Here is a 57,671-nt window from a genome sequence, read left to right as displayed (position 1 = left end):
TCCTTGACCAAACGTGGGCAGTCGGCAGGGCAGCCTATTCCTATGGCAGGTGTGCCCTATCACGCGGTAGAGGGCTATTTAGCGAAATTAGTTCAGCTTGGCGAAAGTGTGGCGATTTGCGAGCAAGTGGGCGATCCTGCCACGGCAAAAGGGCCAGTGGAACGCCAAATTGTGCGCATTGTTACCCCCGGAACAATCAGTGATGAAGCGTTATTGCCTGAGCGTCAGGATAATTTGATTGCCGCGGTTTATCAGGAAAAAGACAAATTTGGCTTGGCAACTTTGGATATGGCATCGGGGCGTTTTCAGTTGAGTGAGCCAGCCAGCAAAGAGAGTTTACAGGCGGAATTACAGCGTATTCAGCCTGTGGAATTGCTTTATTGTGAAGACTTTGAAGATCGTTATTTAATTGAAAATGCAAAGGGATTACGCCGCCGTCCCATTTGGGAATTTGAATTAAAAACTGCCATTGAGCAGCTTAATCGTCAATTTGGTACGCAAGATTTGCGCGCCTTTGGGGTAGAAAAATCCCTGCTTGGGCTTTGCGCTGCGGGATGTTTGTTACAATATGCCAAGGAAACTCAGCGCACCGCGTTGCCCCATATTCAAAGCATCAGTTTGGTACAAAATAATGAGAATATTCAATTAGATGCCACCACAAGACGGAATTTAGAACTCACCCAAAATTTAGCAGGTGGCACAGAGCATACCCTTGCTTCCGTGTTGGATAAATGCGTTACCCCGATGGGAAGCCGTTTGCTGAAACGTTGGATTCACCAGCCAATTCGCGATCGTGAGAAATTAACCTTACGCCAACAAACCATCAGTCAAATTTTGCAACAGGATTTAGTGGCAGAATTTCAACCGCACTTGCAACAAGTGGGGGATATGGAGCGGATTTTAGCGCGCGTGGCACTGCGTTCAGCGCGTCCACGGGATCTCACTCGTTTACGCACCGCACTCGCACAAATTCCTGCGATTCAACATTATCTTAATCAACAACATTGTCCGCAATTTGCTGCATTTTCTCAACAAATTGCCGATTTTTCAGCGCAATTAGATCTATTAGAACGTGCGATTATTGAAAATCCCCCTTTGTTGATTCGTGATGGTGGCGTGATTGCAGAAGGTTTTAACGCAGAACTTGATGAATGGCGCTCCCTTTCGGACGGCGCAACCCGTTATTTGGAAGAGCTAGAGCAAAGAGAACGAGAAACCACAGGCATTGATAGCCTGAAAATCGGCTTTAATGCGGTACACGGCTATTATATCCAGATCCCGCAAGGGCAAGCGCACAAAGCGCCTATTCATTATGTGCGCCGTCAAACTCTAAAAAATGCGGAACGTTACATTATTCCTGAATTAAAAACCTATGAAGATAAAGTGCTGAAAGCCAAAGGCGCGGCGCTTGCGCTGGAAAAGCAGCTTTATGAAGAAATTTTCGATGAATTATTACCGCACTTAGGCGCATTGCAGCTGGCAAGCCTTGCTTTGGCTGAATTAGATGTGCTGACCAACTTGGCAGAAAGGGCAGAAACCCTGAACTATGTTGCGCCAACCTTTAGTGATGAAATTGGCGTGGATATTCAAAATGGCCGCCACCCTGTGGTGGAACAGGTGTCCAAAAATCCGTTTATTGCCAACCCAGTCAAACTGAGTGCTGATCGCCATTTATTGATCATAACTGGCCCAAATATGGGAGGAAAAAGCACCTATATGCGTCAAACTGCATTGATCACGCTAATGGCTTATATAGGATCTTTTGTACCCGCAGAAAGTGCTATGATCGGCCCAATCGATCGCATTTTCACACGTATTGGCGCATCAGATGATCTGGCTTCAGGTCGTTCAACCTTTATGGTCGAAATGACGGAAATGGCGAATATTTTGCATCAAGCCACCGCAAACAGCTTAGTGCTTATTGATGAAATTGGGCGCGGCACGTCCACCTATGACGGGCTTTCCCTTGCTTGGGCTTGTGCGGAATGGCTTGCACAAAAAGTACTATCGCTTACCTTATTTGCCACGCATTATTTTGAGCTGACCGTCTTGCCTGAGCAGTTGAAAGGCATTGCCAATGTGCATTTAGATGCGGTGGAACATAACGATACCATCGCTTTTATGCACGCGGTGCAAGAAGGCGCGGCAAGTAAAAGTTACGGCTTGGCGGTGGCTGCACTGGCTGGCGTTCCGCAATCGGTGATTAAACTCGCTAAACAAAAACTGGCGCAGTTAGAGAAATTCTCCCAACAAAACAATCAGTTAAATTCGGAAGCCGTGCAACAACAGGGGCAAGGCGAGCTGTTGTTAATGGAAGAAAATGAGCAGAAAGATACGCTTTGGCAGATGATTGAAAATCTTGATCCTGATGAAATGAGTCCGAAGCAGGCGCTTTCTTATTTATATCAATTAAAGAAAATGCAACGCGGATAGTAAAACCGCTCTTTTATAAAGAGCGGTGGAAAAATTAATGATTTTTATGGCTGGTGCTATACAAGATTTTATCCGTATAAGCCATTGCGATGGCGGAAACCAAAAAGCCTAAATGAAGCAATAATTGCCACATCATCGTTTTTTCTGGCATATTTGCTGCATTGACGAAAGTTTGTAGCATATGAATAGACGAAATACTGATGATCGACATAGAAAGTTTCACTTTCAACACAGAAGCATTAACGTGGCTCAGCCATTCAGGTTCGTCTGGGTGGCCTTCGGTATGCAGCTTGGATACGAAAATCTCGTAACCGCCCACAATCACCATTACTAATAAATTGGCAATCATCACCACATCAATCAAATTTAGCACAGAAAGCATAATGGCGTTGGAATCCAGCTCTTGCAGGTTGATGATGAGTTCCCATAGGGATTTCATAAATTTGTAGGCGTAAATGCCTTGCACCACGATCAGGCCAAGATAAATCGGCAGTTGCAGCCAACGGCTGGCGAAAATAATCTGGCTAAATAATGTGGGGGTTTTGTATTTAGTTGAAGACGAATGTTGCATAAATGTCCTATTTTTCTATTGCTAATGTTGTTCTCTTTTCATTAATGGGCGCTGAAGTTACCTGTTTTTAGGCAAAATATCAATGCTTTTCCTGTTCAATTTGTTCTGCTGAAATGGCGCTTAATTTGGCTAAATCAAGGTCATTATGCAGCAATTCCACCTGTGGCATCACTTTGTTAGCTTTGGCAGAAAAATCTTTAAATCGTTCAATTTTTCCTGCCAAGCCTTGTTGCCCTGCAAAGGCGGTAACCGTGTGGTTGTAATGTCCGCTCACGGTGGCGAGGCTGTTACCCAATTTGGCTAGACGCTCCGCCACGAGGCACATTTGATTATAAATCTCCCCCGCTTTTCCGCTGATTTCACGAGCTTCAGCGTTGCCTCGTTCAATTCGCCATAAATTCGCCACGGTGCGTAAAATCGGCATTAAGGTGGTGTGGGAAACCAAAATCACGTTTTTTTCATAGGCATAATTAAACAAGTTGCTGTCCTGTTTCATCGCTTCAATATAAGCAGGCTCAACGGCAATGAACATCAGCACAAAATTCGGGCTATGCACACCAATTAAATTGCTGTAATCCTTGCGCGAAAGTTCATCAATATGATTTTTAATCGCCTTGTGATGCTCACGCAAAAATTGTTGCTGCGCTTGCTCATTGTCGGCACTCACCGCATTTTCATAGGCAACTAAGGACATTTTGCTGTCAATAATCAAATGTTTGTTGTCAGGCAAATACACCACAAAATCAGGATAATTGGATTTGCCCTCTGCATTACGGAAATGATCTTGCGCCTTATAATGATCATTTTCCACCAAGCCTGCTAACTGCAAGGCGCGCTCAAGCTGAATTTCACCCCAGTTGCCGAGGGTTTTCTTCTCCCCTTTTAAGGCTAAGGTGAGATTATTCGCTTCTTGCGACATCGCAAGCCCCACATCTAGCACTTTTTTGATTTCACTTTCAAGGCTAGCGTTGCCTTTTAAGGATTCCGAATGAATTTCATTCACGCGTTTTTGGAAGCCTTCGATTTGTTCACGGAATGGCTTTAACAAGGCATCAAGGCTAGCTTGATTAGTTTGATCGAATTTTTGGCTCTTTTCTTCCAAAATACGATTTGCCAAATTTTGAAATTCAACGCTAAGTTGTTGTTTCGTTTTAACAAAATCTTCTTGTTGCTGGGCAAAATGCTTTTCTTTTTCGCCAATGCTCGTTTTTAGCTCAGTGAGTTGCTGCAAAAGTGCGGTGGATTTTTCGCTTAAATCTGCATAATCCTGCTGCTTACTTTTTAATTCGGCACGGCTTTGATTAAGCTGATTTTGCAAGCTATGCACCTGTGCCGTGGCAATCCCAAATTGCTCTTTAAGACTGGTAATTTTCTCAGCAATATTGCTGTGGCGCGCTTGTTCTTCGTCCAATTCTTGTTGCAAATAATGGATTTTCTCATCGCGTTCATTCAGCCTTGTTTGCAAGCCTTCCGCGCGTGTTTGTGCTTTCACGCTTTCTTGTTCAAGCTGATAACGCAGCTGCGATAAGGTTTCATATTTTTCTAATAACTGGTTAAAATCATTGACATTTTTATTCAGTTCTTGCGCGAGTTGCTGTTTATCACGTTGATGTTTGGTGCTAATAAAAAACAGCACAAGGCATAAAATAAGCAATAGGACGGCAACGCCTAGCCATTGAGATTGAGTGAGTTCGATCATTGTTTTCCTTAAAATTAACAAAATTTACCCCGCACTTTCCGCTACATTTTCTCGTTCCAAAGTGCAGTGGCTCAAAGTGCGGTGGATTTTTCAGATGAAATCTTTGCGGAACTATAATAAAGTATAATGCAATTTTGGTTTAATCAGCGGAAAAAATGACAACACAACCACAACTTTATCTTGTTTCGCAAAGCCCACGCCGTTTACAGCTGTTACAACAGTTGGGGTTGAAAGTGGAAATCTTCAATGCGGATATTGATGAAACCCCGAAAGCTGATGAGCAGCCTGCAGATTATGTACGCAGAATGGCGCAAGAGAAAAATCATGCTGCCCGCCAACAGCTTGAAAAACTGGCCAATTTTGTACCGCACTTACCCATATTGTCCGCAGACACTAGCGTGGTATGCGATGGTCAAATTTTAGGCAAGCCACTAAATCACGCTCAAGCCGCGCAAATGCTGCGCTTGCTTTCCGACAGAACGCATCAAGTGCTAACTGCGGTGTGTGTCAGCTTGCCTGATCAAAAACATAGCCTTGTGCAAACCAGCCAAGTAACCTTTAAGCCTTTGACAGAACAAGAAATTTCCGCTTATATCCGCACCGGTGAGCCAATGGATAAAGCAGGCGCTTATGGCATTCAAGGTGTGGGCGGCATCTTTATTTCTCATATTGAAGGCAATTTCAGCGGTGTGATGGGCTTGCCCGTGTTTGAAACGGCGGAATTGCTGCGTCAAGTTGGGGTTGATTTATTCAGTTCAAGTGAGCAATGCAATGAGTAAAAGCCTATTCCAAGCCTCCAAGCACGAAGAACATTGCCCACAATGTGGCGCGTTGCTACAAATTAAAAAGGGCAAAAAAGGCTTATTTTTAGGCTGCAGTGCCTATCCGCAATGCGATTTTATCAAGCCATTACAACCCGCTCACGAAAGCAAAATATTGAAAGACTTAGATCAACATTGTCCAAAGTGCGGTCATTTTTTGCAATTAAAACAAGGGCAATTTGGTATGTTCATCGGATGCAGCGATTATCCGCACTGTGATTATATCGTTCACGAACAACTTGAACCCGAACAAGCGCATTTGCCTTGCCCTGCTTGTGGCAAAGGTCATCTTGTGCCGCGTCGTGGGCGACAAGGCAAGGTGTTTTACGGCTGCGATCAATTTCCGAAATGCAAATTTACCCTTGCCAGCCAGCCCTATGCCGAACCTTGTCCTCAATGTGCTTACCCCATTAGCACACTAAAAAAAGAAGAAAAAACCGACCGCACTTTGCATCGCACTTGGTTGTGTGCCAACAAAGCGTGCCGTCATCAATTTGAAACAGACAATGAATAACCAACAGAATGTGGCTCAACTGGTTGAGCAATTAAAACAAAATGAAGTTATCGCCTATCCCACCGAAGCGGTGTTTGGCTTGGGTTGTAATCCATTGAGTGAAAGTGCGGTGCAAAAATTATTAGTTTTAAAACAGCGCCCTGTGCAAAAAGGCTTGATTTTAATTGCGCCAAATTTGGATTTTCTGCGGCCTTTTATTGATGAACGCCAACTTTCCGAACAGCACTGGCAGCGCTTAAACGCCCATTATGATCGCCCGACCACTTGGGTTGTGCCAGCAAAAGCCGATACGCCGAAATTTCTCACGGGGCAATTTTCCACTATTGCCGTGCGCATCAGCGATCACCCTGCGGTAAAACTGCTTTGCGAACAGGCAGGCTTTGCGCTCACCTCCACCAGCGCTAATTTAACCGGCTTGCCACCTTGTCGCACGGCAGCGGAAGTGAAAGCACAATTTGGCGATCACTTTCCTGTGTTAGAAATGGTTATCGGCACGGCACAAAACCCTTCGGAAATACGCGATCTGTTTACCCAACAACTTTTTCGTCAAGGTTAATAAGGATTTTTATGAATAAGGCTATCAATAACAAAGGCAAAGATCTCTACGCTGTGTGGGGCAATCCCATTGTGCAGAGTAAATCGCCACAAATTCATCGCATTTTTGCTGAGCAAACGCAGCAAGATTTGGACTATGTCGCAATACTCGGTGATGAGCAACATTTTGAACAGCAACTGCTTGCCTTTTTTGCTGAAGGGGCGAAAGGTTGCAACATCACTGCGCCATTTAAAGAGCGCGCCTTTAGTCTTGCCGATCAACACAGCGAACGTTGCTTGCTGGCGGGTGCTTGTAATACGCTAAAAAGACTCACCAATGGTACGCTTTATGCGGATAACACGGACGGCGCGGGGCTGGTGAGCGATTTACAGCGTTTAGGCTGGCTCAAACCACAACAATCCGTGCTGATTTTAGGCGCAGGTGGCGCAACCAAAGGCGTGTTGTTTCCCTTATTGCAGGCAGAACAACATATTCTTGTGGCCAACCGCACCCTAGCCAAAGCCACGGAACTCGCCGAAAAATTCAGCACCTACGGCAATATTCAAGGCTGCACCCTTGCCGATATTCCCGTGAAAAAATTTGATCTTATCATCAATGCTACTTCGCTCGGCTTACAAGGCAAAACCGTGGCGATTGATCCCGACATTTTAAAACAAGCTGGCGCGGTGTACGATATGCAATACAGCAAAGGCACAGACACGCCATTTATTGCCCTCGCCAAACAACAAGGCGCACAACATTACAGCGATGGCTTCGGAATGCTAGTCGGCCAAGCCGCCCACGCCTTTTATTTATGGCGTGGCGTGATGCCTGATGTAGTACCTTTGTTTGATGAACTTTAATCCGATTTCATTCCAATAAAAAACCTAGCTTGATGGGCTAGGTTTATTTTTTATAGCTAAAAGTGCGGTGTTTTTTTACAAAATTTTTTGAAATTTTCTACTAGTTTTTTATGCCGTGATGCTACAAGGTTTTAGCACGATCATTTATAAACACAATCAAAACAGAGCATTATTCCAAAAATAATATTTTCAACAAAATTTAAAACTAAAAATTTTTAAAAATAACGGCTAAAATAGTATGTTTACAGCATTTTTATCTATTGACTAAAACTCATATTCCGTTATATTTCCTAGCCTTTACATTTATTTAACGTTTATAGGTGGTAATATGACACAGTCAGCAAAACGCGAAACCTTCTCAGGTAGCCGTGCATTTATTTTTGCCGCCATCGGATCTGCCGTGGGTTTGGGAAACATTTGGCGTTTTCCTTATACCACTTATGAAAACGGTGGTGGTGCATTCATTATTCCTTATCTTATTGCACTTTTAACTGCGGGAATTCCTTTACTTTTCTTAGATTATGCCATTGGACATCGCCACCGTGGGGGCGCGCCTTTGTCTTATCGCCGTTTTAACCGCCATTTTGAAACCTTTGGTTGGTGGCAAGTGATGGTGAATGTCATCATCGGGATTTACTATGCGGTGGTGCTAGGTTGGGCAGCAAGCTATACCTATTTTTCTTTCAATTCAGCTTGGGGAGCTCAACCCATTGACTTCTTCTTGCACGATTTCTTAAAAATGGGTGATATTACTCAGGGTGTAAGTTTTGAATTTGTCGGTATGGTAGTTGGCCCGTTAATCGCCGTATGGCTTGTGGCACTTGGCGTGTTGGCATTAGGCGTGCAAAAAGGGATCGCAAAATTATCCACCATTTTAATGCCGATACTTTTAATAATGTTTATGGTGCTTGTGGTTTCTTCTTTATTCTTACCGGGTGCAACAAAAGGGTTAGATGCCTTATTCACCCCAAATTGGTCAAAACTCTCTGATCCGAGTGTGTGGATTGCCGCTTATGGGCAGATTTTCTTCTCCCTTTCTATCGGCTTCGGGATTATGGTAACTTACGCCTCTTACTTGAAAAAAGAATCTGATTTAACCGGTAACGGCTTAGTAGTGGGCTTTGCCAATAGTAGTTTTGAATTATTAGCTGGTATCGGGGTGTTTGCCGCCCTTGGCTTTATGGCAACAGCGTCAGGGCAAGAAGTGAGCGAAGTCGCAAAAGGTGGTATTGGTTTAGCATTCTTTGCTTTCCCAACGATTATTAACGCCGCACCATTTGGCAATATTCTTGGTGTCTTATTCTTTGCTTCTTTAACCTTTGCTGCTTTAACCTCATTTATTTCCGTTATCGAAGTAATCATTTCGGCAATTCAAGATAAATTACGCATTCGCCGTGCTAAGGTAACCTTCCTTGTTGGTGTGCCAATGATGTTAATTTCAACCGTATTATTCGGTACAACTACAGGCTTACCAATGCTTGATGTATTAGATAAATTCGTCAACTATTTTGGTATTGTGGCGGTGGCGTTTGTTTCCTTGGTGGCTATCGTTACCAACGAAAAATTAGGCCTACTTGGCAAACATTTAAACGAAACCTCTTCTTTCAAAGTTGGCTTTTTATGGCGTTTATGTATCGTTTTAACCACAGGTATCCTTGCATTTATGTTATTAAGTGAAGGGGCGAAAGTGTTCACTGAAGGTTATGAGGGCTATCCATCTTGGTTCGTTAATACCTTTGGGTGGGGAATGGCGGCAAGCCTTGTGGTGATTAGCTTCCTAATCTCTCGCTTAAAATGGAAACACGAAGAGTTATTTAACCCAGAAGAACAGGCAAAAGAGGAACAATAAAATGAGTACTAGTGCAATTATTATGATGGCCGTTGCCTTGGTTATTATTTGGGGCGGATTACTTTTCTCCATCAAAAATCTGCCAAAAGATAAATAAAAACTCGCGGAAAAAGCACCGCACTTTATAAAATCAAACAGCCACCTGTGAGTGGCTGTTTTTTTATTAATATTATTGATCTTCTGCTAAATGAGCTGCTATTCCTAACCCAAGTGCGGTGCTTTTTTCTTGACTTTTTAAGGTTAAAATCCATACATAAAAAAGGGATAAATAACCATACAAAAATTATACCTATTAAATCTATAGAATTTGCCAATGAAATTTTTTGATTTCTATCAACATTCCTTTCTTAATAATTGTTAATACTGTGCGAGATGTTTCCTAACTTACTATTCTATAAAGGAGAATCTTATGAAACCTCAATCGTGGTTATTTACATTTATTGGCGCAAGTGTCGCCGCTTACCTAGGGACGGTGGCATATATCCACCACTTTGATAAACAAGAAACACAACGCCGTTTGCAAGAAAGCCAAATTACTGATCCGCAGCAACGTGCCGTTGAAACTGCGCTATATAATAATGGCTGTCAATATTGCCATAGTAACAATGCGAATATGCCATTTTATGCCAAATTGCCTATCGCTAGCAGTTTAATGGAAAAAGATATTCAGCAAGGACAAGCTCATTTTTTGCTGGATAATATCACGGATTATCTCAACCAACCGCAACGCATTTCCGCAGCAGATTTAGCGAAACTTGAAAGTGTCATTCAAAATAACGAAATGCCTATTCATTCTTTCAAAATGGTACATTGGGGATCAGGTTTAAACGATCAAGAGAAAGCAACCTTGCTTGATTGGATTCATAAAGTTCGCCAAGAATATCAACTTCCTGCAAACACCTCTGGCACATCGGCTGAACATTTTGTACGACCTGTGCCGCAAAGTTTACCCGTTAATCCTGCCAAGGTTGATTTGGGCAACACACTTTATCACAGCACTGCATTATCAGGCGATGGTACTATTGCTTGTGCCAGCTGCCACGGTTTGAATACAGGCGGTGTGGATAATCTTGCCACTTCTACTGGAATTAAAGGGCAGAAAGGAGGCATTAATGCGCCGACTGTCTATAACGCTGCTTTCAACTTTGTTCAATTCTGGGACGGTCGTGCTGCCAACCTAGCAGAACAAGCCGGTGGGCCACCGTTGAATCCTGTAGAAATGGGAGCAGAAAATTGGCAACAAATTGTTGATAATCTCAATAAAGATGAATCACTTAAACAAGCCTTTGAAAAAATCTATCCAGAAGGTTTTAATGAAAAAACTATTACAGATGCCATTGCTGAATTTGAGAAAACCTTAATTACCCCAAATAGTCCTTTCGATCGCTATTTGCAAGGTGATGAAAATGCCTTAACTGCAGCACAGAAAAATGGTTATGCGTTATTCCACCAATATAAATGTGATACTTGCCATACTGGTGTTAATTTAGGTGGTCAATCTTATGAATTAATGGGTTTGAAAGCAGATTATTTTGCTGATCGCAATAAACCATTAACCGAGGCTGATGATGGTCGCTTTGCACAAACGAAAAATCCTTATGATAAACATCGTTTTAAAGTGCCGACATTGCGTAATGTGGCGCTTACTGCCCCATATTTCCACGATGCGAATGCACAAGATTTAACCCAAGCAGTGGAAATGATGTTGAAATATCAAAGTGGCGTAAGTTTATCAAAAGAACAAGTTAGCGATATTGTTGATTTCTTATATAGCCTAACGGGAGAATACCAAGGCAAACCATTAACAAACGATAATATGAAAGAACAACCTTCAGCTAACTAGTAAAATACAAAAATGGGCAATTATATTTTGCCCATTTATCCCTTTCCCCCAATAAAAAAGCCACTGACATTTTGTAAGTGGCTTTTCTTCATTGAAGATAATTAAATATCTAGGTTTGCACGCAGCGCATTAGATTCAATAAATTCACGGCGTGGTTCGACTTCATCGCCCATTAAGGTGGTGAAGAGTTGATCTGCTGCCACGGCGTCTTTAATGGTAACTTGTAACATTGTACGGGTTTCAGGATCCATGGTAGTTTCCCAAAGCTGCTCTGGGTTCATTTCACCTAACCCTTTATAACGTTGAACCATTAAACCACGGCGCGATTCTTTCACCAGCCATTCTACCGCTTGCTCAAAGGAACTCACCGGGTGCTGGCGTTCGCCACGCGCGACATAAGCATCTGGTTCAAGTAAGCCGTTTAATTGTGAACCTAATTTCACAATGCGCGCATAATCATTGCCGTTGGCAAATTGGAAGCCGAGTACATATTCCGTATCCACGCCGTGAGTACGCACGGTGAGTACCACTTCGTGCAAATGGCGTTCGCTGTTGAAATGCAATTTATAGCTGTAATGATTACCGCTGCTTTCTTTTTCTATTAAGGTTTCCACCAAAGATTTTGCCCAAGATTCCACCGCACTTTCATTTTGCATCAGCTCGGTAGTTAATTCAGGTTGATAAATCAAGGTTTTAAGTACCGCTTCTGGATAATGGCGACTTAAACGTGCGATCATTTTTTGCACGCCGTTATATTCAGCCACCAATTTTTCCAAGGCAACACCGCTCATTGGTGGTGCATCTTTTGTGGTGTAAAGCGCGGCACCGTCCAAAGCCAAGTTGAGCTCATATTGCGCCATTGCTTCATCATCTTTGATATATTCTTCGTGTTTACCTTTTTTCACTTTATAAAGCGGTGGTTGCGCAATATAAATATGTCCACGCTCAATTAGCTCTGGCATTTGGCGATAGAAGAAGGTGAGTAACAGGGTGCTGATGTGCGCGCCGTCCACGTCCGCATCGGTCATAATAATAATGCTGTGGTAACGCAATTTATCAGGGTTATATTCATCACGTCCAATGCCGCAGCCAAGTGCGGTGATTAATGTTCCCACTTCTTGCGAAGAAAGCATTTTATCAAAACGGGCTTTTTCTACGTTTAGGATTTTCCCTTTTAATGGCAAAATCGCTTGGTTTTTACGGTTACGCCCTTGTTTGGCTGAACCGCCCGCAGAATCCCCCTCCACAAGGTAGAGTTCAGATAACGCAGGATCGCGCTCTTGGCAGTCGGCTAATTTACCTGGAAGCCCAGCAATATCTAACGCCCCTTTGCGGCGTGTCATTTCACGGGCTTTGCGTGCTGCTTCACGGGCGCGTGCAGCGTCAATAATTTTGCTCGCAATCATTTTGGCGTCATTTGGATTTTCTTCCAAATATTCTTGCAAACGCTCATTCATTGCCGATTCCACCGCACCTTTCACTTCAGAAGAAACCAATTTATCTTTGGTTTGTGATGAGAATTTTGGATCGGGCACTTTCACTGAAATAATCGCCACCAACCCTTCACGCGCATCATCACCTGAAGTTTCTACTTTATCGTTCTTGCCTTTTTTATTCAGCCCCGATTTTTCCATATAAGCATTTAAGGTACGCGTTAAGGCAGCGCGGAAGCCCGCTAAGTGCGTTCCCCCATCACGTTGTGGAATATTATTGGTGAAGCAATGAATATTCTCAGATTGATAGCCTTCGTTCCACTGCAACGCCACTTCAATGCCAATGCCATCACGTTCAGTAGAAAAGTAGAACGGTTTTTGGTGAATTGGATTTTTGTTTTTGTTGAGATATTCCACGAATGCTTGAATACCGCCTTCATAATGGAAGTGATCGCGTTTGTCTGTGCGTTCATCAATTAAATTAATGGATACGCCAGAGTTCAGGAAAGAAAGCTCACGCAGACGTTTTGCTAAAATATCGTATTCAAATTCAATATTGGTAAAAATGCTTGGGCTTGGCCAAAAACGCACGGTGGTTCCCGTTTGGCTGGTTTCGCCAATAATGGTTAATGGCGCTTGCGGATCACCTAAATTATAAAATTGTTCGTGAACGTGGCCTTGACGGCGAATGGTGAGCTGTAATTTATCGGATAAGGCATTCACCACCGACACACCCACGCCGTGCAAACCACCAGACACTTTATAAGAGTTATCATCAAATTTACCGCCCGCGTGCAATACGGTCATAATCACTTCCGCCGCAGAAACCCCTTCTTCAGGGTGAATGTCCACAGGAATACCACGACCGTCATCTTGCACTGAAACGGAATTATCAGAATGAATAATCACGTTAATGTCCGAGCAATAACCTGCAAGCGCTTCGTCAATGGCGTTATCCACCACTTCAAAAACCATATGATGTAACCCTGTTCCATCATCGGTATCACCAATGTACATACCGGGGCGTTTACGCACTGCATCAAGGCCTTTTAATACTTTGATACTACTTGCACCATAATTTTCTGGGACATTATTCGACATAACAATTCTCTGTTTTTATTGATAAAAAATTGGGCGGATTATAGCAAATTTTTGCGCTTTTGGCTAATTTCGCAAAAAATCTCAAATAAGCGATGGGAAGAGAAATAACAATTTGAAAAATAATGAAAAAAAGCACCGCACTTTGATCTGCGGTAATTAGCGTTAAAAACCCATTAGGCGGAAAATTTCCGCCTAATGGGAATAAAATAACTAAAAATTCAGTTACGCATCAATTAAACGGTAAAGTGCGGTGTCTTTTCTGTCTAAATAATGCACTGATTGAATACGGCGAATGGTGCGTGAACGGCCACGAATGAGCAAGGTTTCTGTGGTAGCAAGATTGCCACGGCGGTGAATACCTTTGAGTAAATCGCCATTAGTGATTCCTGTGGCGGAGAAAACAAGGTTATCATCACGCACTAAATCTTCTAATTTCAGCACTTGGTTCACTTCAATGCCCATTTCTTGGCATCGGCGGATTTCATCAGCGGCAATGGATTGATTTTCTGGCGAGCTGCCTTTGACTTGATGACGTGGAATTAAACGCGCCTGCATTTCGCCCCCTAAAGCACGAATGGCTGCGGCAGCCACCACCCCTTCAGGCGCACCGCCAATACCATAGAGCATATCTGCGCCACCGTCAGGCAAACAACATAAAATTGACGCGGCCACATCGCCATCGGGAATGGCTAAAACTTTCACGCCTAGCTGCTGCATTTTTTTGATCACTTCCGCGTGGCGTGGTTTATCTAAGGTGATCACCGTTAATTGAGAAAGCAATTTCCCCATTTTTGATGCCACACGGCGCAAGTTTTGTTCCAAGGGTAAGTTTAGGTCGATCATTCCTTTCGCTTCAGGGCCAACTACCAATTTTTCCATATACATATCAGGCACGCGTAAAAAGGTATCTTTTCCCCCTGCGGCTAACACTGAAAGAGCATTCGGTTGCCCCATTGCGGTCATTCTTGTGCCTTCAATGGGATCAACGGCAATAGACACTTCTTCGCCTGCGCCTGTACCAATTTTCTCACCAATATAGAGCATTGGCGCTTCATCAATTTCGCCTTCACCAATCACCACTTCGCCACGCATTTCAATTTGATTTAACATCAATCGCATCGCTTGCACCGCCGCATCATCGGCAGCATTTTTATCTCCACGCCCCAACCAAGCAAAACCAGCAAGTGCCGCGGCTTCAGTAACTCGAGAAAATTCAATGGCTAATGCTCTATTCATTTTTTTGATCCTTTGGTTGTTTAAAAATCGGCGTATTCTATCACTTTCGCAAACGATTGCGTTATAAAAAGATAAAATTTTTTGCGAAATCAATAAACTCAGGTAGAATAAGCACACATCTATGTTCATTAACCATTTTTTAAAAGGAATCCACTATGTCGTTAGAAATTTTAGACCAACTTGAAGCAAAAATTAAACAAGCAGTTGAAACCATTGAATTACTTCAATTAGAAGTTGAAGAATTAAAAGAAAAAAATAGCCAAGCGCAACAACAAAATGAATCATTACGCAATGAGAATGAACAACTTAAGAGCGAACATCAAAACTGGCAAGAACGTTTACGCTCTTTATTAGGTCGTATTGATAACGTTTAATTTTCAGAATAAAAATAAAGGCTTAGGTGATTATCTAAGCCTTATTTTTTAGGAGTAAAAATGACTAAAAAAGTATGTTTAATAACTGGCAGCACCCTCGGCGGCGCAGAATATGTGGCTGAACATTTACAACAAGTGTTAGAAACTCAGCAAATTTCCACCGCACTTTTACACGGACCTGATTTTGCTGAAGTGGCTGATGAAAATCTTTGGTTGGTAGTTACTTCCACCCACGGTGCTGGCGAATTGCCTGATAATCTTAAACCGTTGTTTGATGAAATTAGCGCACAAAAACCAGATTTATCTCATTTGCGCTTTGCGGTGATCGGGTTAGGAAATTCCGATTATGATACCTTCTGCAATGCGGTGAACATTGTACAAGAATGTTTAACCCAACAAAGTGCGGTGCAAATTTGCGATCCTTTAAAAATTGATGTCCTTGCAGTGGACGATCAAGAACAGTATGCCGAAAATTGGATCCCAACTTTTTTATCTCATCTTTAATCTTCAGATCTGATGATCATCTCATCAGATCGCCATACTCGCTTTTTATGATCCCTTATCTATCACCCTGTGGATAACTCAGTAAAAACTTGTCTAAAGATTGTATTTATTCTGTAAATAAAAATAATAAAAAGCTTCATTGTGGATAACTTTCACTTTTACTCACAGCATATACAGCTAGATCAATGGGTGATCTAAACAACTTAAAAAAGGATCTAACTCCTTTATTTTTAAGCGAAAATTTGCCTTATACACAAGGATCAACGATCCTAATAATTATCATAATAAGATCTTTATATATAAAAAGAGATCTTATATTAATAAGGCAAGGATCTTCTTTCTGATCCTTTGATCGAGAGAACAAAATTCATTGGATCTTCAATCTTCGATTTAAGCAACGATCAATTTGATGTAGAATACGCGGTTACTTTTATGAAGATCAAATTTATCACGCAATTAAGGTTATTATGTTTTATACGGAAAGTTATGATGTGATTGTGATTGGTGGTGGACACGCGGGTACAGAAGCAGCTCTTGCGCCAGCTCGAATGGGGTTAAAAACATTATTACTCACACACAATGTAGATACATTAGGGCAAATGTCTTGTAATCCTGCCATTGGTGGCATTGGTAAGGGGCATTTAGTTAAAGAAATTGATGCTATGGGTGGTCTAATGGCTACTGCGGCGGATCAAGCCGGTATTCAATTTCGTACTTTAAATAGCAGTAAAGGCCCTGCCGTACGTGCCACGCGTGCACAAGCGGATCGCGTGTTATACCGCCAAGCAGTAAGGATCGCTCTTGAAAATCAACCGAATTTAGATATTTTCCAACAAGAAGTAACAGATATTTTGATTGAACAAGATCGCGTTGCGGGGGTAGAAACCAAAATGGGATTAAAGTTTCGATCTAAATCGGTGATCTTAACCGCTGGGACATTTTTATCGGGTAAGATCCATATTGGTATGGAAAATTATGCAGGTGGGCGTGCTGGTGATCCTGCCTCAGTGAGTCTAGCTCATCGACTGCGCGATCTGAATTTGCGCGTGGATCGTTTAAAAACAGGCACCCCACCGCGTATTGATGCTCGCACGATCAATTTTGATGTGTTAGCCAAACAGCACGGTGATGAAAAACTCCCTGTATTTTCGTTTATGGGATCGGTGGATCAGCACCCTCGTCAGATCCCTTGTTATATTACCCATACCAACGAACAAACCCACGAATTGATCCGTAATAATTTGGATCGTAGTCCGATGTACGCAGGCGTGATCGAAGGAATTGGGCCGCGTTATTGTCCTTCCATTGAAGATAAAGTAATGCGTTTTGCTGAACGTAATTCGCACCAAATTTATCTTGAGCCTGAAGGTTTAACGTCTAATGAAGTTTATCCAAATGGTATTTCTACGAGTTTGCCATTTGATGTGCAAATGGGTATCGTCAATTCAATGAAAGGATTGGAAAATGCTCGCATTATCAAACCAGGTTATGCCATTGAGTATGATTATTTTGATCCCCGTGATTTAAAACCTACCTTAGAAACCAAAGCGATTAAAGGTTTATTCTTTGCTGGCCAAATTAACGGTACGACAGGTTATGAAGAAGCCGCGGCGCAAGGATTATTGGCCGGAATTAATGCAGGTCTTTATGTGCAAGATAAAGACAGCTGGTATCCGCATCGTGATCAAGCTTATATTGGCGTGTTGGTGGACGATCTTTGTACCTTAGGCACCAAAGAACCTTATCGCGTGTTTACCTCCCGTGCGGAATACCGTTTATTGTTGCGTGAAGATAATGCGGATATTCGTTTAACCCCAACGGCACATAAACTTGGCTTAATTGATGAAAAACGCTGGGCTCGTTTTAATCAAAAAATGGAAAATATTGAATTAGAACGTCAGCGTTTGCGTAGCATTTGGTTGCATCCGCGTTCTGAATATTTGGCCGAAGCTAATGAATTGCTGAATAGCCCATTAACCCGTGAGGCAAGTGGCGAAGATTTATTACGACGCCCAGAAGTGAATTATCAATCTCTTACTCAATTAACTCCATTTGAGCCTGCGATTGAAGATAAAGAAGCAGCAGAACAAGTGGAAATTGCGATTAAATATCAAGGCTATATTGAGCATCAGCAGGAAGAAATCGCACGCCAAAAACGTTATGAGAATACCGAAATTCCGGATAATTTTGATTATGATGCGGTATCTGGGCTATCTAATGAAGTGCGGTCGAAATTAATGCAACATCGTCCAACCTCAATTGGACAAGCAAGCCGTATTTCTGGCGTAACACCTGCGGCCATTTCCATTTTATTGGTGAATCTGAAAAAACAAGGTATGTTAAAGCGTGGTGAATAATGGCTAACATCGAACAACTCAAAGAAAAATTAAATTTTCTATTAAAAAGCACCGCACTTTCTGTGAGCGATCAGCAAAAAGATCAGCTTGTTAAGCTTGTGGCGTTGTTGGATAAATGGAATAAGGCTTACAACCTTACTTCAGTGCGTGATCCGCAGGAAATGCTAGTGAAACATATTATGGATAGCCTTGTTGTCAGTCCTTACTTACAAGGTGATCGTTTTATTGATGTGGGAACAGGGCCTGGCTTACCTGGCTTGCCTTTAGCCATTATTAATCCAGATAAAACCTTTGTGTTGTTAGATAGTTTAGGTAAACGCATTAGCTTTATCCGTAATGCCTTGCGTGAACTTGGCATTACCAATGTAATTCCAGTATTAAACCGAGTTGAAGATTATCAGCCTGAAGCGTTATTTGATGGCGTATTAAGCCGCGCTTTTGCATCATTAAAAGATATGACCGACTGGTGTCAGCACTTGGTTGATGAAAATGGCACTTTTTATGCCCTAAAAGGACAATATCATCAAGAGGAAGTGGAACAATTATCAGCCGATTTTGTGATAAAAAATGTGATCAACTTAACAGTTCCAGAATTAATTGGCGAAAGAAACCTTGTTTTGTTAAATAAAGGTTAAAATTTTTTGAGAATTTAACAAAAATATAATAAAATGAACGCTTTCTAGCTGGTTTTATAAGTTGAATACTGGCAAAACTGGCGTATAATAAATTTCACTCTTTCGAGTTAGTATTTTAAAAGTGGCAAATGTCAGCAGTTATTAAGAAAACAAAAAAGAAATATCAGCTTGCATTGAGTATTGAGTTACTCATTTTTATTACTGTTTTCTTGGTTTTATTGGCTGTACAGCCTTCAAATGCGGTGTCGTTTTTGCTCGGAACATTCGCCATTTTTGTTCCCTATTGTATGTTTGTTTTTTTGATGTTTTTTAAAACAGCGAAAAACACACATCAGCTAACGACCTTTTATCGTGGTGGTGCGATAAAGTTTATATGTACGATCATTCTTATTGTGGTAGCGTTTAAATTTTTTCCCACAATTAATTATGTCGTCTTTTTTATAGGTTATTTTTTAGCATTGCTGTTAAATAACCTGTTACCTGTAATGGTAACTAAAATGTTTAGAATTTAGTTTAAATTTCAAGGGATTAACTATGTCTGACCTTACAACCGCAGGGTATATTCAACACCATTTAGAATTTCTTAAAACAGGGGATTCTTTCTGGCACGTTCATTTAGATACGCTTTTCTTTTCAGCGGTATCTGCCGTTATTTTCCTTTTCGTTTTCTATAAGGTGGGTAAAAAAGCCACTTCTGGCGTACCGGGTAAATTGCAATGCTTTGTAGAAATGATCGTAGAATGGGTTGATGGCGTGGTAAAAGAAAATTTCCACGGGCCACGCAATGTTATTGCACCATTAGGGCTAACCATTTTCTGCTGGGTGTTCATTATGAATGCCATCGATTTAATCCCTGTGGATTTCTTACCACAAGTAGCAAATCTATTTGGCGTTCATTATTTAAGAGCGGTTCCAACGGCAGATATTAGCGCAACCCTTGGTATGGCTATTTGTGTATTCTTCCTCATTATTTTCTATACCATCAAATCTAAAGGATTGAGTGGTTTTGTTAAAGAATATACGCTCCACCCTTTCAATCACTGGGCTTTCATTCCAGTAAACTTAATTCTTGAATCTGTAACCTTGCTTGCTAAACCTATTTCATTAGGTTTCCGTTTGTTCGGGAATATGTACGCAGGTGAGCTTATCTTTATTTTGATTGCCGTAATGTATAGTGCCAATATGGCGATTGCTTCACTCGGCATTCCATTACATCTTGCGTGGGCGATTTTCCATATTTTGGTTATCACCTTACAAGCGTTTATCTTTATGATGCTAACGATTGTTTACTTAAGTATCGCTTACAACAAAGCGGAACATTAAACACAAATTATTTAATGATTTTTATTAACTAACCCAGCCAATTAGGCTGACTTTCTTAAATCTAACGGAGAAAACTATGGAAACTGTAATTACAGCTACGATTATTGGTGCATCAATCCTACTTGCTTTCGCAGCATTAGGTACTGCAATTGGCTTTGCGATTCTAGGCGGCAAATTCTTAGAATCTTCTGCGCGTCAGCCTGAATTAGCAAGTAGCTTACAAACTAAAATGTTTATCGTTGCTGGTCTTTTAGATGCTATCGCAATGATTGCAGTAGGTATTTCGTTACTTTTCATTTTCGCAAACCCATTCATCGGATTATTACAATAATTGTCAGCGTTGTTTGTACAACCAAGCTTTACCCTAAAAGGGTAACATTGATGACATTATTGAGGAGGGCGTTGTGAACTTAAATGCAACATTAATTGGTCAGCTTATTGCATTCGCACTATTTGTGTGGTTTTGTATGAAATATGTTTGGCCACCAATTATTAAAGCAATTGAAGAGCGTCAAAGCTCAATTGCTAATGCTTTAGCTGCAGCAGAAGTCGCACGAAAAGAGCAAGCTGAAACCAAAACATTGGTGGAGCAAGAAATTAATCAAGCGAAACTTCAAGCACAAGAAATTGTGGATTTAGCGAATAAACGTCGCAACGAAATCTTAGAAGAAGTGAAAGCTGAAGCGGAAGCATTAAAAGCAAGAATTATTGAACAAGGTCACGCTGAGATTGAAACAGAGCGTAAACGTGTTCAAGAAGAATTACGAGCGAAAGTAGCCTCTTTAGCGGTTGCAGGTGCTGAGAAAATTGTGGGTCGCACGGTTGATGAAGCGGCAAACAATGACATTATTGAAAAATTAGTTGCAGAACTATAAGAAGGTTGGGCTTATGTCAGAATTAACTACCATAGCTCGCCCTTATGCAAAAGCAGCATTTGATTTTGCTATCGAGCAACAAGCACAAAACAAAAGTGCGGTGGAAAAATGGGCAGAAATGCTAAATTTTGTTTCTCAAGTTGTTGAAAATAAAGAGATGCAAGATTTCCTAACAGGTGATTTATCTGCCAGCAAAGTTGCTGATACGGTGATTTCAATTTGTGGCGACCAACTTGATCAATATGGGCAAAATTTGATTCGGTTAATGGCTGAAAATAAGCGTTTAACTGTACTTCCAGCGGTATTTTCACTGTTCCAACATTATGTGAGTGAACACCAAGCGATTGCAGATGTGGAAGTCATCTCAGCTCAACCATTAAGTGCAGAGCAACAAGCTAAAATTGCAGCCGCAATGGAAAAGAAACTTGCTCGTAAAGTTAAATTAAATTGCAGCGTAGATAATGCACTGATTGCTGGTGTTATTATTCGTACAGATGATTTTGTCATTGACGGAAGTAGCCGTGGGCAACTGGCTCGTCTTGCAAATGAGTTGCAATTATAAGAGGAATAAAAGATGCAACTAAATTCGACTGAAATTAGTGAATTAATTAAAAAACGCATTGCCGAATTTAACGTGGTGAGCGAACCACGCAACACAGGAACCATTGTTTCTGTGAGCGATGGGGTTATTCGTATCCATGGTTTAAGCGATGTAATGCAAGGGGAAATGATTGCATTACCCGACAATCGTTATGCAATGGCACTTAACCTAGAGCGTGATTCGGTGGGTGCGGTTGTAATGGGGCCTTATACTGATCTTTCTGAAGGTATGGAAGTTCAATGTACAGGACGCATTCTTGAAGTGCCAGTAGGCCGCGGTTTATTAGGCCGTGTGGTGAATACTCTTGGTCAGCCAATTGATGGTAAAGGCGAAATTGAAAACGATGGTTATGCGCCCGTTGAAGTTATCGCTCCAGGGGTTATCGATCGTAAATCTGTTGATCAGCCTGTTCAAACTGGTTATAAAGCGGTGGACTCAATGGTGCCAATCGGTCGTGGTCAGCGTGAGTTAATTATCGGTGACCGTCAAACAGGTAAAACCGCATTAGCTATCGATGCCATCATCAACCAAAAAGATTCTGGCATTAAATGTATCTATGTAGCGATTGGTCAAAAAGCATCAACCATTGCTAACGTAGTGCGTAAATTAGAAGAACACGGCGCATTACAAAATACCATCGTGGTTGTAGCATCTGCATCAGAATCTGCCGCGTTACAATATTTAGCGCCTTATGCAGGTTGTACAATGGGTGAATATTTCCGTGATCGCGGTGAAGATGCACTCATCGTTTATGATGATTTATCTAAACAAGCAGTTGCTTATCGTCAAATTTCATTGTTATTACGCCGTCCACCAGGTCGTGAAGCTTTCCCAGGTGATGTATTCTATTTACACTCTCGTTTACTTGAGCGTGCTTCTCGTGTTAATGCAGAATATGTTGAACGTTTCACACAAGGTAAAGTAACAGGTAAAACAGGTTCTTTAACTGCCTTACCAATTATTGAAACCCAAGCAGGTGACGTATCGGCTTTCGTACCAACCAACGTAATTTCCATTACCGATGGTCAGATTTTCTTAGAATCTAACCTATTTAACTCAGGTATTCGTCCTGCGGTAAACCCAGGTATTTCGGTATCTCGTGTGGGTGGTGCAGCACAAACTAAAGTCATCAAAAAATTAGCGGGTGGTATTCGTACCGCACTTGCGCAATATCGTGAATTAGCAGCATTCGCACAATTTGCTTCAGATCTTGATGATGCAACACGCAAACAACTTTCTCACGGTCAGAAAGTAACAGAATTATTGAAACAAAAACAATATTCTCCATTAAGTGTTGCACAACAAGCATTAGTGTTATTTGCCGTTGAATTTGGTTATTTAGAAGATGTTGAATTAGATCGTATCGCTTCTTTTGAATCTGCCCTTTTAGAATATGCAGCACATAACTATGCTGATTTTATGGACGGATTAACCAAAACTGGCGATTACAATGATGAAATCAAAGCAACATTGCAAGCGATTTTAGACAATTTCAAAGCAAACAGTGCTTGGTAATTCACATTAACGGAGAACATCAATGGCAGGTGCAAAAGAGATAAGAACCAAAATTTCCAGTGTTCAAAGTACACAAAAAATTACTAAGGCAATGGAAATGGTTGCAGCATCGAAAATGCGTAAAACGCAGGATCGTATGTCATCTTCACGCCCGTATGCTCAAGCCATACGCCGCGTGATTAGCCACGTGTCAAAAGCCAGTATTGGTTACAAACATCCGTTTTTAGTGGAACGAGAAGTGAAAAAAGTAGGTATCCTACTTGTTTCAACAGATCGTGGATTATGTGGCGGTTTAAATATCAACTTATTTAAGACCGCACTTCAAGAAATCAAAGGTTGGAAAGAAAAACAAGTGGAAGTTTCACTGGGTTTAATCGGTGCAAAAGGTATCGGGTTTTTCCAATCTCTTGGCTTGAATATTGCTACACAAAATTCAGGAATGGGCGATACGCCTTCTGTTGAAGAATTAATTGGTACGGCAAATGAAATGTTTGATGCTTATAGAGAAGGCAAATTAGATGCGATCTACATTGCTTACAATAAGTTCATCAACACAATGTCGCAAAAACCTACTTTAGAAAAACTTGTTCCTTTACCTGAATTAGATAATGATGATTTAGGTGAAAGCGCACAATCTTGGGACTATATCTACGAACCTGATCCAAAAGTGTTGTTAGATAGTTTATTGGTTCGTTATTTAGAATCTCAAGTGTATCAAGCGGTAGTTGAAAATTTGGCTTCTGAGCAAGCGGCACGAATGGTGGCGATGAAAGCGGCAACTGATAATGCAGGAAACTTAATTAAAGACTTGCAATTAGTTTACAACAAAGCTCGCCAAACAAGTATTACAAATGAATTAAATGAAATTGTTGCTGGTGCAGCGGCAATTTAAGTAAAGAGGATCGATAATGGCAACTGGAAAAATTGTACAAATCATCGGTGCGGTTATTGACGTTGAATTTCCACAAGATGCAGTACCAAAAGTATATGATGCCTTAAACGTTGAAACAGGCTTAGTGCTTGAAGTTCAACAACAATTAGGCGGTGGAATCGTACGTTGTATCGCAATGGGTTCATCAGATGGTTTAAAACGTGGTTTATCCGTGTCTAACACGGGCAAACCAATTTCCGTTCCAGTGGGAACAAAAACCCTAGGACGTATTATGAACGTACTGGGTGAACCAATTGACGAACAAGGCCCAATTGGTGCAGAAGAAACTTGGTCAATTCACCGACCGGCACCAAGCTATGAAGATCAAGCAAACAGCACAGAATTGCTTGAAACAGGGATCAAAGTTATCGACTTAATCTGCCCATTTGCAAAAGGGGGTAAAGTTGGTTTATTCGGTGGTGCGGGTGTAGGTAAAACCGTAAATATGATGGAATTAATCCGTAATATTGCGATCGAACACTCAGGTTACTCCGTATTTGCAGGGGTTGGTGAACGTACCCGTGAAGGTAACGACTTCTACCACGAAATGACCGAATCTAACGTATTAGATAAAGTATCCCTTGTTTACGGACAAATGAACGAGCCACCAGGTAACCGTCTGCGTGTTGCATTAACCGGTTTAACTATGGCAGAAAAATTCCGTGATGAAGGCCGTGATGTATTATTCTTCGTGGATAATATTTATCGTTACACCCTAGCAGGGACGGAAGTATCCGCATTATTAGGTCGTATGCCATCTGCGGTAGGTTACCAACCAACCCTTGCAGAAGAAATGGGGGCATTACAAGAGCGTATCACCTCCACTAAAACAGGTTCTATCACCTCCGTACAAGCGGTTTATGTACCAGCCGATGACTTAACTGACCCATCACCAGCAACCACCTTTGCGCACTTAGACTCAACGGTAGTATTAAGCCGTCAAATTGCATCATTAGGTATTTACCCTGCGGTAGATCCTCTTGATTCAACTTCTCGCCAATTAGACCCATTAGTGGTTGGCCAAGAGCATTATGATGTAGCGCGTGGCGTACAAGGTATCTTACAACGCTACAAAGAGTTGAAAGACATCATCGCCATTCTTGGTATGGACGAGCTTTCTGAAGAAGATAAACTTGTGGTTGCGCGTGCGCGTAAAATCGAACGCTTCTTATCACAACCGTTCTTCGTTGCAGAAGTGTTCACAGGCTCACCGGGTAAATATGTTTCATTAAAAGACACTATTCGCGGTTTCAAAGGTATTTTAGAAGGTGAATATGACCATATTCCAGAACAAGCGTTCTATATGGTTGGTTCTATTGATGAAGTGCTAGAAAAAGCCAAAAATATGTAATCACTTCAAGCCTGATTAAACACTTGAAGGAGAATCACAATGGCAACATTAAATTTAACGGTTGTAAGTGCAGAAGAAAGCATTTTTACTGGTCAAGTAAAAAGCATTCAAGCCACAGGGATTGAAGGGGAGCTTGGTATCTTACCGGGCCACACCCCCTTATTAACGGCAATCAAACCGGGTATCGTCAAATTGACCTTAGAAAATGGCAATGAAGAAGTTATCTACGTTTCAGGTGGCTTTTTAGAAGTTCAACCCAATGTCGTTACCGTCCTTGCGGATGTCGCAATTCGTGGTAAAGAGCTTGATGGCGATCGCATTTTAGAAGCCAAACGCCGCGCAGAACAAAATATTGTATCTAGCGCGAAAGACGCAAACTACGAAATGCTCGCCTCTCAACTTGCTAAAGAATTAGCAAAACTACGCGCTTACGAACTGACAGAAAAATTAGTCAAAAATAAACGCTAATTTTACCGCACTTTCTTTACTGTATCTAAAAAACCACCTTCGGGTGGTTTTTCTTTTCCTAGTCAAAACTTGCCTAAAAATATTTTGTGAAACATCTCTCAAAACAAAAATTTTGACGTTTGTATATATTGAAATATATGTTCTAATTTTGTTGAGTATGAAACAAAAGGGGGACGTATGAATAGCCATATACAGCAACGTTATGTTTTTGCAAAAGATCTCATTAAGAATGTGGGGGAAATAGCACTCTCATTCTACTTAAATAGAGACAAACTTAACATTCAGCATAAAAAGGGAGAAGCGCAAGATTTAGTAAGCATCGCTGATCAAAATGTTGAAAAAGAGATAAAAACCGCATTAAAAGCCCACTTTCCTGACGATGGCTTCTTAGGTGAAGAATCAGGTGCCGATGGGCTTGATAAGGACTTTTGCTGGGTGGTTGATCCCATTGATGGCACAAGTCCTTTTTTATATGGCCTACAGGCTTGGTGTATTTCTATTGCCGTGCTTTACAAACAGGAAATTGTTATTGGGCTGATTTACGATCCATTGCATAAAGAGCTTTTTCATACGATGAAAGGTGAAGGTGCGTTTGTTAATGAAGCTCCTTTATCTGCATCAAAAGCGACTTCTTTGCAAGAGGGATTAGTTGGATTGGGAATGTCCCATCGTGTTCCACCGAGTACATTTGTGCCAGTTATTGATCAAGTATTAAAAGACGGAGGAATGTTTGTCCGTAACGGTTCAGGGGCATTAACCTTAGCTTATGTCGCGGCAGGCAGATTAATTGGTTATTTTGAACCGCATATCAATGCGTGGGATTGCCTTGCCGGTATTTTATTAGTTCAAGAGGCTGGTGGACAAACTAACGACTTTTTAGCAAATGATGGATTATTAAAAGGAAATTATATTCTTGCTAGCAGTCAAGGCATATTTAATCAGCTTGAAGCTATGCGATCCTTAACTTTATAGGAGGAAAATACAATGTCTATTTTAAATTTTTTCAAAGCAAGCCCTGCTATTCCACTTAAAGATTACACCGAGGCAATGTTTAAAAGCACAAGAATGAAAAGTTTTTGGGCATTCTCTTTTGCTTATGCTATTTATTATGTTTGTCGTTTATCTTTTAATGTCGCTAAGCCAGCCTTAGTCAATAATAATATTTTAACTCCAACAGAACTTGGGGTTATAGGTTCTGCTATTTTTATTACCTATGCAGTTGGTAAATTTGTTAATAGTGCAGTAGCAGATCACTCAAATATTGTACGTTACCTTTCGGTAGGATTATTTTTCTCCGCATTATGTAATTTTGCCATGGGAATGACGACTAGTGCTATTTTTCTTACTATCATTTGGGGATTTAACGGTTGGGTACAATCAATGGGCGTAGGTCCTTGTGTGGTAGCACTTTCACGTTGGTATGATGATAAAGAACGAGGTTCTTACTATGGATTTTGGTCAGTTGCTCATAATGTAGGTGAAGGGATAACCTTTGTCGTTACTGCTGCAATTATTACTACTTTCGGTTGGCGCTTTGGTTTTAGTTTTGCGGGTATTATGGGATTATTGGGCGTGTTAGTTGCAATAATGTTTATGAAAGACTCGCCAGCAGCTTGTGGCTTTAAACCGATTATTACAATGGATAAACAAACAGAGGAGTTAGATAATAAAGAAGTATTGAAACATCAATGGGACGTGATTAAAAATCCTGCCATTTGGGTGTTAGCAGTGGCTTCTTGCTGTATGTATATTGGTCGTTATGGTGTAAATAGCTGGGGCGTATTTTTCCTTGAAAATGGAAAAGGCTATACAACATTAGAAGCCGCATCGATCATTAGCGTAAACAGTATTGTTGGTATTTTAGGAACAATTGTTTCAGGCTGGTTGTCAGATCGTTTCTTGCAAGGTAAACGAAATATTATGACGGTAATAGTAAGTTTACTTAATGCACTTTCTCTTGCAGCATTCTTATTTGCCCCAGCAGGTAACACCTGGCTTGCTATTGGTGCACTTTCTGTTTTTGGTATTACTTTAGGTATTCAACTTTGCTTCTTAGGTGGGTTGTTAGCAACAGATATTTCCCACAAATCAGCATCGGGAATTGCCTTGGGAATGATGGGCGTATTTGGTTACGCGGGTGCAGCAGCGGGTGAATTTTTAACAGGTTTTATGATTGATAAAACAACGGTTATTGATTCGGCAGGTAATAAAATTTATGATTTTGATGCACTTGCTTATTTCTGGGTAGGTGCTGATTTACTCTCCGTTGTTGCAGCAATTATTTTCTCAATTTTAGTTGTATATCAAACTAGAAAATCAAAAAATGTAGCTTAGCTTTTAAATAAAAAATGCGGTAAAAAATCTCGAAATTTTTCACCGCACTTATGTTTTAATGTATTACTTCACTTCAGCTAAAATTCTGGTGAGTAATTGCCAGTAGGTTTGTACCGCGGGGATATGCACTTTTTCATCAGGGGAATGGGCGTTAATAATAGTTGGGCCGATAGAAACGACATCTAAATTAGGGTAGATTTTTTTCAGCAAGCCACATTCTAACCCTGCGTGAATCACTTTTATTTCAGGTTGATGGCCTAAAATATCTGCGTAAATTTGGCTGGTTAGGGCTAAGATTTTGCTGTCTGGGTGAGGTTCCCAACCTGGGTAATTGCCAGCGAAATTGACACTTGCACCACAAAGTGCGGTCAAAGATTTCAGCATTTCTTGCACATAATATTTGCCGCTTTCAATTAATGAGCGAATTAAAATCGTGGCGTTCACTTGATTGTCGGAGGTTTTTAGCACGCCTAAACTGAGCGAGGTTTCCACTACATTTTCTACCGCATCACTGTAACGAATTACTCCGTTTGGTAAGACATTAAATAGGTTAATGATGTTATTTTGTGAATGGCTATCAAAAATATGTGCTGGTTTTTCAACAGGTTGTAAGAACAAGCTCAGATTGGGTTCGGCAATGGCTAATTCGGTTTTTAATAAAACTTCAAAATTTTCCACCGCACTTTGTAATGGAGCGAGATCGCCATCAAAGCATAGGGTTACAAAGGCTTCACGCGGAATGGCATTGCGTACTGAGCCCCCCTTAATTTGGCTAATGGCGAAATCAATTTGTGGGTGATCTTGTTTGAGATGCGCAAGAAAACGAACCAGCGCTTTCACGGCATTAACTCGTCCTGTGTGAATATCCACGCCAGAATGCCCACCACGCAAGCCTTTTAATACTAGCTCGTAACTATGCGCATAAGGGTTGGCAATTTTTTGCACGGGAACACTGAGATCAGCATTCACGCCACCGGCACAGCCAATATAAATTTCGCCGTTTTCTTCGGTATCGGTGTTGATCATAATTTGGCTTTTCAGCCAGTTTGGACGTAAACCAATCGCCCCTTCCATTCCTTGCTCTTCGGTCATTGTGAGCAAGACTTCTAACTCTGGGTGAGCAAGGGTTTCATCTTCTAATGCGGCAAGGGCAGAAGCAAGGCCAATTCCATTATCCGCCCCTAGGGTTGTGCCTTTGGCGGTGACCCATTCGCCTTCAATATAAGGTTGAATAGGGTCTTTTTGGAAATCGTGTTGAGTGTCTTCATTGGCTTGTGGCACCATATCAAGATGAGCTTGCAGCACCACGGTAGGGCGATTTTCCATACCAACGCTTGCAGGCTTGCGAATTAAAATATTGCCGACTTCATCACGCTCGACAAAAAATTGTTTTTCTTTTGCCCAGTTTACGATGAAGTTAGCCAGTGCTTCTTCGTGATAAGATGGGTGAGGAATGGCACAGATTTGATCGAACCATTTCCACAACAAGGTAGGTTGGAGTTGTTGGATTTCAGACATAGTTTTTTCCTCAAATGAAAAAAATTCATCAAAATAATAGCATAAAAATTGGTTTCAAGTTATCCTAACGCAATTTTATTTATTGGGCGGTTTCCGCTCCTTTCTTAAGTTAAGGTGAGTTATGAGTGAAAAATATGTTGTGACTTGGGATATGTTCCATATGCACGCACGCAAATTATCTGAACATTTATTGCCAGCATCACAATGGAAAGGCATTATTGCAGTAAGCCGTGGGGGATTGTTTCCTGCTGCGGTATTGGCGCGTGAATTGAGCATTCGCCACGTTGAAACCGTGTGTATCGCAAGCTACGATCATAATCAGCAAGGCGAATTAAATGTGTTACACGCTGCGCAAGTGCCTAACGGCGGCGAAGGCTTTATCGTGGTCGATGATTTAGTGGATACTGGCAACACAGCGCGTGCCATTCGTGAACTTTATCCAAATGCCCGTTTTGTAACGGTTTTTGCAAAACCGGCTGGAGCAGATTTAGTGGACGATTATGTGATCGATATTCCACAAAACACTTGGATTGAACAGCCTTGGGATATGGGCATCACTTTCGTTCCACCATTGGCGAGAAAATAATTTGTGATAAACGCTGGGCTTGCCAGCGTTTTTTATAGAAGTAAAAAGATGAGTGCGTTTAATCATTATCTGGAAATGCAAGAGCATTTTCTTTATGTGCCTTATTACCATTACCACCGCCGTGTGCGCGTGTTGTTGCCAAAAGATTATCACAACGAACCTTGGCAGCATTACCCTGTGCTTTATATGCACGATGGGCAAAATGTGTTTTATAGCAAAGAATCCTATTCAGGCCATTCGTGGAAAATTATTCCTACCATTAAGCATTATCAACATTTGCCGAAACTCATTATTGTCGGCATTGATAATGCAGGGGCAGAACGGCTGAACGAATATGCCCCTTGGCGAACGGATGTGGGCAACAACGATGACGTGCGCAATGTGGGCGGACGTGGCGCAGAATATGCGCAATGGGTGGTTAATGAGGTTAAAACATTTATCGATAAAACCTACCGCACTTTGCCAAATTCAGAAAATACCTTGCTTGCTGGTAGCTCAATGGGTGGTATTATCACCGCTTATATGGGCGCGGCGTATCCGCACATTTTTGGCCATTTGGGCGTGTTTTCCCTTGCATCTTGGTTTAGTGAACCTGTTTTTATGCACTTTATTCATCACCACCCTTTACAAGCGCAAAGCCGTGTGTTTATCCAAGTTGGCACAAATGAAGGCGATGAAATGGATTCACAATTTATTTCTAATATGAATCAAGCCTACATTGATTGCACTCTGCGTTATTATCAGGCTTTGCTACGCACAGGGCATCCGCTCGATCATATCCGCTTACGCATTATGGCGAACGAAATCCATCACGAAATGCACTGGGCAGATCATTTTGTCGAGTTTTTGCATTTTGCGTTGTTGGGTAAATAGCTTCAATAAGTGAAAAAGCGGAATATCAATCCGCTTTTTCTATTTTAATAGCCCCTGTTCTTCCAATTTCCCTAAGAAATAAGGCATTTGTACGCGCCACCAAGGCCAGTCGTGATCCACATCTGTTCCCCAGAAGTCAAACCAAGCTGGAATATCTTTAGCTTGGAAGGCTTGTTGTAAGCGCGCTGTGTCGGCGATGTGTTGTTCTTCCCAAGCGCCTTGCCCAACGGCGATTATGTAATGGTTTTGGCGGTAGCGCTCTAAAAACCACGGATCGTTTTGATTCCATAAATAATCAATGGGGGAATTAAAATAGACTTCCGCGTTGCCGTGAAATTCTCCTGTGAAGAAACGGGCATCATACACGCCACTTAAGGCAATGGCGGTGTCAAAGAGATCGGGGTGGCGTAAGGCGAAATTTATGGTGTGGAATGCACCCATACTACAACCTGTGGCGATCATTGCGCCTTGCCATTGGGACTCAAAGCGAATTAATGGCACTAACTCATTGATAGTATAGCGATCATAGGCATTGTGAGCCTGCGCCATATCTTGCCCTGATTTGTAATCTGCGAGCCAAGATTCCTTATCAAAAGAATCTGGCGTGTAAAATTTAATTAAGCCACGTTCAATGAAAGAACGGCAGGCGTCAATCATTCCAAAATTGCCATATTCGTTTTCATTTCCCCCTGATGAAGGAAAAACAATCACAGGTTTGCCGCTGTGGCCATAAACATTAAAAGGCATTTCGCGACCGAGCTCTCCGCTCCAATGATGACGGCGTTCAAAAAACATTTTTCCTCCTAGTGTTTTTGATGGGCAAATTGAATAATTTCACGCATTTGTTCAAGGCTTGGCGTGCGTGCCAATATTCCTTCTTCGCCCATAATTTTGGCAAATACGCCCGGCACTTGCTGTACGCTAATGATATTGTGTGGGAATTTTTCGCACACTTCGGCAATGGAATGCGCATAATGCTGATTTGCCTTGCGAGAGATATACACCACATTCCAAGGATGTGAAATTTGCGCGTGGAATTGGTTGTCTTTCACAATATGCGCATATTCATTGAATACATCGAAATCATTGGCATAATTCCACATATCAATGGTTAAACCACCCGGTGGGCGACAATTCACTTCTAATGGTAATAATTCGTTGGTTTTCTTCACACGGAAAAACTCGAAATGAAAGAACCGCTCTTTGACATTAAAGGCTTTGACGCATTTTTGGCCGAGTTCCACCAATTTTGGCGAAATTTCACGGGGAACGTAATAGAACATATCGCCATCTTTTTCTACGGTATCCAGCACCGCTTCGGAATATTCAAGGCTAGAATAAAACACAATATTGCCATCGCGATCCGTTAAGCCGTCAAAGGTAACAATATCGCCGTCAATAAATTCTTCCATAATGTATTCCACGTTGGGATTTTTATGGCTGAAGAAGTTTTCCAATTCTTGCGCATTTTTAATCTTATAAGTATCGCTCGCGCCCACGCCAGAATTCGGTTTGATAATCACGGGATAATGCAATTCGTGCGCTAATTTTCTGGCATCTTCATCGCTTTCAAATACACGTCCTTTCGCCACTTTCAAGCCCGTTTGGCGGAAAATTTCTTTCATTTTTGATTTGGTTTTAATGGATTTCATATCTTCATTTTTATAACCAAATACATTGAAATCCGTGCGAAGTTTCGCATCTAGCTCAAGCCAATATTCATTGTGCGACTCAATGCGATCAATGCGTCCATATTTATGGGCAAAATAGCCCACCGCACGGTAAACCTGATCGTAATCTTCCATATTATCCACGCGATAATACTCCGTCAGCGCATTGCGCAGATTTTCACTTAGTTGCTCATAAGGCGTATCGGCAATGCCTAAGGTGTTGAAACCATTCTCCCGCAAGCGCACGGCAAAGGTTTCAAAATTGGTTGGGAAATGGGGTGAAATCATCACAAAGTTTAGTGGTCTTGACATAGACTATCCCTCAATCTAAAAAATAACGAAAACGATTGCATTATACAAAAAATCATCAAGTGATAAAAGTAACAACATATAAATTTGAATAAATTGGATTATTTATTCTTTATTTTTTAGACGTAAACAGAGGGGAATAAATTTAAATATCACTGCGATAAGTAATACGTTTACAATGATTTTTTCTATCTTATTTTTAGGCTGCTTATAAATATTTCATAGATTAAATCATAGGTTAAATTATTAGTATTAAGGATTTTATAAAACTCATATTACAATGATTATATCAAGGTTAGCTTTTATAGATTTATACATCGATCAGCACTTTCAATAGTAGATTGACGATGGGCAACTATTACTCTAGTTATTTTTAGTTTAGCTATTGCATCATTAATTTTTCTTTCATTTTCTTCATCAAGATGACTTGTTGCCTCATCCATAAAAAGAATTTTAGGTCTTTTATAGAGAGCTCGCGCAATAAATAATCTTTGTCTCTGCCCTCCTGAAAGGTTGTTTCCTAGTTCACCAAGCAATGTTTCATAATTCATTGGCATCTTCATTATTTCATTATGGATTTGAGCTTGTTTGGCGCATTGAATGGCAAATTCTTTATCATATTGATTATCAAAACAGACGATATTTTCTAAAATTGATCCAGAGAAAAACTTATCTTCTTGTAACACAGTTGCAATATGTTGGCGATAATGTGAAATATCTAAGTTTTTAATATCAATATTATTAATATAAATTTCTCCTTTTGTTGGTTTCAAGAGCACCGACATTAATTTTAGTAAGGTTGTTTTACCAGCACCTGATTTAGCGGAGATCGCTATGCTTTCTCCAGCATTAACTTCTAAATTTAAATTATCAATAATAGGTTGTGTAAATTGATCATATTGAAAAGTAAGGTTTTTCACTAAAATAGATAAACCTTTTTGTTCTTCTGATAAAGAAAATGGTGAGGAGTGTATGCTATTTTCAATTTCAGTTAAAGCAATATCGGCAATCCTTTCTCTGTGTAAAGAAAGCATTTTAAAATTAAAGAAAATATTAATTAGGTTTCCCATTCTGGAGGAAAATGAGCCTCTATAGGAATTAAATGCCATAAACATTCCAACTGTCATCATATTATCCATAACAATTGTTGCACCAATCCATAAGATCAAAATTTGTTCTAAGGTAGAAATAAAAGTATGAATGCCAGAAAAAAGCATATCTAACTTTGTTACTCTAATTGATGTATTAAAAGCATCAGCATTCAATGACATCCAATATTCTTCTCTCTTTTTATTTAATCCAAGAGATTTTATTGTTGCGATACCATAAAGTGTTTCCATAAAATGAGAAGTAGATTTTGCACTCTTAATAATTTGCTCTTCTGTAATCTGGCGGTAAGTAAAATAGGTTACAAACCGAAGTATTAAATAGATAATGGAAAAAGTTATCACTACCCAAGTTAGCCATCCTCCATAAAGGAACATCATAATAGTAACGCTGATAGTCATAATTAAATCAATAATTGTAGTTACTATGCTATTAGTAAGTGTATTTTGTATTTTTCTAAGTGAATCAAAACGTGATTGAATATCACCAACTTGACGTTTCTCAAAAAAATCTAAAGGAAGTTTTAACAAATGAGAAAAAAAGCTGCTTGTCCATTGAAAATCGATTAGATAATTCATTTTTAATGAAATCCAAGCTCTTGACATACTCACCGCGCTTCTAAAGAGCGTAAATAAAAAAAGACCTAAACAAATGATTAATAACAAGGATTGATCTTTAGCTTTTAAAACGTGATCTATCACTAATTGGGTGCCAATAGGCATTAATAGCGCAATTAATTCAATTAACAGAGAAAGAGAAAATATCTTTAATAATGCACCTTTTATACCAGAAATATTTTTAAATGTTTCATAAAGGCTAATTTTCTCATTATCCTTAGATTTTTCAAATTTTACCTCTGACCAAGCTTCTAAGGCTACCCCTGTAAAATGTTTTGAACACTCTGCAAAAGAGATGTTCTTTTTACCAAAAGCGGGATCAAAAATAACAACAGATTTATTTTTTACCTTGGTTAAAACAACAAAATGATTAAAATCCCAATGTAAAATACAAGGTAAACGTAACAATTTTAATTCATCAAGTTCAAGTGAAAGTGGGCGAGTAATTAATTTAAGATCTTGTGCAATATCAATTAAATTTTTTAATGTGGCACCTTTAGAAGAAATACCATATTTACTACGAAGTTGAAAAAGATTAGATTCTTCTCCATAAAAGCCAGCTATCATCGCTAGGCAAGCCAATCCGCATTCTGCCGATTCTGTTTGTAATACGAGAGGAACTTTTCTAAAGAATGAAAAATTAAGTTTATCTAACATATCCCTGTTTTCCTATATTTTTATTCTTTTTCCATATTTTTGGTTAAACCATAAAATGGTAAAAACATCCATTCATATAGCTTTCGTTTTTCTAAAAATAGGGTTGCCTCAGCTTTCATACCGCTTAAAAATGCTAATGAGGTATGGTTATAAGAGACATTTTGGTCAGGTATTTCTACAACAATTTTATATAATGGGTTATTAGGATCTGTACTAGGAACATTCTTATAAAAAGCAAGTTCTTGCAGAGAAGCAGGAACAGTCGAAATATATTTAATAGTGCCATCAAACTGTCCAAATTTTTCGAAAGGAAAAGCTTCGTAGCGAATACTGATTTTATTTTCAGGTTTAACAAAAGAAATTGCGCTATTAGGCACCCACATTACTAACTGATATTCGCCTTTATTAGCTGGTATTAGTTGAGCCAAAGCATCTCCTTCACGAATAATTTGCCCCACAGTTGCACTGATTGATTCAATTAACCCATCTAGCGGAGCATTAACAATCAGCTCTGAAACAGATTCAAATTCAAGTAAACGAATTTCAAGATCATTTTGTTGTAATTCATAACGAATAATCTGGTTTTGAAAATCGGTTCTACGACTCTCAATTTCATTTTCTAGCCCTATAATGACTGTTTCTTGTTGGATTAATTTTTCTTGTAAATTGTTGCGTAAAGATTTTTGATCGAAATAACGCGAACGTTGCAGAGCCACCTCATCATTAGAGGAATAGCCTTTTTTCATCAATTTTTCATATTTTTCTAATGTAATGCGGTATTCTTCTGTGCTTGCGGAAACTTCATTTAAATATATTTTTGTTTCATTATAGATTTTACGGTTTTTGTCAATTTGCTTTTGTAGGTTTGTTAAGGTTTCAGTCTGATTATTTTTAACTAATGTTATAATTTCACTAAGTTTTTTTAGCTGTGCCTTTATTGCATTAATTGAATTAATACCAACATTACCACTATCTGTGATACGATCTAATGTAATTTTAAATAGCGGGTCTCCTTTTTTTACTGGTTGATTTATTTTAATATAACTTTCTGAAATATAACCAGATTTAGATGCTGAAAGTATGATTGGGTGAGGTTGCATCACAACTTCACCATAAACAATTTCGCGGCGGGTATAACTACCAAAAGTAACGTATAAAATAAAAGAAGCCACAATGACAATGGAAATAGAAAAAACTAACCAACTTGGAATATTGGAAAACAATACAGCATTACTTTTCCATTTCTGATGTTCTAGGGCTTCTTTTCTAAACATAAATCTAATTTATAAAAATGATGAATAATAGATGCCTAGGAGAATAATGATAAAAGAATGTATTTTCCTATTAAAATCTAAATACTTACTAACATCATCTCCTCTATATATTATCTTTAATATATAGTTAACCAATATTAAACTAATATATGCAAGATTTATATAAAGAGGGAAAACTCCTAAATACAAAAATAAAATGTTTATAAAAACATTTGAGACAATAATATGCATCCAGCTTTTCATATCATTTTTTATCTGCAATACCGATAGCCGCTCCACTTAAAAATCCTACTCTTGGAGCTAAATATTTAGCTGCCGTAGAAGCCATAGGGCCTCCAATAATACCTGATACAGCTCCTGCAGCAATACTTGTTCCTAATCCAGACCATGTAAAATGACCTGATATAGCTGAATTTCCTAAATATCCAAGCCCACCAATAACTTTTTGCATATCTATATTATTGAAATTTCTCATAGCATTTTCGCCTTATTATGAGTTACCTATCATTTGATGACCTTGTGAAAGCCTTCTAAATATATTATTAATATACTAATAAAACATTTTACTATTTATTTCTTAATTCACTTTCCTAAAAAATAGTAGATAAATGCTCAAAGCAACTAGAGGATCTGCTATCCATCTATTTACTTCAAATGGAAATAAAGGATAAATAAAAGTTGATAAGAAAAAGAAAAAAAATGAAAACATAAGTGTTGGGAATATATATTTTTTCATAGTTTCTCCTAAGTAATAAAGCATCACATAAGCATATGATGCTTTATTTTCAATTAAAATTAATCTCCATAAAATGAAGTATTTTCTCTTATAAATTTGTCAGGATTAGAATTAAAACTATTTACTAGTTTCTCATTTTCCTTATTATAGTGTTTATATGTGGCATTCTTTAGAGGGTTAAGGAATATCTCATTTAAAGCCAAACCACCAAAAGCACTGGCTATATATCCCCACATCCCACCATGAATTGATTGTACTTCGTCAGTGTTTAATTTTTTCATAAAATTTCTCCTATTTTTTACTTTCTCATACATTCATTGTATCTAATTTCCTGTAAAACTGGATCAGAGAATTTAATTGTACCATTCTGATAATTCATTTCTATATGGCGTGAATAATTTAAACATTTACCTTTATTAAAATCATATTCTTCATTTTTCTTGGATAACATAGATGTACAAGAAATTAATAGAATACAACTGAGTAAAGTTAAGATGTTTCTAAGAATATTCATCATTAAAACCCTATAGATATATTAATACCACCTCCAGTAATTTTGGGTTTTTCACTTGGGAATTTGCTTACTGTTACACTTGGAGTAACAGAAATATTTGATGTTGGTTTAAAGGTATAGCCTCCCGAAACTCTCCCATAATTACCCCATCTTGAATGGGCACCAAAGCCAGAAAAGCTAAATGAACCGCCATTTATGTGATGTAATTCTTCATTATTTAAAGATTTCATAGTCTTTTCTCCTATGTAATTTTACTTATTTTCAAAGACCTTTATAAAAGGTCAAGTAAATGATAATGATTATCTTATTCATTATCAAATGTTTTATATGTGATCTAAATCACAAAATTAAGAAATTTTATTAAGGAAAATTAAACTTTATAGATGTGATGAAGAATATGGTTAGTTATATAGTAGAATAATTCAGTGTTAAAAATATTTTACTTTTGTTATTTTTATGTAAAAGAATTACAAGAAGCTAACCTTTTTCCAGTTAGCTCTCTTAGCTTGTCTATAGGAGGGCTAGTATTTATATGAGGCTATTACAGATGATCTTAAAACGATATTAATCGTTCATTTTTCATTAGATAATTTCAGCGGTTGGCTGTTTTTTGCGCTGAGCGATTTATGCTCTTGGATAATATGCAGGAATGCCTGTCCGAAGCGCTCTAATTTGGTTGCGCCCACGCCGTTGATTTGTAGCATTTCACGCTTGCTGGTGGGTTGATATTGTGCCATTTCTTGCAAGGTGGCATCGTTGAACACAATATAAGGGGGGATATTTTCTTTGTCGGCAATTTGTTTGCGTAAGAAACGTAGGCGGGCAAAGAGATCTTTGTCGTAATTTTGCACCGCACTTTTTTGTGCGCTTTGTGCGGTCATAATGGAAGAAACCCTTGGCATTGCCAGCTCTAAGGGCTGTTCACCACGCAAAATTGGGCGTGCGTTTTCCGTCAGTTGTAACACGGAGTGAAATTGATTCATCACTTGTTGCACAAGCCCAAGATGAATCAGCTGGCGGATCACTGATTGCCAATATTCTTTGCTTTTGTCTTTGCCAATGCCGTACACGCTGAGCTGATCGTGCTGATTATCTTTAATTTTTTGATTTTGCATTCCGCGCAGCACGCCGATCACATAATGCACACCGAACATTTGTCCCACACGATAAATGGTGGACATCACTTTTTGCGCGTCAATTAAGCCATCATATTTTTTCGGTGGATCAAGGCAAATATCGCAGTTTTTGCACGGCGCTTGGCGATGTTCGCCAAAATAATTCAGCAAAACTAAACGGCGGCAAGTTTGGCTTTCGGCAAATTCACCAATAGCTTCTAATTTATGCTGTTCAATTTGGCGCTGCGGGCTTTCTGGTTTTTCCAGCAGCATTTTTTGTAGCCACGCATAATCGGCAGGCTCGTAAAACAGCACGGCTTCAGCAGGTAAATCATCACGCCCTGCGCGCCCTGTTTCTTGGTAATACGCCTCGATACTGCGCGGCAAATCAAAATGGGCGACAAATCGCACGTTGGATTTGTTAATGCCCATTCCAAAGGCAACGGTTGCCACCACCACTTGCACATTATCACGCTGAAAGGCACGCTGCACTTGCTCGCGTTGGCTGGCTTCCATTCCTGCGTGATAGGCTTGCGCAGCCACGCCTTTTTTGCGCAAACTTTCTGCCAAGCGTTCCACCTTGTTGCGACTGTTGCAATAAACGATACCACTTTTGCCCTTCTGCCCTAGCACAAATTGGCATAGCTGCTCCATTGGTTTAAATTTTTCTACCAAGGTATAGCGAATATTTGGGCGATCAAAACTGCCGATATAAATATGCGGGTCGTTCAGTTGCAAATGGTGCAAAATATCTTGCCTTGTGGCACTGTCTGCGGTGGCGGTGAGTGCCATTATTGGAGCATTAGGAAAACAGCGTTTCAGCCCGCCAAGTTGAGTGTATTCAGGGCGGAAATCGTGTCCCCATTGGGAAATACAATGGGCTTCATCAATGGCAATAAAACTCACTTGGCAATGAGAAATAAATTGGAAAAAACTGGTTGTCATCGCCTTTTCGGGCGAAATATAAAGCAATTTGAGCTGCCCTGAAATCGCCTTATTTTGCACAATTTGCTGTTGCTCAAAGGTTTGTGTGGAATTGAGATAATCCACTTCAATACCGTTAGCAAGTAGTTGATCCACTTGATCTTTCATTAACGAAATCAGCGGCGAAATGACTAAGGTTAGCCCCGAAAAGCAAAGCGCAGGAATTTGATAGCAAAGGGATTTTCCGTTTCCCGTTGCCATAATCACAAGACTGTCTTGGTGTGAAAGGGCGGCGTTGATCACTTCTTCTTGTCCGTTGCGGAAAGATTGGTAACCAAAAACCTCGTTCAAAACCTTAAGTGCGGTGTTTTTTTCCATTATTTTTTGCGAAAAATTGGTTAAAAACGCACCGCACTTTGTTTATTGATGAAATGAACCATTAGGCGAAATGCACTTGCTCGCCGTGTACGCGACAGGCTTCTTCCAAGCATTGCCAGAATAATTTGCCATCATTAGCGATCCATTGTCCGTCTTTAAACGCAAAGTGAAAACCGCCTGCTTTGCTGGCAAGCCAGAGTTCAAGCAATGGCTCTTGCTTGTTTACCACCACTTGGCTGCGATCAGGGAAAGTAATAGTAAACACCGAACCTTGGGTGTCGCAATCCACATCGCAATCTTGCTCTTCTAATTGTTCTTCAATTTTGAGCCAAACTTGCTCAATATTTTGATGAAATTCTGTAACGTTCATAATTTTTCCATAAGCGAAATAGGTAAGGCGGAATTATAGAGAGTTTTTGCTATTTATACAAAGTGCAAAATGATGTAAAAAAGAATAGATCTTTCTATAAATATCGTTATTATGCGTAAGATTTCTAAGATAACCCAAGAGAATACAAGATGAAAAAACTAATTTTAATCCTCACCTTAGGGGCGATTACCCTTGCGGCTGCTGGTTGTGGGGTAAAAGGCCCGCTTTATTTCCCTGAACAAGACAATTCACAATCGCAACAAAAATAAGCATTAACAATAAGAAGTAAAGGACAATCCAATGGATTTTTTTCAATATAAAGATGATCAACTGATGGCGGAACAAGTACCGGTGCGTGAAATTGCCGCGCAGTTTGGCACGCCTGCTTATATTTATTCCCGAGCAACCCTTGAGCGCCATTGGCACGCCTTTGATAAGGCTTTGGGCGATCATCCGCATCTCATTTGCTTTGCGGTGAAGTCTAACCCCAATTTAGCGATTTTAAATATTATGGCAAAACTTGGCTCGGGCTTTGATATTGTGTCGCAAGGGGAATTAGAACGCGTGCTGGCCGCTGGGGGCGATGCTTCCAAAGTGGTGTTTTCTGGCGTGGCAAAATCTGAACAGGAAATTGAACGCGCGTTAAATGTGGGCATTCGTTGCTTTAATGTCGAAAGCCTTGCGGAGCTTTATCGCATTAATGAGGTGGCGGGGCGGTTAAATAAAATCGCGCCAATTTCTTTACGCGTGAACCCTGATGTGGACGCGCACACGCACCCTTATATTTCCACAGGACTGAAAGAAAATAAATTTGGCGTGAGCGTTGATGAAGCGCGTGAAGTGTATCGTATTGCGAGCCAATTAACACATATCAAAATCACCGGAATGGATTGCCATATTGGCTCACAACTCACAGAAATTCAGCCATTCCTTGATGCCACAGATCGCTTGATCGTGCTAATGCAGCAGCTTGCTCAAGATGGCATCGAACTAAAACATTTAGATTTAGGCGGCGGCTTAGGCGTAACCTATAAAGATGAAAATGCACCGCACCCAAGTGAATATGCAAAAGCCTTATTAGCTAAATTAAAAGATTATCCAAACTTGGAAATTATCCTTGAGCCGGGGCGTGCTATCACCGCCAATGCAGGGATTTTACTCACCAAAGTAGAATACCTAAAAAGCAATGAAAGCCGTAATTTCGCCATTGTGGATACGGGAATGAACGATATGATTCGCCCTGCGTTGTATCAAGCCTATATGAATATTATTGAAGTGGATCGCAGCCTACCGCGCGAAACAAAAGTTTATGATGTGGTCGGCCCAATTTGCGAAACCTCTGATTTCTTAGGCAAACAGCGTGAACTGGCAATTGCCCAAGGGGATCTCATCGCCCAGCGTTCTGCCGGTGCTTACGGTGCCAGTATGGCGTCCACTTACAACTCACGTCCAAGAGCGATTGAAGTGATGGTGGACGGCAATCAAGCGCATCTCATCAAACGCCGTGAAACCTACCCTGAGTTATGGCAGTTAGAAAGTGTATTGCCGTAAAAATAATAGAGATAACCCACCTTTTGTGGGTTATTTTTTAGGTTTTGATGAACGTTATATCGCTCAAAATAGAATGTAAAAATTTATATTGCTAAAATAAAGTGCGGTGCGATTTTGCTGAATTTTTCTTCCAAATAATTATTAAGGTAACGCAATGAAAAAACATTTAAAATGTCTAAATATGACAATAGTTGGGTTTGGTGGCACGATAGTTAGCCGCATTGAAAAGTCAGGCTGGATATCAGGCTATGAGCTTGAGTTTGTACTTTTATCACTCATCATTTTACTTTCTATTGTTTACTTTTCTACCTTATATATTAATAAAAATACCATTAAACCGAATAATCCATTTAATGGCTTAAATGCAAAAGGCCGTAATGTACTTTTGTTTTATTTTGCCTGTTGTTTAATGATTTTTTATTCCTGCTATTTTTGGAGTAAGAAATATAGTTTGGATACGTCTTTAGCCTTAATCTATTTTATTATTTTAGGTGTAATATTAAGCTTCTTTTATACTAAAATTCTCCGCTTTGTGAATAAAAATTATTCTTTAGATAAAAAGAAGGGGCTGTATTAGATTAACAGTTATGTTAGTTATATAAAAATAAAGATTATTTTTGTAAAATAAAGAAATTTATACAGAGAAAACTGCTAGAGTTTTTTGTGCTTGAAATGACAGCCCGTTCAGCAGCAAATTTACTAGAAATTACTCCTAATTCTGCCGCCTTATTTTATCGTAAGATCAGAGAGGTGATTAGCGACCATTTAGTTCAAGATGTCAATTTAGTAGATGTAAAAATCATATTAATAATAGGATTGAAAATTTTTGGAGTCAGTCTAAACGAGCACTAAGAAAATATAACGGAATTAACAAGAAATCTTTTCCGTTATCCTTGAAAGAATGTGAATTTCGGTTTAACTTTGGCACACCAAAAGAATTGCTAAAAACACTGCGGTTTTGGTGTGGAATTTAGGGTTAATATAGTACAATCCCAAAGATTTTTATAACGTTCCAATAAAAAGTAATGCCATCAATGTATAAGCAATAATATAAGGTAATTAAAGATAGTAAGAATTAGTAGTAGACTTAATAATGCTTATTTGATAGTAGCGCAGGTGAGAAGGAGTGAATACGACAAATTCTAATGTAATATTTAGATTTGTTTTATAAACTCCTTGAGAAGAAGAGCATAATTGATATAAAGAAAACAGATGCAGTGATGCTTTCCACATTATGGCAACTTAGGTTTTACAGGTGAAGCAGGTAATCTACGTTTATGGCGTGAGCGTTGATGCCAAAAATCAATTTGTTTTCTGCCTTGTGCGGAGATAGGTTCACCGCGTAAAAAGGCATCAATTTCTTGATAAGTTACGCCCATTTCTTGTTCGTCTGTTTGCCCTTCCCATAAGCCCGCACTGGGGGCTTTAGTGAGGATTTGTTGAGGCACATTCAATAGCCTTGCTAGCTCATAAACTTGTTCTTTGCGTAAGGCTAATAAAGGGGCAATATCCACACCGCCATCACCAAATTTGGTGAAATAGCCCGTAAACCATTCTGCAGCGTTATCTGTTCCCACTACAATGGCTTGGTGGCTTTGCGCGTAAGCATAAAGTGCAAGCATTCTCAAACGGGCTTGTACATTGCCTTTGATCACGGCTTGGTGTTGTGCATTTTGATTGAATAGTGGAGACATCGAATCCATAAAACATTCATACAGTGGTGTGATAGGAAGCGTTAATAAAGGGCATTTGGCACTTTCAGCAACTAATTTGGCATCTTCTACATCTTGCGTGCTGGTTGTGGCAGAAGGTAGTAATAGGCCTTGCACGGGCGCGCCTGTACGCATTAATAAATGGCTGACCACCGCAGAGTCAATTCCGCCGCTAATGCCGACCACATAGCCAAGGGCATTATAATCTTGTCGTTGTTGCTCAACCCATTGAATTAAATAGGCTAAATAATCTTTCATTGGACTTCTCCTTACTATAAATATTCATAACTGTTCCCAATGTTTGGGAGAGAAAAACGTGCTAAAAATGTACCGTACTTAAGCGTGGATTAACACGGTAGCGTCTCCCCGCTTTTGCTTGTGCTTTGCCGTTTAAACGCACACAATCTCCAGTAAAATCAATGGAGATTTTGAGCAAAGAGGCACCGATGCCATAGTAATCCACAGGGGCATTTTGTTGTTCAAAATGTTGTACTTTCTGTTGATTAAAACCACCACTCACCACAATTTTCACCCATGGAAAGCCTGCTTGATCTAGTTGATGACGCAGTTGTTTGATTAATGGCACATTAACGCCACGCAAATCCTCTTGTCCAAAGGTTTCTTGGTGGGTAAGGAAGTAGCGATCTACCATATTGGCGGAGGTATCAACGCGCACCGCATAGAGTTTTTCACCGAAGTGTTTTGCTACTTTTAAACTATCGGTAATCACATCATTGTTGTAATCAACCAAAGCGGTAAGGGGAGAATTAGGATAGACTTGCATATAGGCCTCGCAAGCCTGAATAAGGTTGCCATTAAACAGTTGAATAAGGGAATGTGGCATTGTGCCTACGCCTGTTCCGCCTTGGTATTGGTGCATTGCATCGGTGGCTTGCATTGTTGCCCCGCCAATATAGGCGGCGTAGCCATCAGTGGGTTGCAAGGTAAAATAATCATTGCGGTCGCCCATAAAAATAATGGGTTTTCCGTTGGTGGCGTTGAGCGTTTCCCGCACATTGGTGGCGATGGAGGTGCAACGACTTAGAATGCCATCAATAATCCCTTCGAGATAGGCAAAATCCTCATAAAATCCTTCAACAATTAATACGCTTTCAAAGGGGGAGATTACGTCGCCATCATTTAATGCCCAAATTTTCAATCCTTCAGGGTTCCGTGCAAAACGTTGTAGTAAGGCGATGGCTTCATCAACACCACATAAAATGGCCTGTTTTTTTTGGAAGAATTGCATTGTTACCCATTGTTTTGGCCTCTTTTGTTCCGCAATGTGCTTTGCTTTTAGAAAATAGCTCGCGGAAAAGTACCCTTCTCCTATCTTTTCATCAAAATTAAAGGTTTGAGATGGTCGTCTTGTGATATTTACTTTCTCTTTTTTAAGTGTTTTTTCTTTGCTCATAGTAAAATGGATAGTAAGTTATTTGTTATGTATATTGTGTGCTACATTTTTGCGATTTACAACAAAAATATTTCATAGAAAAGAGCATTTTGATAAGCAGAGATAACACTTGGGGGCTGGTTGTGGTCTTGAATGATAAAAAATGGTTGGATAGTAACTTTTGTTATATTGCTTGTTTCATTTTAGGAGGGGGGGGATGACGAGAGTGAACAAAAAGATTGACAATCGTTTTTTTAAGTTTCAAGAGATAGAAATATATGCATAGTAATAGATAGATAAGGGCTATAAATCATAAGTATTATGCAAATCCATGATAAAAAGCTATCTTATTCCTATAAGATAGCTTTAGATTAGTCTATTTTTCTAGCAGCGATTTACTGATTCTATTACATGGTTCACAGTGACTTTCATAGATTTTATTTTTTGAGTGGTTGTATTCTTTTTCATCTTTCTCTTCTGTGTCGGTTAAATCGCGATAAGAGTTTGTTTGCAAAACAAGCTTTTTTGTCATTTCTGAAATTAAAATGGTTGTCAAGAGGTTTTTATGAAAAAATGCAGCTTAAGAAGGATGTAATTTTGAAGTACTCTAATAGTACATGTTTTTCGTTATATGGAAATAGATTGTACAGTATAGACGATCTAGAAAAATATTATTTTAATATTTTATCTAATAGGTTTTTTGATATATCTATACTTGATGATGAAATATAGATTTTTTTTGAGATTTATTATTTTTTACTTAAAGAAAAGAGTTTACTCCAATAGATTTTTATAAAGGTGTAAATTGTAACAGGGGGGGGATGCTTCTTTTGGAAAATTTTCCCGCTTGAGTATCAAGACTTTTCTGCTAAATGTATGTTATTTTGTTTATATTGACACTTTTTTAAAATATAAAAATGAAAAGGAGTATAATAGTTATTATATTCAAAAAATTATGTGATAGATAATATGGTATTACTTGGGGTTAAGAAAGGTATATAATGATCTAATTATTGGTGTTATTTCTTATAGGAATCCATATAGTAAAGAGGAAGAAGATAGTCTTGTTTATATTAATAAAAAATACTTTTATGTAGAGTCTGCATTAGCTAATTATATTTATTTGTTTTTAATGTTGCATATATCAAATCTGATAATGGCATTTAGTGCTTTTATTATTTTTTGTTTTGCGCTTGCATTAATTTCTGGCGCTGATCGTGCTTTGCTATATGATGATTTACACTATCAAAATAAGCAACAACATTATCATAAAATCTTCGGATTATATAATGCACTTTCTATTGGTGCTTTGGCTTTCAGTTCTTTCATTGGGGGCTGGATTGCGGATCAACAATATTGGTTTTTTTATTTAGGTATTGCCGCACAATTTATTGCTTTTGGGCTAATGATGACGGTGGGGGATGTTTATCAGGTGAAAAAAACGCAAGGTGAAACCGTGGTGGTGGCTGATGGATCAGTTGATCTTCAAGAAACAGAAGTGCGGTCGAAAAAAGCGTTATTTTTTATGCTCATTGCACACCCCGTTGCTTTACTGATTATAGTTATCGGGATTTTACAAGACGTATTCAGCTCCATTGTGTTGTACTACCAAGAAATATTAGCAGAGTTTTCCATTAATATGGCATTAATTGGATTAGTGTACTCGGGGTCATTTATTTTTAGTGCTTTTTCATCGGTCATTTCAGGGCATATTGCAGAAAAGATTACGGAGCAGAAATCCATTATCATTTTCTTAGTAATGCTATGTTTAATGTTAATGGTGAGTTATGTTTTCCCTTCTGCCTCAATGATGATAATTCAATTTGTATTCTTATTAATTTGTTATGAAATTATTGATACCTCTTTAAATGTCATTTTAAATCATCGTATTGCCTCTGATCAGCGCAGCTTTTTACAGTCTGTAGCAAATTCTTTAGGTTCTTTAATTATGGTGGGTACTTTTGGACTTATCGGCTATTTTTCTGAGCAATATGTGTTAAGCAAATTGATTACGCTGTATGCTATTTTGGCGGCAGTCATTGCTTTGGGATTGTTTATATATTATTTGCGTAGGGAAAGAAAATCCATAACCATTCATGAAGAATGAAGTAAAATGTGTGAAGTAAAAAAGCCACCCTAAGGTGGCTTTTTTATGTGCTTTTACATAATAGCTGAAATATATTTCAACATTACCCCAGCTGCGATGGCAGATCCAATAACGCCTGCGACGTTTGGCCCCATTGCGTGCATTAGTAGGAAGTTTTGGTGATCGGCTTCTAAACCAATTTTATTGGCAACGCGTGCGGCCATTGGTACGGCAGAAACCCCCGCTGCGCCAATTAATGGGTTAATTGGATTTTTGCTAAAGCGGTTCATTAATTTCGCCATTAATACGCCAGATGCAGTACCGATAGCAAAGGCGATCATTCCTAATAATAAAATTCCGAGGGTTTGTGGTTGGAGGAATTTATCCGCCACCAATTTCGCACCAACGGAAAGCCCTAGGAAAATGGTAACGATGTTGATCAGCGAATTTTGTGCGGTGTCGTTTAGGCGTTCCACCACGCCACTGACGCGCATTAAATTACCAAAACAGAACATTCCCAATAATGGTGCGGCATCAGGCAAGAGCAACGCCACCAGCACTAATAGCACAATCGGGAAAAGAATTTTTTCGCGGTTGCTTACGGTACGCAGTTGCACCATTCGGATTTTGCGTTCTTGCTGTGAAGTGAGCGCTTTCATAATCGGTGGCTGAATTAATGGCACGAGCGCCATATAAGAATAGGCTGCCACGGCGATCGCACCTAATAATTCAGGGGCGAGTTTGCTCGCAAGATAAATGGCAGTTGGGCCGTCTGCTCCACCAATAATGCCGATTGCGGCAGCTTGTGGCAGGGTGAAGTCGATAATACCCAGCCAGTTTAAACCTAATGCACCTAACACCGTAGCAAAGATGCCAAACTGTGCTGCTGCGCCCAATAAGAGCGTGCGTGGGTTGGCGAGCAATGGGCCGAAATCGGTCATTGCCCCTACGCCCATAAAGATAATCAGCGGTGCAACGCCATAGCCAATCGCCACTTTATAGAATAACGCTAACACGCCTGCGGAATAGCCCATATCCCCTGCCATTACTTCCAATTCATTTTGTACAGAGGGCAGCGCATTGTTAAGTACGGTCTTAATTGATGCAGGATCAGCAATGGTACCGAGTTTGCTTGCTACAATGGCAAGTTGCTCAGCTGTGCCGTTATGCAAAAGGTTATCCAATGCCGTCATTGCTAAGCCTGCTTCAGGGATATTAGAGAGCAATCCACCAAAGCCAATGGGTAACAATAACAGGGGTTCAAATTTGCGTGCGATGGCAAGCCACAAGAGTAGCAGGCTGACGGCAATCATCACCGCCTGCCCCCACTCTAGGTGCATAATGCCCATTCCACGCAGTAAAGACAAAATACTTTCCATTTTTCCACCGCACTTAGACTAAGGTTAATAAGGTATCGCCCACGGCAACGGCATCACCAGCTTTCACGCGGATATTTTGCACCGTTCCCGCTTGCGAAGCACGGATTTCCGTTTCCATTTTCATCGCCTCAAGAATGAGCAACACATCGCCCTCAGCCACTTGTTGCCCCTCATTTGCCACCACTTTCCAAATAGTGCCTGCCATTGGAGCGGTTACGGGCTTGCCTGTTTGGGGTGCTGAAGCCGATGGTGTCGGTGCAGGTGTTGGCGTAGAAACAGGCTGAGCGGTTTGCGGTGCAGTTGGGGTAATTTGATCAATATCGCCGCCTTCGCTCACTTTCACCACAAAGGCTTTGCCCTCTAATTCCACCGTATAAACTGCTGAGCCAGTTTTGGCTTGAGAGGAAAGTGCGGTGCTTTTTTGCGATATTTTTTCGCTCGCACTTTCTACACTTGGAGCAGGTTCAAAGGCATCAGGGTTGCCACGATTTTCAAGGAATTTCAGCCCCACTTGTGGGAATAACGCTACAATAAGCACATCATCAATTTCATTATCAGAAAGTTTGATACCTTTTTCTGTAGCTTGTTGTTTGATTTCGAGCGTGAGTTTCTCCATTTCTGGCTCAAGGTGATCTGCTGGGCGTGAAGTGATTGGCTCTGCACCTTCTAACACGCGAGCTTGCAATTCAGCATTTACTGACGCTGGAGTGCGGCCGTATTCGCCTTTCAGAATTCCTGCGGTTTCTTTAGCAATGGTTTTGTAGCGTTCACCCATTAATACGTTGATCACCGCTTGCGTTCCAACGATTTGTGAAGTTGGTGTAACTAATGGAATATAGCCCAAATCTTCCCGCACTTTTGGAATTTCTTGCAACACTAAATCCAATTTGTCAGAAGCATTTTGCTGTTTTAATTGGCTTTCAAGGTTAGTGAGCATTCCGCCCGGCACTTGTGCCACTAAAATACGGCTATCTACGCCTTTTAATTGGCCTTCAAATTTATGGTATTTTTTCCGCACATTACGGAAATAAGCGGCAATTTTCTCTAATTTTTGAATATCTAAGCCTGTATCGTAAGGTGTACCTTTTAAGGTGGCAACTAAAGCTTCCGTGGCTGGGTGTCCGTATGTGCCACTCATTGAAGAAATGGCGGTATCTACGCCGTCCACGCCCGCTTCAATGGCTTTCAACAATGCCATTTCTGCCATTCCCGTGGTGGCGTGGCAATGAAGATGAAGTTGCACATCAAAGCGTTTTTTGATTTCGCTAACTAAGTGATAGGCTTCGTTTGGTGTGAGAATGCCCGACATATCTTTGATTACAAGGGAATCAATACCAATTTCTAACAGCTGTTCTGTGGTATCAAGCCAAGTTTGTAAAGTATGCACGGGGCTTGTGGTATAGCTTAGTGTGCCTTGTGCGTGGCCGCCATTTTTGCGTACCGCTTTCAGTGCTTGTTGCATATTACGCGGATCGTTCATTGCGTCAAACACACGGAACACGCTCATTCCGTTATGTACAGCACGTTCCACAAAGCGATCTACCACATCATCAGCATAATGACGATAGCCTAGCAAATTTTGCCCACGCAATAACATTTGTAATGGCGTTTTTGGCATTGCTTTTTTGAGTTCACGCAAACGCACCCAAGGATCTTCCCCTAAAAAACGAATACAAGCGTCAAAGGTTGCACCGCCCCAAGCTTCAAGCGACCAATAGCCAATTTCATCAAGTTCAGCAGCAATAGGTAACATATCATCAAGGCGTAAACGGGTCGCAAAAAGGGATTGGTGCGCATCACGCAACACAACATCAGTTACGGCAATTTTTTTCTTTTCAACAGTCATTGTATTTTCTCCAAATTAATCAATTTAAAGCCCTTGATTACGGCGATGATGAGCAATCGCCGCCACAATAATTGGGCGTAATCTTTCTAAATCATCTGTTTGAGTGGATTGTGCTTTTATCGGGGAAGGCTGGGTGAGAACAGGCTCAGGAAAAAAGCGGTTTACCAGTTTCGACATTAATCCAATGGCAAAAATTAGGATTAACAAGAAAACCAGCACGAACCCCATTCCTGAAAGCATCAGGTTTATGCCTTCTTGCATAAGTTCAGCGTTTGTCATTTTTATACCTCAAAGATGTAAAACAGCGTTTCGTATCATAGCCTGTTTTTCATTGAAAAAAATTGAACTAGATCACATTGTTGAAAAGGTTTTTTAAAAATTTTCCAATAAAAATTTGGAATAATTGGCAATTTTTATAAAAACGTGGAAAATAACCCCTTTGCTGATCAGAGATAAACCGAAATTTAATGATTTTATTTACCAATCTTTCGTTAAAACGTGGGCAAACGACCTTGCTAGAAAATGCCAACGCCACCATTAATCCTAAGCAAAAAGTGGGCTTGGTGGGCAAAAATGGCTGTGGAAAATCTTCGCTACTCGCCTTATTAAAAAAAGAAATTAGTGCCGAGGGCGGTGAAGTGAGTTACCCCACAAACTGGCAACTGGCTTGGGTAAACCAAGAAACGCCAGCCCTTGCTATTTCTGCCTTGGATTATGTGATTTTAGGTGATCGCCAATATGTGGCATTACAGCAACAGTTAGAGCAAGCCAATCAAAATAATGATGGCAATGCTATTGCGCGTATTCACGAACAATTAGATACCATTGATGCGTGGACAATCCAAGCTCGCGCGGCGGCCTTGTTAAACGGATTAGGCTTTAGCCAAGAAGAACTTAGCCAGCCGGTGAGTGCGTTTTCTGGCGGTTGGCGTATGCGTCTTAATTTGGCACAAGCCTTGCTATGTCCTTCGGATTTACTGCTACTTGATGAACCTACTAACCACTTGGATTTAGATGCGGTGATCTGGCTTGAACGTTGGTTGCAACAATATCAAGGCACGTTGGTGTTGATTTCACACGATCGCGATTTTCTTGATCCTGTGGTGGACAAAATTCTGCACATTGAAAATCAAAAAATAAATGAATACACTGGAGATTATTCTTCTTTTGAAAAACAACGGGCGGAAAAATTAGCTCAACAAACGGCGTTATACCGTCAGCAACAGCAAAAAATCTCGCATTTACAAAAATATATTGACCGCTTTAAAGCCAAAGCGAGCAAAGCAAAACAAGCACAAAGCCGTGTTAAGGCGTTGGCGAAAATGGAACTCATCGCCCCTGCTTATGTGGATAATCCATTCACTTTTGAATTTCGTGAGCCGCTGGCATTGCCTAACCCATTGCTTTCAATGGAGAAAGTCAGTGCAGGTTATGAAAATAATGGGCAAATCACGGAAATTCTGAAACAAATCAAATTAAATCTCGTCCCTGGTTCACGCATTGGTTTGCTGGGTAAAAATGGTGCAGGGAAATCCACGCTGATCAAATTATTAGCGGGAGAAATCACCGCACTTTCTGGTCATATTCAGCTCGCAAAAGGCGTACAGCTTGGTTATTTTGCGCAACATCAGCTGGATACCTTGCGCGCGGAAGAAAGCGCCCTTTGGCATATGCAGCAGCTTGCTCCACAACAAACGGAGCAACAATTACGCACCTATCTCGGCAGTTTCGCCTTTCACGGCGATAAAGTGAATGAGTCTGTTGCCACCTTTTCAGGTGGCGAAAAGGCACGTTTGGTGTTGGCATTAATCGTTTGGCAGCGACCAAATTTATTGTTATTAGATGAACCGACCAACCATTTAGATTTAGATATGCGCCAAGCCCTAACCGAAGCCTTGGTGGATTATCAAGGTTCATTAGTAATTGTTTCCCACGACCGCCATTTATTACGCAATACCGTTGATGAGTTTTATTTGGTTCACGATGGGCAAGTGGAAGAGTTTAAAGGCGATTTAGACGATTATCAAAAATGGCTCAACGAACAAAATAGCCAAAACCAACCCTCAGGCAAAACAGAAAGCAATAAAGAAAGCAGCAGCCAAAATCGGAAAGAGCAAAAACGCAAAGAAGCGGAACTTCGCCAACAGCTCGCACCATTGCGAAAATCCCTTGCACAATGGGAAAGCAAAATGGAAACCCTATCAAAAAAACTGGTAGACATTGAACAACAACTCGCCAACGGTGATCTGTACCAAGCAGAAATGAAAGAAAATCTCACCGCACTTTTAAAAGACCAAGCGGAATACAAAAAACAGCTAGACGAAGTTGAAATAGAATGGTTTGCTGTGCAGGAAGAGATTGAAACGATATTAGGCAGTTAAGCTAAAACAAAAGTGCGGTGCTTTTTTAGGATTTTTTGGGGCGAATGATTCGCCCTTTTGTTTCTTCTATTAAGGATAGCCTGTTGCGATAAAAACTCCGCAAAATTCCACCGCACTTTATATTTCCTTTTGTATGGAAAATATGAGGGCGTTTAGGAAATGGGGGGAACTGTTTTTCGTTGCATTGCTCGTAATCCATCAATGATGATCAGCCCCATACCGATCATTAAAGATAAAAAGAGCGGGTAATTTTTGGCGTCAATATTTTCTCCGATGAATAGGGAAACGGCGAGCATCATTATGGGTTCAGCATAGCCGAGTAATCCTAGCACGTTGATAGGCAATAGGCTGCTTGCAACAATGTAAGCATTAAAGGCAATGCCGCTGAGTAAGCCGAGCAGAAATAATAACGATAAAATATTCGGATTAACCAACCGCACTTCTGCGATGTTTACTTGTGCGGCGAAATAGATACACACGGGTAAAGTCAATACCATTTCAATGGCAAAACTGGTGATGTCGTTAAAGCCGAACCATTTGCGAACCATAAAATAAACGGCGTAAGTGCAAACGGCAATGCTTTCCCAAGAAAGTCCGCCCTTTGCGCTAATGTTAAAGGCGATGCCAATGGCAGCGATGATGATGGCAAGAAATTTCAGCGAGGAAATGCGTTCTTTAAAGAAAATTCGCCCTGCCGCCACTAAAACAAGGGGCAGTAGCAAATAACCAAGGGAAACGCTCAATGCACCGCCGTTGTTTGGTGCCCATAAAAAAAGCCACATTTGAAAGCCCATAATGCTGCCGTTAAACAAAAAAACCAGCAATAACCAAGGTTGTGCTTTGATGCGTTTTAGGTGAGCGATCAACATATATTTTTGGCGGAAAATGAACACGGCGGCAATCACAAAAGGTGCTGTAAAAACAACACGATAGCCAAAAATATCTTCGCCGCTTAATGGCAATAATAATGTGGAAAAATAATAAATATAGCCAAACAACATTGAGGCCAAAAGAGAAAAACCGATACCTTTTACCATAATCCACCTAAAATTCACCAAATTCTTACCGCACTTTACCCCAACATTTGCCAAAATGCACGAACTAAGGGCAAATTGAGTAAGTTCTTTTGTACGCAAATCCCTAAATCGAATGGCTGTACAGGAATATCAATCTCCAAAGTGGAAACCTGTAAATTAAGCGGGCTATTTTGGATCACAATATCAGGCAATAACGCTACGCCGCAACCAAGTGCGACCATTGACACAATCCCTTCGTGTCCTGATACGGTGGCGTAAATTTTCGGGTGTTTGATTTTTTTCTGTTGAAACCACTGATCAATCCGCTGTCGAGCAGGCCCCTCCACAGGCAAAATAAAAGGGATTTTTTGCCAATCAATGGGGGGGTGTTGCAATAATTGCGTGGTGGCACAGGCAACTCGTGGCGCAATGAGGGAAAGGGTTATATCATCAATATGATGAAACATCACATTTTGCGGTAAGTGCGCTGGCCGCCCCGCAAGAGCCAAATCCACTTGTTGGCTTTGAATCATCTCTAACGCCATCGCAGGATCGCCCGTTGTGAGCTGAATTTCTACTTTAGGATAACGCAAACGGAATTTTTCTAACATTTGCGGCAAATGGCTATAAGCCGCCGTTACTGAGCAAAACAGGCGTAGCTCCCCTTGTAGTTCCTGCTGATTAGAACGAAATTGCTGCTTTAAAGATTGCCATTGTTGCCATTGCGGATAAGCAAATTGCAAAAATAGCTCGCCTGCTGGGGTGAGCGAAACCTTGCGGTTATCACGCAATAACAACGGCTCACCCAGTTCTTCTTCAAGCCGTTTAATTTGCCGTGAAAGGGTGGAGGGCGACATATAATGCTGCCCCGCAGTTTTAGCGAAATTTTTATTTTCCGCTAGGTCGATGAAGAGTTTGAGATCTTGGAATTCCATTGGTTTTTCTCAATAAAAAGAAATTTTATTGTAGCAACTGTATTCCGCTAAAAAGCAAAAATACAAATTCGTTAATTAAAGCGCGTGAGCGTCCCATTGCGAGCCATCGCGGACAATCGCATTTAAAATGGTTAGAAGCTTACGCATACAGGCGTTAATCGCCACTTTGAACGCCTTACCATTAGCGCGTAAGCGTTCGTAAAATTGTTTGAGTTTAGGCTCAAAACGCACACAAACAAATGTGGCCATATACAGCGCATTTCGCACGGCTTTGCGACCACCTGAACAGCGGCTTTTCCATTTGGTGTTACCGCTTTCTTTCGGATGTGGCGCAACACCAACAAGCGAAGCAATTTGTTTATGTGTGTATTGACCTAACTCAGGCAACATTGACATCAAAACGGCTATTGTTTGTGTGCCTAACCCTTTGATGTCTTTAAACTTTTTTACTTTATCGTCAAAATGTTTGAGATGCTGTTCGATTTCACTATCCAGCTCATCAATACGCAGGCTGAGATAGTCGATATGCTGCTCAACACTGAGTCGTTGTGTGGAGTGAACTTGTTCAAGGCGGTTTTTCTCCGCGGAACGCATTTCAACAAGCTGATTACGGCGTGAAACAAGGGCTTCAAGCTGTTCCTGCTCGGGCGTTGGTGGTATGTAAAGCTGTTGCGCTACATTATCACGCATTGCGAGCATCTGCGCGTAAAAAGCCAACATTTTGGCATCTTTATTATCGGTTTTTGCTAGTGACTGTGACATCGCAAACTGATTGGTTTGTCGCGGGTTGGCAATCACCACACGAAAGCCTGCACGGTGGAGTGCTTTAGCTAATGGAAGTTCAAGCCCACCGGTGCTTTCAAGGACAATTAAGTCCACATTGAAACTACGTAAATACTCAATGGTATGCGCAATCCCTTTCGGGTTGTTGGTTTCAGTCTTTGTTCGTTTTTGGGTAGAAAGCCCAATGACGAAATGACGTTTAGCAACATCAATACCACAATAAGTTTGTTCATTCATCATTAACCTGCCTTGCATTCGGGTTTAAGTCTGGCAACTGTTCGGTTTTTTGGTGAAATGTTATCTGCCTCATTGCTACAACTCGGTTTGTTGCCTGGGGCGAGCGCGAGATGCAGATAACGGGGTTTTGTTGCTATTTTATATTAATTTTAATATACAAGGGGCGAACCTATGTGTTAGGCCAATGATAGAAATTATAAGTTCATATTAAGCGGGTAGATGCATAGGTCTGCCCCTACCAAAATTCGTAAAAAAATTACCTTCTATAGTGTATTACTATACATATTTGTTATACCCTGCGCAGAAAAAATTAGTCAGGACTAGATAGCTCATCGAGCTGTACTATCTTATGTAACATACTAATTTCTTTAACAATACCGTCAGATTTTACTTGTTCGCAAGAATTGGTAGCCATGCTATTGCTTTGTGTATTAATACTGTCTCTATATGTTTTTCTTGTGAGTAGATGTTTTAAGAGCAAGCTGGAAATTTTATGTAATGTTGACTTAAGACTTAATGTTTCTAAAAACTTTGGAGAGCATAGTCAAAATTAATTAGAAAATCCTATCAGGATAAATGATAAAAAAGGGAGTTATTTTATCGTGTTTTGGACTCTAAAAGGGGAATGACATTGTGGATTTACGATCATCGTCGCAAAAATAATAATTGGTCAAAAATATCAAGTAAAAAGAGTGATTTTATGTGGTATAACTTTAAGCACCTGATAACTAACCTAGCGAGGAGAACTATGATGAGTATTACTAACACTCTAACGTTTGAAATTAGAAAAGAACTAAGTGAACTTATTGGCGATGTCTCAGCAAAAGGCGTTTTTAATAGTTATGGAATTTTCCAAGAAAAATCAATGTTTGGTTTATTTCAAGATAACTATTTTTATCTAAGGGCTGTTGGGAAATTAGCACAATATTTGGAAAGCCAAGGGGCGATACCTTATATGGAACATTCTGAAAAGCCAGTTTCTTGTGGTATAAATTTTTATCTTCTTCCTGATAAGATTAGAGAAAATAAAGATTTATATAAATCCGTTGTTCTGTGGTCAATTGAGCAAATAGAAGAAGATAGAAATCAGAAAGAAATGGCAAAAGTTGATCTAATTCGAGGTCGAGTGAACTTGTCTGTTAGACACGAACGCCTTCTGAATAAAATTGGAATTCGTTCTTTTGATGATTTTTTAAAGGCAGGAGCAGAATACTGTTATATTGCACTTAAGAAAGCAGGCGTGAGTGTTAATTTGAGCTTTTTCTGGAACTTAAAAGCAGCTTCTTTGAAAAAGCATTCTATGATGTTAACGCAAGAGGAAAAGGAAAAAGCATTAGAGGCGTTAAATACTGTGCTTGCTAAAGAGGGGATGAGAGCAATTGATCCTATCAAGGATTAATAAGTAGCATATTACGGTGGAACACAAACAAAAGTGTAAATTTTTTCACCGCACTTTGTTTTCTAAATAATCACTTGCAATGTTTTTTAAATTTTTTGTAAAAAATTGTCAAAAAAACACTTGCAAAGATTTTTAAGAT

Annotated in this window: 53 protein-coding genes and 1 pseudogene (1 of these 54 running past the window's edge); 32 read left to right on the top strand and 22 right to left on the bottom strand. The window is 40.1% G+C overall.

Translation table 11 applies throughout. The features are described from left to right. On the top strand, nt 1-2,433 hold the 3' portion of the coding sequence (gene mutS, locus C3007_RS10195) for a DNA mismatch repair protein MutS (protein WP_165779988.1). Its footprint begins 150 nt before the window's first position; only the last 2,433 of its 2,583 coding nucleotides appear in the window; its start codon lies beyond the left edge, outside the window; it ends in the stop codon at nt 2,431-2,433. Between the two features lie 34 nt (nt 2,434-2,467). On the opposite strand, the gene C3007_RS10190 is transcribed toward mutS, so the two are convergent. Both C3007_RS10190 and C3007_RS10185 read right to left on the bottom strand, forming a co-directional pair. Beyond that, nucleotides 2,468-3,004: a TIGR00645 family protein gene (locus tag C3007_RS10190; protein WP_103854327.1), complete on the bottom strand. Its 537-nt coding sequence runs from the start codon at nt 3,002-3,004 to the stop codon at nt 2,468-2,470. 79 nt (nt 3,005-3,083) lie between these two features. Beyond that, complete coding sequence (locus C3007_RS10185; protein ID WP_103854326.1) at nt 3,084-4,703, bottom strand: DNA recombination protein RmuC; 1,620 nt, start codon at nt 4,701-4,703, stop codon at nt 3,084-3,086. 155 nt (nt 4,704-4,858) lie between these two features. On the opposite strand from C3007_RS10185, the gene C3007_RS10180 reads away from it, so the two are divergent. The 7 genes from C3007_RS10180 (at nt 4,859) to C3007_RS10150 (ending at nt 11,128) form a co-directional block, all read left to right on the top strand. Beyond that, on the top strand, nt 4,859-5,482 hold the full coding sequence (locus tag C3007_RS10180) for a Maf family protein (protein WP_103854325.1): 624 nt from the start codon (nt 4,859-4,861) through the stop codon (nt 5,480-5,482). Next, a complete protein-coding gene (locus tag C3007_RS10175) occupies nt 5,475-6,038 on the top strand; it encodes a DNA topoisomerase family protein (protein WP_103854324.1) in 564 nt (187 codons plus the stop codon). Before C3007_RS10180 ends, C3007_RS10175 begins: the two co-directional genes overlap by 8 nt. Then, on the top strand, nt 6,031-6,594 hold the full coding sequence (gene tsaC, locus C3007_RS10170) for an L-threonylcarbamoyladenylate synthase type 1 TsaC (RefSeq protein ID WP_103854323.1): 564 nt from the start codon (nt 6,031-6,033) through the stop codon (nt 6,592-6,594). The genes C3007_RS10175 and tsaC overlap by 8 nt, the downstream gene beginning before the upstream one ends. 11 nt (nt 6,595-6,605) lie before the next feature. Further along, a complete protein-coding gene (gene aroE / locus C3007_RS10165; RefSeq protein WP_103854322.1) occupies nt 6,606-7,436 on the top strand; it encodes a shikimate dehydrogenase in 831 nt (276 codons plus the stop codon). 328 nt (nt 7,437-7,764) lie between these two features. Further along, the gene (locus C3007_RS10160; RefSeq protein ID WP_103854321.1) at nt 7,765-9,285 is read left to right on the top strand and encodes a sodium-dependent transporter; all 1,521 of its coding nucleotides are present in this window, start codon (nt 7,765-7,767) and stop codon (nt 9,283-9,285) included. 1 nt (nt 9,286) lies between these two features. Beyond that, nucleotides 9,287-9,382 carry a methionine/alanine import family NSS transporter small subunit gene (locus C3007_RS10155; protein WP_103854320.1) on the top strand — a complete coding sequence of 32 codons (96 nt, stop codon included), beginning with the start codon at nt 9,287-9,289 and terminating at the stop codon, nt 9,380-9,382. Between the two features lie 312 nt (nt 9,383-9,694). Continuing rightward, nucleotides 9,695-11,128: a cytochrome-c peroxidase gene (locus tag C3007_RS10150; RefSeq protein ID WP_103854319.1), complete on the top strand. Its 1,434-nt coding sequence runs from the start codon at nt 9,695-9,697 to the stop codon at nt 11,126-11,128. A 101-nt stretch (nt 11,129-11,229) separates the two neighbouring features. Here C3007_RS10150 and gyrB read toward each other — a convergent pair whose 3' ends face one another. Both gyrB and glpX read right to left on the bottom strand, forming a co-directional pair. Further along, complete coding sequence (gyrB, locus tag C3007_RS10145; protein WP_103854318.1) at nt 11,230-13,662, bottom strand: DNA topoisomerase (ATP-hydrolyzing) subunit B; 2,433 nt, start codon at nt 13,660-13,662, stop codon at nt 11,230-11,232. A gap of 222 nt (nt 13,663-13,884) precedes the next feature. Beyond that, nucleotides 13,885-14,898 (bottom strand): class II fructose-bisphosphatase, encoded by a 1,014-nt coding sequence (gene glpX, locus C3007_RS10140; RefSeq protein WP_103854317.1) that lies wholly within the window; start codon nt 14,896-14,898, stop codon nt 13,885-13,887. 155 nt (nt 14,899-15,053) lie between these two features. Here glpX and C3007_RS10135 point away from each other — a divergent pair, with 155 nt between their 5' ends. From C3007_RS10135 to C3007_RS10065, 15 genes are all read left to right on the top strand, one after another. Continuing rightward, nucleotides 15,054-15,272 carry a cell division protein ZapB gene (locus C3007_RS10135; protein ID WP_103854316.1) on the top strand — a complete coding sequence of 73 codons (219 nt, stop codon included), beginning with the start codon at nt 15,054-15,056 and terminating at the stop codon, nt 15,270-15,272. Between the two features lie 60 nt (nt 15,273-15,332). Beyond that, nucleotides 15,333-15,776 carry an FMN-binding protein MioC gene (gene mioC, locus C3007_RS10130; protein ID WP_103854315.1) on the top strand — a complete coding sequence of 148 codons (444 nt, stop codon included), beginning with the start codon at nt 15,333-15,335 and terminating at the stop codon, nt 15,774-15,776. A gap of 467 nt (nt 15,777-16,243) precedes the next feature. Beyond that, nucleotides 16,244-18,133, top strand: a complete 1,890-nt coding sequence (gene mnmG, locus C3007_RS10125; protein WP_103854314.1) for a tRNA uridine-5-carboxymethylaminomethyl(34) synthesis enzyme MnmG — start codon at nt 16,244-16,246, stop codon at nt 18,131-18,133. Further along, nucleotides 18,133-18,768, top strand: a complete 636-nt coding sequence (gene rsmG, locus C3007_RS10120; RefSeq protein WP_103854313.1) for a 16S rRNA (guanine(527)-N(7))-methyltransferase RsmG — start codon at nt 18,133-18,135, stop codon at nt 18,766-18,768. Before mnmG ends, rsmG begins: the two co-directional genes overlap by 1 nt. Nucleotides 18,769-18,896: 128 nt before the next feature. Then, nucleotides 18,897-19,280, top strand: coding sequence for an ATP synthase subunit I (locus C3007_RS10115; protein WP_103854312.1), 384 nt, complete (start codon nt 18,897-18,899; stop codon nt 19,278-19,280). 22 nt (nt 19,281-19,302) lie between these two features. Then, entirely contained in the window at nt 19,303-20,091 is a 789-nt protein-coding gene (atpB, locus tag C3007_RS10110) for a F0F1 ATP synthase subunit A (RefSeq protein WP_103854311.1), read from the top strand. Between the two features lie 76 nt (nt 20,092-20,167). After that, complete coding sequence (gene atpE / locus C3007_RS10105; protein WP_005539567.1) at nt 20,168-20,422, top strand: F0F1 ATP synthase subunit C; 255 nt, start codon at nt 20,168-20,170, stop codon at nt 20,420-20,422. Between the two features lie 73 nt (nt 20,423-20,495). After that, the gene (atpF, locus tag C3007_RS10100) at nt 20,496-20,966 is read left to right on the top strand and encodes a F0F1 ATP synthase subunit B (protein ID WP_017806727.1); all 471 of its coding nucleotides are present in this window, start codon (nt 20,496-20,498) and stop codon (nt 20,964-20,966) included. A 13-nt stretch (nt 20,967-20,979) separates the two neighbouring features. Next, nucleotides 20,980-21,528, top strand: coding sequence for a F0F1 ATP synthase subunit delta (gene atpH, locus C3007_RS10095; protein WP_103854310.1), 549 nt, complete (start codon nt 20,980-20,982; stop codon nt 21,526-21,528). A 12-nt stretch (nt 21,529-21,540) separates the two neighbouring features. Then, a complete protein-coding gene (gene atpA, locus C3007_RS10090; RefSeq protein ID WP_035688894.1) occupies nt 21,541-23,082 on the top strand; it encodes a F0F1 ATP synthase subunit alpha in 1,542 nt (513 codons plus the stop codon). 22 nt (nt 23,083-23,104) lie between these two features. Next, nucleotides 23,105-23,974, top strand: a complete 870-nt coding sequence (gene atpG, locus C3007_RS10085; RefSeq protein ID WP_035688897.1) for a F0F1 ATP synthase subunit gamma — start codon at nt 23,105-23,107, stop codon at nt 23,972-23,974. A 16-nt stretch (nt 23,975-23,990) separates the two neighbouring features. Next, nucleotides 23,991-25,364 carry a F0F1 ATP synthase subunit beta gene (gene atpD, locus C3007_RS10080; RefSeq protein WP_103854309.1) on the top strand — a complete coding sequence of 458 codons (1,374 nt, stop codon included), beginning with the start codon at nt 23,991-23,993 and terminating at the stop codon, nt 25,362-25,364. Between the two features lie 39 nt (nt 25,365-25,403). Then, nucleotides 25,404-25,832, top strand: a complete 429-nt coding sequence (locus tag C3007_RS10075; RefSeq protein WP_103854308.1) for a F0F1 ATP synthase subunit epsilon — start codon at nt 25,404-25,406, stop codon at nt 25,830-25,832. A gap of 177 nt (nt 25,833-26,009) precedes the next feature. After that, nucleotides 26,010-26,804 (top strand): inositol monophosphatase family protein, encoded by a 795-nt coding sequence (locus C3007_RS10070; protein WP_103854307.1) that lies wholly within the window; start codon nt 26,010-26,012, stop codon nt 26,802-26,804. 12 nt (nt 26,805-26,816) lie between these two features. Then, nucleotides 26,817-28,166 (top strand): MFS transporter, encoded by a 1,350-nt coding sequence (locus C3007_RS10065; RefSeq protein WP_103854306.1) that lies wholly within the window; start codon nt 26,817-26,819, stop codon nt 28,164-28,166. 63 nt (nt 28,167-28,229) lie between these two features. Here the strand turns inward: C3007_RS10065 and C3007_RS10060 are convergent, their stop codons facing one another. Next, on the bottom strand, nt 28,230-29,684 hold the full coding sequence (locus C3007_RS10060; protein WP_103854305.1) for an aminoacyl-histidine dipeptidase: 1,455 nt from the start codon (nt 29,682-29,684) through the stop codon (nt 28,230-28,232). 121 nt (nt 29,685-29,805) lie between these two features. Here C3007_RS10060 and gpt point away from each other — a divergent pair, with 121 nt between their 5' ends. Further along, nucleotides 29,806-30,270, top strand: a complete 465-nt coding sequence (gene gpt, locus C3007_RS10055; RefSeq protein WP_103854304.1) for a xanthine phosphoribosyltransferase — start codon at nt 29,806-29,808, stop codon at nt 30,268-30,270. Nucleotides 30,271-30,318: 48 nt separating this feature from the next. Beyond that, on the top strand, nt 30,319-31,143 hold the full coding sequence (locus tag C3007_RS10050; RefSeq protein WP_103854303.1) for an alpha/beta hydrolase: 825 nt from the start codon (nt 30,319-30,321) through the stop codon (nt 31,141-31,143). Nucleotides 31,144-31,182: 39 nt separating this feature from the next. Here the strand turns inward: C3007_RS10050 and C3007_RS10045 are convergent, their stop codons facing one another. The 9 genes from C3007_RS10045 to cyaY form a co-directional block, all read right to left on the bottom strand. Next, a complete protein-coding gene (locus C3007_RS10045; protein WP_103854302.1) occupies nt 31,183-31,938 on the bottom strand; it encodes an esterase family protein in 756 nt (251 codons plus the stop codon). A gap of 8 nt (nt 31,939-31,946) precedes the next feature. After that, complete coding sequence (locus C3007_RS10040; RefSeq protein WP_103854301.1) at nt 31,947-33,125, bottom strand: ATP-grasp domain-containing protein; 1,179 nt, start codon at nt 33,123-33,125, stop codon at nt 31,947-31,949. A gap of 299 nt (nt 33,126-33,424) precedes the next feature. Beyond that, nucleotides 33,425-35,503, bottom strand: a complete 2,079-nt coding sequence (locus C3007_RS10035) for a peptidase domain-containing ABC transporter (RefSeq protein WP_103854300.1) — start codon at nt 35,501-35,503, stop codon at nt 33,425-33,427. Nucleotides 35,504-35,523: 20 nt separating this feature from the next. Continuing rightward, nucleotides 35,524-36,777 carry an HlyD family secretion protein gene (locus C3007_RS10030; RefSeq protein ID WP_103854299.1) on the bottom strand — a complete coding sequence of 418 codons (1,254 nt, stop codon included), beginning with the start codon at nt 36,775-36,777 and terminating at the stop codon, nt 35,524-35,526. Between the two features lie 244 nt (nt 36,778-37,021). Then, the gene (locus C3007_RS10025) at nt 37,022-37,252 is read right to left on the bottom strand and encodes a hypothetical protein (protein WP_103854298.1); all 231 of its coding nucleotides are present in this window, start codon (nt 37,250-37,252) and stop codon (nt 37,022-37,024) included. 320 nt (nt 37,253-37,572) lie between these two features. Next, the gene (locus C3007_RS10020; RefSeq protein ID WP_103854297.1) at nt 37,573-37,794 is read right to left on the bottom strand and encodes a hypothetical protein; all 222 of its coding nucleotides are present in this window, start codon (nt 37,792-37,794) and stop codon (nt 37,573-37,575) included. A gap of 235 nt (nt 37,795-38,029) precedes the next feature. Beyond that, the gene (locus C3007_RS10015; protein ID WP_103854296.1) at nt 38,030-38,257 is read right to left on the bottom strand and encodes a hypothetical protein; all 228 of its coding nucleotides are present in this window, start codon (nt 38,255-38,257) and stop codon (nt 38,030-38,032) included. A 342-nt stretch (nt 38,258-38,599) separates the two neighbouring features. Continuing rightward, the gene (gene recQ / locus C3007_RS10010; protein ID WP_103854295.1) at nt 38,600-40,444 is read right to left on the bottom strand and encodes a DNA helicase RecQ; all 1,845 of its coding nucleotides are present in this window, start codon (nt 40,442-40,444) and stop codon (nt 38,600-38,602) included. A 61-nt stretch (nt 40,445-40,505) separates the two neighbouring features. Beyond that, nucleotides 40,506-40,814, bottom strand: coding sequence for an iron donor protein CyaY (gene cyaY / locus C3007_RS10005; protein WP_103854294.1), 309 nt, complete (start codon nt 40,812-40,814; stop codon nt 40,506-40,508). Nucleotides 40,815-40,963: 149 nt separating this feature from the next. Here cyaY and lptM point away from each other — a divergent pair, with 149 nt between their 5' ends. The 4 genes and pseudogenes from lptM (at nt 40,964) to C3007_RS09985 (ending at nt 43,339) form a co-directional block, all read left to right on the top strand. Continuing rightward, nucleotides 40,964-41,083 (top strand): LPS translocon maturation chaperone LptM, encoded by a 120-nt coding sequence (gene lptM, locus C3007_RS11750; protein ID WP_103854293.1) that lies wholly within the window; start codon nt 40,964-40,966, stop codon nt 41,081-41,083. Between the two features lie 31 nt (nt 41,084-41,114). Then, nucleotides 41,115-42,365, top strand: coding sequence for a diaminopimelate decarboxylase (gene lysA, locus C3007_RS09995; RefSeq protein WP_103854292.1), 1,251 nt, complete (start codon nt 41,115-41,117; stop codon nt 42,363-42,365). 154 nt (nt 42,366-42,519) lie between these two features. Continuing rightward, nucleotides 42,520-42,942 (top strand): hypothetical protein, encoded by a 423-nt coding sequence (locus tag C3007_RS09990; RefSeq protein WP_103854291.1) that lies wholly within the window; start codon nt 42,520-42,522, stop codon nt 42,940-42,942. Between the two features lie 47 nt (nt 42,943-42,989). After that, nucleotides 42,990-43,339: pseudogene (locus tag C3007_RS09985) on the top strand (hypothetical protein). Nucleotides 43,340-43,597: 258 nt separating this feature from the next. On the opposite strand, the gene nadE reads toward C3007_RS09985, so the two are convergent. Together nadE and C3007_RS09975 are read right to left on the bottom strand one after the other, a co-directional pair. After that, complete coding sequence (gene nadE / locus C3007_RS09980) at nt 43,598-44,335, bottom strand: NAD(+) synthase (protein ID WP_103854290.1); 738 nt, start codon at nt 44,333-44,335, stop codon at nt 43,598-43,600. Between the two features lie 61 nt (nt 44,336-44,396). Then, nucleotides 44,397-45,491: a nicotinate phosphoribosyltransferase gene (locus tag C3007_RS09975; protein WP_103854289.1), complete on the bottom strand. Its 1,095-nt coding sequence runs from the start codon at nt 45,489-45,491 to the stop codon at nt 44,397-44,399. Between the two features lie 958 nt (nt 45,492-46,449). Here C3007_RS09975 and C3007_RS09970 point away from each other — a divergent pair. Further along, entirely contained in the window at nt 46,450-47,577 is a 1,128-nt protein-coding gene (locus tag C3007_RS09970; RefSeq protein WP_103854288.1) for an MFS transporter, read from the top strand. 53 nt (nt 47,578-47,630) lie between these two features. Here the strand turns inward: C3007_RS09970 and C3007_RS09965 are convergent, their stop codons facing one another. From C3007_RS09965 to C3007_RS09955, 3 genes are read right to left on the bottom strand one after another with little or no spacing between them, the layout of a single operon-like run. Next, nucleotides 47,631-48,935 (bottom strand): sodium ion-translocating decarboxylase subunit beta, encoded by a 1,305-nt coding sequence (locus C3007_RS09965; RefSeq protein ID WP_103854287.1) that lies wholly within the window; start codon nt 48,933-48,935, stop codon nt 47,631-47,633. 13 nt (nt 48,936-48,948) lie between these two features. Further along, nucleotides 48,949-50,781, bottom strand: a complete 1,833-nt coding sequence (gene oadA / locus C3007_RS09960; RefSeq protein ID WP_103854286.1) for a sodium-extruding oxaloacetate decarboxylase subunit alpha — start codon at nt 50,779-50,781, stop codon at nt 48,949-48,951. Between the two features lie 24 nt (nt 50,782-50,805). Further along, nucleotides 50,806-51,060: an oxaloacetate decarboxylase subunit gamma gene (locus tag C3007_RS09955; protein ID WP_103854285.1), complete on the bottom strand. Its 255-nt coding sequence runs from the start codon at nt 51,058-51,060 to the stop codon at nt 50,806-50,808. A gap of 188 nt (nt 51,061-51,248) precedes the next feature. On the opposite strand from C3007_RS09955, the gene C3007_RS09950 reads away from it, so the two are divergent. Further along, nucleotides 51,249-53,162: an ABC transporter ATP-binding protein gene (locus tag C3007_RS09950; protein WP_103854284.1), complete on the top strand. Its 1,914-nt coding sequence runs from the start codon at nt 51,249-51,251 to the stop codon at nt 53,160-53,162. 152 nt (nt 53,163-53,314) lie between these two features. Here C3007_RS09950 and rarD read toward each other — a convergent pair whose 3' ends face one another. The 3 genes from rarD to C3007_RS09935 all read right to left on the bottom strand — a co-directional run bounded on the left by rarD (nt 53,315) and on the right by C3007_RS09935 (nt 56,136). Continuing rightward, on the bottom strand, nt 53,315-54,199 hold the full coding sequence (rarD, locus tag C3007_RS09945; protein WP_103854283.1) for an EamA family transporter RarD: 885 nt from the start codon (nt 54,197-54,199) through the stop codon (nt 53,315-53,317). A 35-nt stretch (nt 54,200-54,234) separates the two neighbouring features. Next, nucleotides 54,235-55,113 carry an HTH-type transcriptional activator IlvY gene (ilvY, locus tag C3007_RS09940; protein ID WP_103854282.1) on the bottom strand — a complete coding sequence of 293 codons (879 nt, stop codon included), beginning with the start codon at nt 55,111-55,113 and terminating at the stop codon, nt 54,235-54,237. A gap of 75 nt (nt 55,114-55,188) precedes the next feature. Next, a complete protein-coding gene (locus tag C3007_RS09935) occupies nt 55,189-56,136 on the bottom strand; it encodes an IS110 family transposase (protein WP_103854281.1) in 948 nt (315 codons plus the stop codon). A gap of 745 nt (nt 56,137-56,881) precedes the next feature. Between C3007_RS09935 and C3007_RS09930 the strand changes: the two genes are divergently transcribed. Continuing rightward, the gene (locus C3007_RS09930) at nt 56,882-57,532 is read left to right on the top strand and encodes a TfoX/Sxy family DNA transformation protein (protein ID WP_165779987.1); all 651 of its coding nucleotides are present in this window, start codon (nt 56,882-56,884) and stop codon (nt 57,530-57,532) included. Nucleotides 57,533-57,671: the final 139 nt, after the last annotated feature.

It is taken from the genome of Avibacterium gallinarum, from assembly GCF_002921135.1.
GTDB lineage: Bacteria > Pseudomonadota > Gammaproteobacteria > Enterobacterales > Pasteurellaceae > Avibacterium > Avibacterium gallinarum.
The sequence above is the reverse complement of the archived record's forward strand: the minus strand, read 5'-3'. Positions and strand labels throughout refer to the sequence as shown.

Excerpts from the sequence above, each read along its gene's own strand:
- C3007_RS10015 (WP_103854296.1), bottom strand. The coding sequence starts at position 38,257 with ATGAAATCTTTAAATAATGAAGAATTACATCACATAAATGGCGGTTCA.
- aroE (WP_103854322.1), top strand. The coding sequence starts at position 6,606 with ATGAATAAGGCTATCAATAACAAAGGCAAAGATCTCTACGCTGTGTGG.
- atpG (WP_035688897.1), top strand. The coding sequence starts at position 23,105 with ATGGCAGGTGCAAAAGAGATAAGAACCAAAATTTCCAGTGTTCAAAGT.
- C3007_RS10030 (WP_103854299.1), bottom strand. The coding sequence starts at position 36,777 with ATGTTTAGAAAAGAAGCCCTAGAACATCAGAAATGGAAAAGTAATGCT.
- C3007_RS10115 (WP_103854312.1), top strand. The coding sequence starts at position 18,897 with ATGTCAGCAGTTATTAAGAAAACAAAAAAGAAATATCAGCTTGCATTG.
- ilvY (WP_103854282.1), bottom strand. The coding sequence starts at position 55,113 with ATGGAATTCCAAGATCTCAAACTCTTCATCGACCTAGCGGAAAATAAA.
- C3007_RS09950 (WP_103854284.1), top strand. The coding sequence starts at position 51,249 with ATGATTTTATTTACCAATCTTTCGTTAAAACGTGGGCAAACGACCTTG.
- C3007_RS09975 (WP_103854289.1), bottom strand. The coding sequence starts at position 45,491 with ATGAGCAAAGAAAAAACACTTAAAAAAGAGAAAGTAAATATCACAAGA.
- C3007_RS09935 (WP_103854281.1), bottom strand. The coding sequence starts at position 56,136 with ATGATGAATGAACAAACTTATTGTGGTATTGATGTTGCTAAACGTCAT.
- C3007_RS09990 (WP_103854291.1), top strand. The coding sequence starts at position 42,520 with ATGAAAAAACATTTAAAATGTCTAAATATGACAATAGTTGGGTTTGGT.
- rarD (WP_103854283.1), bottom strand. The coding sequence starts at position 54,199 with ATGGTAAAAGGTATCGGTTTTTCTCTTTTGGCCTCAATGTTGTTTGGC.
- C3007_RS09965 (WP_103854287.1), bottom strand. The coding sequence starts at position 48,935 with ATGGAAAGTATTTTGTCTTTACTGCGTGGAATGGGCATTATGCACCTA.
- C3007_RS10155 (WP_103854320.1), top strand. The coding sequence starts at position 9,287 with ATGAGTACTAGTGCAATTATTATGATGGCCGTTGCCTTGGTTATTATT.
- nadE (WP_103854290.1), bottom strand. The coding sequence starts at position 44,335 with ATGAAAGATTATTTAGCCTATTTAATTCAATGGGTTGAGCAACAACGA.
- mioC (WP_103854315.1), top strand. The coding sequence starts at position 15,333 with ATGACTAAAAAAGTATGTTTAATAACTGGCAGCACCCTCGGCGGCGCA.
- C3007_RS10070 (WP_103854307.1), top strand. The coding sequence starts at position 26,010 with ATGAATAGCCATATACAGCAACGTTATGTTTTTGCAAAAGATCTCATT.
- C3007_RS10050 (WP_103854303.1), top strand. The coding sequence starts at position 30,319 with ATGAGTGCGTTTAATCATTATCTGGAAATGCAAGAGCATTTTCTTTAT.
- cyaY (WP_103854294.1), bottom strand. The coding sequence starts at position 40,814 with ATGAACGTTACAGAATTTCATCAAAATATTGAGCAAGTTTGGCTCAAA.
- C3007_RS10180 (WP_103854325.1), top strand. The coding sequence starts at position 4,859 with ATGACAACACAACCACAACTTTATCTTGTTTCGCAAAGCCCACGCCGT.
- C3007_RS10175 (WP_103854324.1), top strand. The coding sequence starts at position 5,475 with ATGAGTAAAAGCCTATTCCAAGCCTCCAAGCACGAAGAACATTGCCCA.
- rsmG (WP_103854313.1), top strand. The coding sequence starts at position 18,133 with ATGGCTAACATCGAACAACTCAAAGAAAAATTAAATTTTCTATTAAAA.
- gpt (WP_103854304.1), top strand. The coding sequence starts at position 29,806 with ATGAGTGAAAAATATGTTGTGACTTGGGATATGTTCCATATGCACGCA.
- atpB (WP_103854311.1), top strand. The coding sequence starts at position 19,303 with ATGTCTGACCTTACAACCGCAGGGTATATTCAACACCATTTAGAATTT.
- lptM (WP_103854293.1), top strand. The coding sequence starts at position 40,964 with ATGAAAAAACTAATTTTAATCCTCACCTTAGGGGCGATTACCCTTGCG.
- glpX (WP_103854317.1), bottom strand. The coding sequence starts at position 14,898 with ATGAATAGAGCATTAGCCATTGAATTTTCTCGAGTTACTGAAGCCGCG.
- atpD (WP_103854309.1), top strand. The coding sequence starts at position 23,991 with ATGGCAACTGGAAAAATTGTACAAATCATCGGTGCGGTTATTGACGTT.
- C3007_RS10135 (WP_103854316.1), top strand. The coding sequence starts at position 15,054 with ATGTCGTTAGAAATTTTAGACCAACTTGAAGCAAAAATTAAACAAGCA.
- C3007_RS10035 (WP_103854300.1), bottom strand. The coding sequence starts at position 35,503 with ATGTTAGATAAACTTAATTTTTCATTCTTTAGAAAAGTTCCTCTCGTA.
- oadA (WP_103854286.1), bottom strand. The coding sequence starts at position 50,781 with ATGACTGTTGAAAAGAAAAAAATTGCCGTAACTGATGTTGTGTTGCGT.
- C3007_RS09955 (WP_103854285.1), bottom strand. The coding sequence starts at position 51,060 with ATGACAAACGCTGAACTTATGCAAGAAGGCATAAACCTGATGCTTTCA.
- C3007_RS10040 (WP_103854301.1), bottom strand. The coding sequence starts at position 33,125 with ATGTCAAGACCACTAAACTTTGTGATGATTTCACCCCATTTCCCAACC.
- atpA (WP_035688894.1), top strand. The coding sequence starts at position 21,541 with ATGCAACTAAATTCGACTGAAATTAGTGAATTAATTAAAAAACGCATT.
- C3007_RS10160 (WP_103854321.1), top strand. The coding sequence starts at position 7,765 with ATGACACAGTCAGCAAAACGCGAAACCTTCTCAGGTAGCCGTGCATTT.
- mnmG (WP_103854314.1), top strand. The coding sequence starts at position 16,244 with ATGTTTTATACGGAAAGTTATGATGTGATTGTGATTGGTGGTGGACAC.
- C3007_RS10075 (WP_103854308.1), top strand. The coding sequence starts at position 25,404 with ATGGCAACATTAAATTTAACGGTTGTAAGTGCAGAAGAAAGCATTTTT.
- C3007_RS10190 (WP_103854327.1), bottom strand. The coding sequence starts at position 3,004 with ATGCAACATTCGTCTTCAACTAAATACAAAACCCCCACATTATTTAGC.
- C3007_RS10045 (WP_103854302.1), bottom strand. The coding sequence starts at position 31,938 with ATGTTTTTTGAACGCCGTCATCATTGGAGCGGAGAGCTCGGTCGCGAA.
- C3007_RS10185 (WP_103854326.1), bottom strand. The coding sequence starts at position 4,703 with ATGATCGAACTCACTCAATCTCAATGGCTAGGCGTTGCCGTCCTATTG.
- lysA (WP_103854292.1), top strand. The coding sequence starts at position 41,115 with ATGGATTTTTTTCAATATAAAGATGATCAACTGATGGCGGAACAAGTA.
- C3007_RS10065 (WP_103854306.1), top strand. The coding sequence starts at position 26,817 with ATGTCTATTTTAAATTTTTTCAAAGCAAGCCCTGCTATTCCACTTAAA.
- C3007_RS10020 (WP_103854297.1), bottom strand. The coding sequence starts at position 37,794 with ATGAAAAAATTAAACACTGACGAAGTACAATCAATTCATGGTGGGATG.
- C3007_RS10150 (WP_103854319.1), top strand. The coding sequence starts at position 9,695 with ATGAAACCTCAATCGTGGTTATTTACATTTATTGGCGCAAGTGTCGCC.
- C3007_RS10025 (WP_103854298.1), bottom strand. The coding sequence starts at position 37,252 with ATGAGAAATTTCAATAATATAGATATGCAAAAAGTTATTGGTGGGCTT.
- tsaC (WP_103854323.1), top strand. The coding sequence starts at position 6,031 with ATGAATAACCAACAGAATGTGGCTCAACTGGTTGAGCAATTAAAACAA.
- atpE (WP_005539567.1), top strand. The coding sequence starts at position 20,168 with ATGGAAACTGTAATTACAGCTACGATTATTGGTGCATCAATCCTACTT.
- C3007_RS10060 (WP_103854305.1), bottom strand. The coding sequence starts at position 29,684 with ATGTCTGAAATCCAACAACTCCAACCTACCTTGTTGTGGAAATGGTTC.
- C3007_RS09930 (WP_165779987.1), top strand. The coding sequence starts at position 56,882 with ATGATGAGTATTACTAACACTCTAACGTTTGAAATTAGAAAAGAACTA.
- atpH (WP_103854310.1), top strand. The coding sequence starts at position 20,980 with ATGTCAGAATTAACTACCATAGCTCGCCCTTATGCAAAAGCAGCATTT.
- gyrB (WP_103854318.1), bottom strand. The coding sequence starts at position 13,662 with ATGTCGAATAATGTCCCAGAAAATTATGGTGCAAGTAGTATCAAAGTA.
- recQ (WP_103854295.1), bottom strand. The coding sequence starts at position 40,444 with ATGGAAAAAAACACCGCACTTAAGGTTTTGAACGAGGTTTTTGGTTAC.